Genomic DNA, 55,761 nt, shown 5'->3' with positions numbered 1-55,761 from the left:
CGGCACCCAGGACGTCACCGCGCGGGTGGCACTGCTGGAGGGCAGCAGCCTGGCCCCCGGCGCCAGCATGCTCGCGCAGTTGCTGGTGAATGCGCCCATGCAGGCGGTGCGCGGCGACCGCCTGGTGCTGCGCGACCAGAGCGCCCAGCGCACCCTGGGCGGCGGCCGCGTGCTGGACCCGTTCGCGCCGTCGCGCCAGCGCCGCAGCCCGGCGCGGCTGGCGCAGTTGCAGGTGCTGGCCAGCGCCACCCACCTTGAAGGCGCCTTGCCGATGCTGCTGGCCCACAACGGCAGCGGCCTCGACCCGCAGCGCCTGGAACGCCAGTTCAACCGCCTGCGCGAGACCTGGCGGCTGCCGCCCGGGGTGCGGGTGGTGGCCACGCGGCAGGGGCCGTTGCTGTTCAACGAACAGCGCTGGCAGTCGCTGAAGGTGGCGCTGCTGGCACACCTTGAGCGCTTCCATGAGCTGGAAGCCGACCAGATGGGCCCCGACCGCGACCGGCTACGGCGCTTCGCCGCCTTGCCGGTGGAGCGCCCGGCTTACATCAGCCTGCTGGAGGAGCTGCTGGGTGAAGGGGCGCTGCTGGCCAGCGGGCCGTGGTTGCACCTGCCCGGCCACCAGCCGCAATTGAACGCTGCAGACGATGGCTTGTGGCAGCAACTGCGGCCGTTGCTGGAGGCGGGCGGCATGGACCCGCCCTGGGTGCGCGAGCTGGCCAGCGCCAGCGGCCACGACGACGCCAGCGTGCGCCTGCTGCTGCGCAAGCTGGCGAGGCTGGGGCAGGTGCACCAGGTGGTCAAGGATCTGTTTTACCCCGACGCCACGTTGCGGCAAATGGCGGCTATGCTGAGGCAACTGCACGGGCTGGGGCCAGATATCCAGGTCACCGCGTTTCGTGACCGGGTGGGCCTGGGCCGCAAGCGCAGCATCCAGGTGCTGGAATTCTTCGACCGCATCGGCCTGACCCGCAGGCTGGGCGAACACCGCCGCCTGCGCCTGGAAAACCCCTTGGCGCAGGACGGCTGAACCCTTTACAGGAAGGCAATCGCGCCCGGTGGCGCGGCCGGGCTTCAAACCCGGTTGGGGACGGCAGCCGTTCCCGGGCAGGTTCGACTCCGGCTGCCTTCCGCCATTTTTGTGTGGGCCCTGGGACGCAGCCTTCGGCAGCTGCTACGGGGACCTTGGACGCGGCCTTTGGCCGCTGCTACGGGGCTTCTCGTAGCAGCGGCCGCAGGCCGCGTCCGCAGGCTACGCGGTGTTGGTCAATACCCGCGTGCGCGGTCAGCCAGGTTGTGGAGGGGTTGCTCGCTGAGGAAGCGGTCGAGGTTATCCAACAGGATGTCGGCAATCGCCTCGGCGCCGCGGGTGGAGATGGCCGAGGTGTGCGGCGACAGGCGCACCTTGGGGTGGCTGTACAGGCGGTGGCCGTCGGGCAGCGGCTCGGGTTCGGTGACATCAAGCGTGGCGAAGCCCAGCGGCCCATGGTCCAGGGCGTGTAGCAGTGCTTCCTGGTCCAGCAGCCCGCCACGGGCGATGTTGATCAGGTGCAGCCCCGGCTTGGCGCTGGCCAGCACTTCGGCGTTGATCAGGTGGCGGGTGTCGGGCGTCAGCGGCGCCGCCACCACCAGGTGGTCGGCCTCGGCGAACAAGTGGTGAATGTCACGCGCCGTCTCCACGCCAGCCACGCCCAGCGGCGTGTCGCTCTGGCGCAGGGCAATCACCCGCAGGCCCAGGGCCTGGGCCTTGTGCGCCAGGGCCGTGCCAATGGAGCCAAAGCCGAGGATGCCCAGGGTCTGGCCTTTCACTGGCGTCAGCGCAGTGAACTGCCAGTCGGCGTTGTTCACCCAAATGTCGGGCAGGTGCTTGTTGCGGGCGAAAATCGCCGCCAGGGCGAACTCGGCAATCGGGTCGCTGGCACTGCCGCGCGCGGTGGTCACCGGCAGGCCGTCGAACAGCCACGCCGGGTAGAAATCGATGCCCGACGACGCCAGCTGAATCCAGCGCAGGCCATAGGGCCAGCCCGGCGGCGGGGTGTCCGGGGCCTGGTAGCCGCGCACGTTGATGGGCCGGCCCATGAGAATGCGCGCCTCGGGCGGCAGGTCGCTGGGCACCCCCATCGGCACCTCTATCACCTTGACGCCGGGGTGGGTGGTGGCCAGGCGCGCACGCAGGGCCTGGTTGAACGGCGCGTCCAGCTGGCTGGCGATGACCAGGTCGCTCATGACGTGACTCCTGTGCTGAATGCGGCGAAGGCGGCCTTGCCGACGCCGGTGAAAATGGCGTCGTTCTGCGGCGTGTGCACGCGGCTGCAGAGCACGTCGCGGTAGTGCCGCTGCAGCGGGTTGTGGCGCGACAGGCCAGGGTTGCCCGAGGCCTGGATGGCCAGCTCCACCGCGCGGATGGCGTTGTCGGTGACCAGGTACTTGATCTGCGCCGCGTGCTGCGGCGCGGTCAGGCCCTGGGCGGCAGCGTCCAGCAGGCTGCGGTTGTTGAACAGCAGGGTGTCGAGCTGGCCGACGGTTTCCTGGAAGCGCGGCAGGCTCGACAGCGGCGCGCCCAGGTTGGACGGCGTGCGCTCGGTGAGCCACTGCACCAGCCAGTCCCGGGCCGACTGCGCCACGCCGTCGTACACGGCAGACAACAGCACGGCCATCCACAGCAGGCCCTGGGCGTCCAGTTCAGCCGCAGGCGCACTGGCCGGGCTGACGCTGACGGCGTGGTCCAGCGGCACCAGCACGTCATCGAAGGTGATCTCATGGCTGCAGGTGGCGCGCATGCCCAGGTGGTCCCAGGTGTCGACGATGGCGATGCCCGGGGTGTCGCGGTGCACCAGCCAGGCGCCCACCAGCGGGTCGGCGTCGTCGCTGCGGGCCCACACGCTGTACCAGCTCAGGCCGTGGCTGCCGGTGGAGTAGATTTTGGTGCCGCTCAGGCGCCAGCCTTCCGGCGTGCGCCGGGCGATGGTCGCCGGCAGGCCGCCGCGCGCCGGGGTGCCCAGGTCGGGCTCCACGCGCAGGGCGTTGATCAGCGCGCCGTTGCGCACCGCGTCTTCGCTGACCTGTTGGCGCAGCGCCTCGGGCCAGTTGCTGAACGGCAGCCGCGCATGTTGCAGGTACTGCATCACCAGGATCAGCGCCGTGGACGGCTCGCCCCGTGCCACGGCGGCGATCACCTCGCGCGCCTGGGCCAGGGTGGCGCCGCCACCGCCGTAGGCCGTGGGCACGGTGTAGCCCAGCAGGCCATGGCGGTGCAGCAGGGCGAAGTTGGCCGCCGGGAACTGCCCGGTGCGGTCGTGCAGCTCGGCGCTGGCGGCCAGTTGCGCGGTCAGCGTCGGCAGCAGGGTGCGGTAGCTGAATTCGCTCATGCCAGTTCTTCCTCGGCGGGAGCCTTGGCGGCGGCCGGCGCGGCGTTGCGGTTGGCTGGCACGGCCAGGCCCAGGTGTTCGCGCAGGGTGCTGCCGGTGTAGGCGTCGCGGAACAGGCCGCGCTGCACCAGCACCGGCACCACCAGCTCGGTGAAGTACTGCAGGCCGTCGGGCAGCACCGAGTTGATGATGAAACCGTCGGCAGCGCCGGCCTTGAACCAGTGCTCGATGTGGTCGGCGACCTGCGCAGGGGTGCCGACGAAGTCACGCTTGGGCCGCGAGAAATACAGCGCCACCTTGCGCAGGGTCCAGTCGTTGTCGCGCGCCAGTTCGATGATGCGCTCGCTGCTGCCCTTGTGGCTGTTGGCGCCCAGGTGGCCGACGTCGGGGAAGGGCGCGTCCAGCGGGTACTGGCTGAAGTCATGGTCGTTGAACGGCCGGCCAAGGGCGACGATGGCGTCCTCGATGCTGACCAGGTCCACGGCCTGCTGGTAGCGGCTTTCCACCTCGGCTTCGTCACGGCCGACGATGGGACGGATGCCAGGCAGGATGGCCAGTTTGTGCGGGTCGCGGCCGGCGTCGGCGGCGCGGCGCTTGAGGTCCTGGTAGTAGGCGCTGGCCTGCTCGAAGTTCTCGCCGTGGACGAAGATCGCGTCGGCGTTGCCGGCGGCGAAGTGGCGGCCGTCCTCCGAGGTGCCGGCCTGGAAGATCGGCGGCTGGCCCTGGGGCGAGCGGGCGATGTTCAGCGGGCCCTTCACCGCAAAAAACTCGCCCTTGTGGCCCAGGGTGTGCAACTTGGCCGGGTCGAAGAACTGGCCGGTCTGCTTGTCGTAGGTGAAGGCGTCGTCTTCCCAGCTGTCCCACAGGCCCTTGACCACGTCCACGTGCTCGCGGGCGATGCGATAGCGGGTGGCGTGGGCCGGGTGCTCGGGCTTGCCGAAGTTGTCGGCGGTGCCGCTGAGCCACGAGGTCACCACGTTCCAACCGGCGCGGCCGCCGCTGAGCAGGTCCAGGGAGGCGAACTGGCGCGCCACCTGGAACGGCTCGGTGTAGCTGACGGTGACGGTGGCCACCAGGCCGAGGTGCTCGGTGGTGGCCGCCAGCGCCGAGAGAATGGTCAGCGGCTCGAAGCGGTTGAGATAGTGGGGGCTGGATTTTTCGTGGATGTGCAGGCTGTCGGCGATAAAGGCGAAGTCGAACTTGGCGGCTTCCGCCAGCTGCGCCTGCTGCTTGTAGAAGGCAAAACTGGTGCTGGCGTTGGGCAGCGCCTTGGGGTGGCGCCATTCGCCCCAGCCGTGGCCGACGCCGTGGATCATGGCTCCGAGTTTGAGTTGGCGTTGCTGGGTCATGGTCATACTCCTTTGATCAATCACTGGGCGCTGGCGGCGAGGGGGGTGCTGGCGTTGAAGCTGGGGTCGAAGCCGTGGGACACGTCCACCGGCTTGGTGAGAATGCCTTCGCTGCGGTAGAGGTCGGCGGTCTGCTGCAGGCCCTTGATGACCTGGGCGTCGATGGGCACGCGTTCCATGTGGGTGTTCTGCGCGGCGGCCAGCTGGATCTCCAGCGGCAGGCCGGTGACCTTGGCCATGGCGGCGGCGTATTCACGCGGGTGGCCGTTGGCCCACTGCCAGGCACGGTCGACGCGGGCGACGAAGTCCTGCAGCTGCACGCGCTTGTCGGCGATGGCCTGGCTGGTGGCCGCCAGGTACAGGTGGTTGGTGAGCAGCGTGGCGCCACTGACCAGCACGCGCTCCTGGCCGCTGGCGGTGGCCACGGTGGTGTACGGGTCCCAGGTGGACCAGGCGTCGACGCTACCGTTTTCCAGCACCACCCGCGACTCACTGGGCAGCAGGAAGGCGAAGGTCACGTCGCTGGTCTTGAGCCCTGCCTCGTGCAAGGCCTTGATCACCAGCAGGTGGCCGATGGAGCCCTTGGTGGTGACGATGCGCTTGCCCTTGAGGTCGCCCACCTGCTGGATGGGCGAGTCCTTGGGCACCAGCAGGGCGGTGGTGTAGCGGCCGTTCATGTGGGTGATGCTCACCACTTTCAGCGGTGCACCGGCGCCCAGGGCGAACACGTAGGGCGCATCGCCCAGCGCACCGACGTCAACGGCGCCGGCGTTCAGCGCCTCGCCCAAGGGGGCGGCGGCAGGGAATTCGGAAAAGTCGATGGTGTAAGGCACGTGTTCAAGCTCACCGGACACCTGCAGCAGGGCCTTGATGGTGGACTTCTGGTTGGCGACCTTCAGCGGTTGCAGGTCGGCGCCGTGGGCCAGGGTGGCGGCCAGGCACAGCAGGGCGGTGGACAGCAGGCGAGGCAAGGGCATGTGAGTGCTCCATAGGGCGTGTAGCAGCGGCCGCCAGGCCGCGTCTAAGCCACCGCGGGGTGTCAGGGGACGCGGCCTTTGGGCCGCTGCTACAGGGGTTAGATGACGTGGAAGCCGTGGGTGCCGTCGCGGGCCAGTTGCTCGACCAGGCCGAACTCCCAGTCCAGGTACGCCTGCATGGCTTCGCGCGGGGCGTCGGTGCCTTCGTACGGGCGGCGGTAGCGGTCGATGCGCGGCGAGGCCAGGTGGCTGTCGCCGCTCTCGGTGGGCAGGCCCGCCGCCAGCCAGCTGGCGGTGCCGTCGCGCAGCACGAACACCGGCTTGCCGGTCAGCGCCTGCACCTGGCCGACGGCAAAGCGCGCCAGCAGGCTGCTGCCGCAGGTGAGCACGTAGCGCTCGGCGGCCGGGAGTTTGTTCAGCACGTTGGCGAGATCTGCACGCAAGGCCCACCAGGCGCCGGGGATGTGCTGCTTCACATGGTTGGCGCTGGTGGTGAAGTCCAGCAGCTGGGTATCGCCCTGGGCCAGCCAGTCGGCCAGGGTGTCCGGGCTGATCACCTCATAGGAAGGCACCGCCGGGATGGCCGGCTTCCAGGCGCCGCGCTCGGTGAAGGCGCTGGCCTCGACGCCGTCCAGCACGTGCACGTCCCAGCCCAGCTGGGCCAGCCACGAGGCGCTCATGTTGGCGCGCACACCGTCGTCGTCCACCAGCACCAGGCGCGCACCGCGCACGCTGGCGTAGTGGTCGGTTTCCTGCACCAGCTGGCCGCCGGGGGTGGAGCGGGCGCCAGGCAGGTGCCCGGCCTCGAATTCCTGGGGCGTGCGCACGTCGAACAGGTAGTGGGTGCGGCCGGGCTCGGCCTGCCATTGCTGCCAGTCCTTGAGCGAGGCGCGCTTGACCCCGGCCTGGTCGGCCACGCGGCGGGCGTCGGCACTGGCCAGCTGGCGGGTGGCTTCGCGGGTGGCGGCGAACTGGCGCGCCTGGCCGTGGTCCAGGGTTTGCCCGGCCAGCAGCCAGCCGATGGTGCCGTTGCGCAGGGCCGAAATGGGGTTGGGCAGGCCGGCGTTGACCAGCGACTGGGTGCCGATGATGCTGCGCGTGCGGCCGGCGCAGTTGACGATGATGCGGGTGGCCGGGTCCGGCGCCAGTTCACGGGCACGCAGCACCAGTTCGGCGCCCGGCACGCTGATGCCGGTAGGAATGCTCATGGTCTGGTATTCGTCGAAGCGCCGGGCGTCCAGCACCACCACGTCGGCGTTGCGGTCGAGCAGTGCCTTGACCTCTTTGGCGGCCAGCGACGGCGTGTGGCGCTGGTGCTCCACCAGCTCGCCAAAGGCCTTGCTGGGCACATTGACGTCGATGAACAGCTCGCCGCCGGCATCGCGCCAGCCCTGCAGGCCGCCTTCCAGCAGCGCCACGTCGCTGTAGCCCAGCTGCGCCAGGCGCTCCACGGCCCGTTGCGCCAGGCCTTCGCCGTCGTCGTAGACGGTGATGGCGGTGTCCAGCCGGGGAATGCGCGGGTAGACCTCCACCTCCAGTTTCGACAGCGGGATATTGGCCGCGAACAGCGGGTGCGCCTGGGCAAACGGCGCCTCTTCACGCACGTCCACCAGCGCCACTTCCTGGCGTTGCAGCAGGGCGTGGCGAATGTCGGCGAAGGAACGAGTCAGGGGGTGGCTCATAGGCTGTGGTTCTCTTTGGAAAGGTCCCAGATGTTGGGTAGCGTGGTGTTCGAATAGCCGGAGATGAACAGCTTTTCAGTGCCGTCGGGCTGGTACACCGCCCGGTGCACGGCGCCGATGTTGGCGCCATACACGTGAATGCTGATGGACACCTGGTCGGCAGACGCGTTGCTGACCTGGTGAATGTCGCCACTGCGCGGCGACAGCGGCTCGACGTCGCCAGGCTGCAGGCGAATCGGCGCGCCGTCGGGCACCAGCGCGCCGCTGTCGGTGCGCCGGTAGTTCTGCGAGTCTTCGGCACCGCGCAGCATGCCGATCAGGCCCCATACGCGGTGGTCATGAATCGGCGTGCGCTGGCCCGGGCCCCAGACGAAGCTGACCACCGAGAAGCGCTGGCGCGAGTCGGCGTGCAGCAGGAACTGTTGGTAGCGTTCCGGCGACGGCTGCGCGTATTCATCGGGCAGCCAGTCGTCGAAGCTCACCAGTTGCTGCAGCAGTTGGCCGCCGCGGTGCAGCTTGTCGCCTTCGCGCGGGTCGCTATCGAGCAGCTCGGCCAGGGCGCCGATAAAGGCGCGCAGGCGTTCGGGGTGACGAACCTGGGACATCTTCACTCCTTGTTTCAGGCGGTTTTTCAGGCAACGCGGGCCTGACGTTGGGCCACCAGCTGGCGGGTCAGCGGGATCAGCTTCTTGCCGTAGTCGATGGCGTCTTCCAGCGGGTCGAAGCCACGGATCAGGAAGGTGGTGATGCCCAGGTCGTAATAGTCCAGCAGGGCTTCGGCCACCTGTTCCGGGGTGCCCACCAGCGAGGTCGAGTTGCCCTGGGCGCCCAGCAGGCCGGCGATGCCGGTCCACAGGCGCTTGTCCAGGCGCGAACCTTTGGCGGCGGCGGCCAGCAGGCGGCGCGAGCCTTCGTTGGGCGGTTCGCGGCGCACGAAGCCGCGCTGCTCGGCCAGGGCGGTGGCCTTGGCCAGGATGCTCTCGGCGCGGGCCCAGGCTTTTTCCTCGGTTTCGGCCAGGATAGGCCGCAGCGACAGGCTGAAGCGCACGGTGCGGCCGTGCTTGGCGGCTTCGGCACGTACCTGGGTCACCACTTCCTTCACCTGTTCGTAGGTCTCGCCCCACAGGGCGTAGACGTCGGCGTGCTTGCCGGCCACTTCGATGGCGGCTTTGGAAGAGCCACCGAAGTACAGCGGGATCGGCTGCGCGGTTTTCACTGCCGAGTGGGCGCCTTCGAATTCATAGTAGTCACCCTTGAAGTCGAACGGCTGGTCGGCGCTCCATTCCTGGCGCAGCACGGTCAGGTATTCGTCGGTGCGCGCGTAGCGCTCGTCCTTGCCGATGAAGCTGCCGTCGGCGCGCAACTCCTTGTCGTCACCGCCGGTGATGATGTGCACGGCGGTGCGGCCACCGTTGAGCACGTCGAGGGTGGCGAACTGGCGGGCGGCGAGGGTAGGGGCGGCGAAGCCGGGGCGGTGGGCGATGAGAAATTGCAGCTTTTGGGTCACGCTGGCGGCGTGGCTGGCAATCAGGGTGCTGTCGGGGCTGTTGGAGTGGAACGCCACCAGGGCGCGGTCGAAGCCGGCTTCCTCGTGGGCGCGGGCGACTGTCTCGATGTAGTCGGCCTGCAGGACCGGGCCGCTGGCCGGGTGGATTTCGGAGCTGTGGTGACCGCCAATGTAGCCAATGAACTCGATGCTCATGGGTGCTTCCCTTATGAATGGAGCGTTATCAAGGGCCTCCGCCTGGCGTGGGGTCGGTCGTTGATGAAGAACATAAAGGTAGGATGTGGCGCTGTGAAATTCGATTTTGTTCTAAGGTAATTATTAATTTAAGGAATCTAAAGCTTTTTAGATATTACATAGTTGCATATTCACGTCCGCCACGGCGGCTACGGTATACTGCAGGCCCGCTTTGCTCACAGGCACCCCATGGTTTCCGAGGTAGACCGCTACATCGCCGCCGGCACCCGCGAGAACACCCGGCGCAGCTACCAGTCGGCCATCGAGCATTTCGAGGTGACCTGGGGCGGCTTCCTGCCCGCCACCAGTGACGCCATCGCCCGTTACCTGGCCGCCTTCGCCGGCAAGCTGTCGCTCAACACCTTGCGCCTGCGCCTGGCCGCGCTGGCCCAGTGGCACAGCAGCCAGGGCTTCCCCGACCCGACCAAGAGCCCCCAGGTGAAGCAGGTGATGAAGGGCATCCGCACCCTGCACCCGCAGCAGGAAAAGCAGGCCGAGCCCTTGCAACTGCTGGGCCTTGAGCGCTGCGTGCGTTGGCTGGACGGGCAGATCAAGGACGCGCTGGCCGCCGCCGACGCCAAGCGCCTGCTGCGCTGCCGGCGCGACAAGGCGCTGATCCTGGTGGGCTTCTGGCGCGCGTTCCGCAGCGAGGAGCTGTGCCGCCTGGACGTGCAGTTCATTCAAGCGCGGCGCGGCGAGGGGCTGCAGCTGTTCCTGCCGTGGAGCAAGGGCGACCGCGACAACCGGGGCACCACCTACAGCGTGCCGGCCCTGGAACGCCTGTGCCCGGTGGATGCGTACTGCGACTGGCTGGAAACCGCGGGTATCGCCCACGGGCCGGTGTTTCGCGGCATCGACCGCTGGGGCCGGCTGGGCGACCGCGCCTTGCACCCCTACAGTGTGATGCACCTGCTGCGCGAGGCGCTGATGGGCGCCGGGCTGGACGGCGAGGCCTACAGCAGCCACTCCCTGCGCCGCGGCTTCGCCAACTGGGCCAGCCAGAGCGGCTGGGACCAGAAGTCGTTGATGAGTTACGTGGGCTGGAAAGACAGCAAGTCGGCGTTGCGCTACGTCGACGCGCGCGCCGATTTCCGCCTGTCGCCGGCGAGCCTGGCCCCGTAGCAGCGGCCAAAGGCCGCGTCCCGGCCCGCCACCGTCAAAACCGATAATCCGCCGTCACGAACAACGACCGCGGCTGCCCCATCTGCCACTGCGCGCCGTCGTTCTGCTGCGACACCGCATAACGCCGGTCCAACAAGTTGTTGACCTGCAACCCCAGACGCACGTCCGGCAGCACCTGCCACCCAAGGTTGGCATCCACCACCGTATACCCCGGCACCTGCGCGCTGTTCGCGGTGTTGGCGTAGCGCGCATCCACGTAGCGCAGGCCGGCCCCGGCGTCGATGCGCTCGGTGATGGCCTTGCTCAGCCACAGGTTGGCCGTGCGCCGGGGCACATCGGTGGGGCGGTTGCCGGCGCGCGACAGCACCTGGCCATCCACCGCTTCATCGAAGTCATCGTAACGGGCGCGCACCACCGCCGCGTTCGCCGACAGCTGCCAATGGTCGGCCAACGCCAGTTCCAGGCTGGCCTCCAGGCCGTTCGAGGACTGCTGGCCCACCTGCAGGGTGTCGCGGGTGATGGGGTCGGTGGTCAACAGCTTGCGCTTGACGATGTGGTAGGCGGCCAGGGTCCAGGCGCCGCGGCCGTCCCAGAACTGCTGCTTGAGGCCCAGCTCGGTCTGTTTTGCCCGGGCCAGGTCCAGCTGCTGCTGGGTGGGGTTGAGGGTGACCAGGTCGCTGACGCCGTCCTGGCTGGTGCTGTACTGGCCGTACAGCGACAGCTGGTCGGTGACCGCGAACACCAGCCCGGCGCGCCAGTTGCCGCCGTCCAGGCTGGCGTCGCTGCGGGTATCGGTACGCGCGTCGTCACGCTGGATGTGGTTCTGGTCGCGGCGCACGCCCGTCACCAGCGCCCAGCGCTCGGACAGCTGCAGGCGGTTCTCGGCGAACAGCGCGAAGGTCTGGGTGGTGCTCTGGCTCAGCGCCTGGAACGGCGACTGGCTGTGGAACCAGCCCGGCGCCGGCGCCCAGGGGTCCACGTAGTCACCACCAACATCGGTGTAGGGCGAGTTGTTGGCCAGGCCGAAGCGGATGCGGTTGTACTCGGCGCCGACTACGGTCTTGCTGGCAAGGCCGAACAGGTTGTGGTCGAAGGTGAAGGTCTGGCGGTCGCCCAACTGTTCTTCGTGGTGCTTGATTTCCAGGTAGCTGCCGCGCAGCAGTTGGCCCTGGCTGCTGTCCCAGCTATAGCTTTCGGCGTTGCGCCAGTGGCGGCGGCTCTTGATGTAGTACAGCTCGTTGCTGGCGCTGATAGCGTCGCTCAGGGTCCAGTCGCTGGTCAGCCGGGTCCATTGGTCGTCGTAGTGCTGCATGGCGTTGCGCACGTTGTAGTTCTTGTCGCGCAGGCTGTCGTGGTAGTGGCCGTCGATCAGCGGTGTGCCCAGGTAGTTCATGGGGCGGCTGTCACCGCGCTCGTGGGCCAGGGTGAAGCTCAGGTCGTCGCTGGCCTGCCAGCGCAGGGCGCCGCTGAAGGCCAGGCTTGAGGACTGGCCACGGTCTACCCAACCGTTGCTGCGCTGCTGGTCCAGGGTCAGCCGGTAGCTGAGGCGCTCGCCCAGCGAGCCGCCGCTGTCGAACGCGGTCTGCTGGCGGTCGTCGCTGCCGTAGCCCACGCGCAGGTGGTTGCTGATGGCGCCCTCGAAGGGCTTCTTGGGGATCACGTTGATCACCGCGCCGGTGGCACCTTCGCCGTACAGCACCGAGGCCGGGCCGCGGATCACGTCGATGCGCTCCACCATCCACGGGTCCACCGGGAAGGTCTGGGTGCCGGCGCCGGTGTACAGGCGCGCGCCGTCGAACAGGGTCATCACCGACTCGTGGCCGCTGAAGCCGCGCGCCGACAGCGCCGTGTTGCCGTTGCCCGGCGCGGCGATGCTGGTCATGCCGGGCGCACGGGTGACGGCTTCCTGCACCGTGAGGTTGTTGCGCTGGTCGATGGCGCCTTCGTCGAGGCTGCTGATACTGGCCGGGGTCTGCAGCGGCGTCAGGTTCAGGCGCGAGCCTGCGGTGCCGGGGGTGGCCAGCGCGGTGTCGGCGCGTTCGCTGATGGTGGTGGCCGGCAGTGCCAGCTCATCGGCGGCGTGCACGGGCAAGGACAAGGCCAGGCACGGGGCCAGGCGGTGAAGCAGGGAAGTGCGGGACATGCTGTTCCAACTACAGTCAGGAAAAGATGAACCCGGAGGGACACGCATGGCAAATCGCGGGCGCAAACGCCCACGGAAACCGGCCTGCGCCCGCCCACCGCGGGTTGCCAATTGAAGCGTTTGCAGGCCGGTCTCCGGGCTTGCGAGGGTCATGAACGCGCCGCCTTCCCATGCTCTATGCACAGTGGCCTGTTGACGTGTTCGCTCGCTTACCGTTGCGGGGGCAGCGCCGGACTGATCACCAAAGTGACGCACCGGCTTCCCGTTTCACCCTGAGCACGGCGGCTGAGGGCACCTGAAACTGGCGCGCATTCGACCACTGATGTGGATCCAGGTCAATGTCTGCGCCTCGATACAATCTTGTAGCCGCTGCCGAAGGCTGCGCTGGCCGGCATGAACACTGAATATCTCCAGTGCATGAAAAGGCCAGCGCAGCCTGCGGCAGCGGCTACGCAGCGTCGCGTCAATGGGGTATATTGCGCGCCATTACAGAATACATACCGCAGTACACTTCAAAGGAGCAGGCATGGCACGGGGTGGGATCAACAAGGCAGTGGTGCAAAAGGCGCGTGAGGCGCTGCTGGCCCGGGGCGAGAACCCCACCATCGACGCCGTGCGCGTGGCGTTGGGCAACACCGGTTCGAAGACCACCATCCACCGCTACCTCAAGGAGCTGGAAGAAACCGACCAGCGCCGCCAGGCCCCGCGCGAGCACCTGACCCAGGAGCTGGGCGAACTGGTAGGCCGCCTGGCTTTGCGCCTGAAAGAGGAGGGCGACGAGTATGTGCAGCAGGCCCAGGCGCGTTTCGACCTGCAAAAGGCCGTGCTCGAAGCCGACCTGGCCGAAGCCGCCAAGGCTCACGCGGCGCTGCAGCAGCAGTTCGAGATCCAGGCCGAGGCTCTGGCCAGTGAGTCGGAGCAGCTGGCTACCTGCCGCACCTCGTTGCAGGCCGAGCACACCCGCAACGCGCGGTTGGGCCAGGAGTGCAGCGACCTGCAGCTGCGCGTGCAGGAAAAGGACGAACACATTCGCTCGCTGGAAGACAAGCACCAGCACGCCCGCGACGCCCTTGAGCACTACCGCCAGGCGGTGAAGGAGCAGCGCGACCAGGACCAGCGCCGCCACGAAGGCCAGGTGCAGCAGGTGCAGGTGGAAGTGCGGCAGTTGCAGCAGAGCCTGATCGTCAAGCAGGACGAGTTGATGCGCCTGAACCGCGACAACGAACGCATGCTGGTGGAGGCACGCCAGGCGCGCAAGGATCAGGACACCGCCACCCAGGCCCTGGCCGACAAGGCCGCCGAGGCCACGGCCCTGGCCACGCAATTGGCCCAGGCGTTGGGCGCGCGCGAAGCGCAAGCCCAGCAGATCGAGGTGCTGCGCCAGGAGCAGGCGGCCCAGGCCAAGGCCAGCAAGGCCCAGGTGCTGCGCGAGGCGCGCCTGGAGCAACAGCTGCAACAGGCCAATGCCACCTTGGCGCAGTGGCGCGCCGACCGCGCCGCGGCCAGCGCCGAGTAAAGCCGCTCAGGGCTCGGAAGGGGTATCGTCCGGGCCCACCGGGTGCAGGCCGCTGCGCAGGATGCGCCGCACCCGCTGCATTTTCTCCACCGAGCCGGGCACGCCGTTGCCCATGTCCAGCAGGGCCTGGGCGCACAGCTTGGGGCCATAGCCGTCGAGCTTGGCGAATTCCTCGCCGGACATGTGAATGGTTTTGAGGGCGAAGGCCAGCAGGTTGTCGCCGGGGTTGGGGCCGTTGAGGATGCCCTGGATCATGTACGCCAGGGCCTGGCGGTACTGGCCCTGGGTGTGGATGGCGGCGCAGTCGATGTCGGTGCCGGCGAAGGTCTGCACCATCAGGCGGCGCATCACCTCGTCGAGCAGTGCCGGCTCGCTGCCGTCGTCCTCGAACACCTTGGTGCGGCGCAGGGGAATGACGTTGTCGTCGTGATCGCTCATGGGTACTCCTTGTGGTGACGCTACAGGGAAAGTATGCGCCATTGCGTTGCGCTGTCCATAATCCTCGCGGCGCTGTCCAAGCCAGGCACCGCTGCCGGCGGGCACACTGCAGGCCTGCCTTTGCCATCAGGAGCCTCCCATGACCGAGTACGTGATTGCCCCACCGCCCGCCGCCAGCGTCGCCATTGCCGGCGACAGCCGCCGTTTCCCCGTGCGCCGGGTGTTCTGCGTGGGCCGCAACTATTCCGAGCACGCGCGGGAAATGGGCCATGACCCGGACCGCGAGCCGCCGTTCTTCTTCTGCAAGCCCGCCGACGCCGTGGTGCCGGCCGAAGGCGTGATCGCCTACCCGCCGCTGACCGCCGACCTGCACCATGAGGTGGAACTGGTGGTGGCCATCGCCGAGGGCGGCGTCGACATCGCCCCCGAGCAGGCCCTGGCGCATGTGTGGGGCTATGGCGTGGGCCTGGACCTGACCCGCCGCGACCTGCAGGCCCAGGCCAAGAAGCAGGGCCGGCCGTGGGACTGGGCCAAGGGCTTCGACGAATCGGCGCCGTGCACCGCGCTGATCCCGGCCAGCACCCTGGGCCACCCGGCCAGCGGCGCCATCTGGCTCACGGTGAACGGCGAGGAGCGCCAGCGCGGCGACCTGGCGGACCAGATCTGGGCGGTGCCGGACGTGATCGCCTACCTGTCGCGCGCGGTGGCGCTGCAGCCCGGCGACCTGATCTTCACCGGCACCCCGGCCGGCGTCGGCGCCTTGCAGCCCGGCGACCAGGTCAGCGCCGGCATCGACGGCGTGGCCCAGTTCCAATTGCGCATCGGCCAGCGCTGACAGCCGCCGCGCCGCGCTTTAGACTGGCGGCGTCTATCCGGCTTTCGAGGTTGCTGCCATGTCGTCCCTGTCCCGCGTGCCCACCTACGGCATGCAGCAGCGCAGCAACCGCGAGGATTTCTACATCCGCGACAAGCAGGAGCGCGAGGCGCTGACCTCGCCGCACCGCCACGAATACTTCCAGATCCAGGTCAACCTGGGCGGCGACACCGTGCAGCACATCGGCGGCGCGGTGCGGCCGTTCCCGCGCAACGCCCTGAGCTTTATCCTGCCGCACCGCCTGCACTTGATCCCGCACCCCGAGCACGGCAACTTCATGCTCATCAACTTCGCCCAGGGTTTCCTGCTGCCGCACCTGGCGTGCGACCCGCTGGACCTAGAGGACGTGCCCCTGGGCCAGGCCCCTGAGCTCGCGCCGTTCCAGTGCCAGGAACACCTGGACTTCATTCTCGACGACGGCGCCTTTGCCGAGGTACAAGCCTTGCTGCTGCGCCTGCGCGAGCTGGACCGCACCCGTGACTTCGGCACCACCACCTTGCTGCGGGCCGGGCTGTTGCAGCTGATTGGCCTGGTCAGCCAGCGCTTCGCCCCGGCGCTGCAGCAACTGGCCAGCGACAAGGCCGCACGGCGCGGCCGCCGCGATGCGCTGGCGCGAGTGACCGCCTATATTCGCGAGCACATCGCCAACCCGGAGCTGACCTTGAAGGACGCGGCCGCCGCGGCCTTCCTGTCGCCCAACTACCTCACCCACCTGCTGCGCAAGGACACCGGCAGCACCTTCAGCGAACTGGTGCTGGAGCGGCGCATGCGCCTGGCGCGCACCCATCTGCTCAACAGCGACGAGCCCATCAGCCACGTGGCCCAGCGCTGCGGTTTCAGCGACGAAGCGTACTTTTCGCGGCGCTTCCGCCAGACCCAAGGCCTGCCGCCCGGGCAATTTCGCCGACAGCAGCGCGAGCATAGCGCCCATCAATGATGGTTAGCGTTGTGGCCGGGCTTTGCTAGGGTAGGTGAAAGGTTCAGACGAGCATGGACGATGAAGGCCATACAACAGCGCACCCTGGCGGTCAACGGCATCACCCTGAGCGTGCACGTCGCCGGGCCCGAACACGGCCGGCCGGTGTGGCTGCTGCACGGTTTCCCCGAGTGCTGGTACTCGTGGCGGGCGCAGATCGCGCCGCTGGTGGCCGCCGGTTACCAGGTGTGGATGCCGGAGATGCGCGGCTACGGCGCCAGCTCCGCGCCCCAGGCGGTGGAGGCCTACGACCTGCTGACCCTGTGCGCCGACATCCAGGGCGCCATGGACCTGCTGGGCCAGCGCCAGGTGTGCGTGGTGGGCCACGACTGGGGCGCGCCGGTGGCCTGGCACCTGGCGCTGCTGGAACCTGAGCGGGTGCAGGCGGTGGTGGCCTTGTCGGTGCCCTACGCCGGGCGGCCGAAACAGCCGGCGATAGAGCTGATACGCGCGCACTTCAAGGACCGCTTCAACTACATCCTGTATTTCCAGAACCCGGGGGTGGCCGAGGCCGAGCTGGACGCCGACATCGCCCACACCCTGCGCATGTTCATGCAGGGCGGCGCCAACGGCGACCTGATCCTCAAGCACAAGCCTGCCAGCGCCACGCTGTTCGACGGCATCAACCAGCCCGACCGGCTGCCGCCCTGGTGCAGCGCCGAGGCGTTCGAGGTGTACGTGCAAACCTTCGCCGGCCGCGGCTTCCATGGCGCGCTGAACTGGTACCGCAACTTCGAACGCAACTGGCAGCGCACCGAAGCCCTGGCCGAGGCCTGCGTCGAGCAGCCGGCGCTGTTCCTGCTGGGCGACCTGGACCCGGTGGGCGTGCTGGAGGCGCACACGCTGCTGCGCATGCCCAAGCGCGTGCCACGCCTGGAGCAGCACATCGTCAAGGCCTGCGGCCACTGGATACAGAGCGAACAGCCCGACATCGTCAATGGGCATCTGCTGAAGTTCCTGGCCACCCATTACCCGTAAACCACCTCAATACCCGTAGCAGCGGCCGCAGGCCGCGTCCAAAGCCGTCTCACCGAATGAAGATTAATTTAACCTCACAACCCGTTGATCCATAACGCTTTGCCCAAAGCCGCGGACACCCTGCATATGCCTTTTCCCTAGGCACTTATGACCCCGCCCGGCATATCCATAGGCCAACTCCGTATTTTTGAACCAAAACGTACATTCCTACACTCCGCCGTCCCTGACCCCACCAAGGACGTCCGATGTACCGTCAAGCCTTCCCCCTGGCCCTCAGCGCCGCTTTGTTCAGCCAGCCCCTGTGGGCCGATGGTTTCCTCGATGACAGCAAGGCCGACCTGACCCTGCGCAACTTCTTCATCAACAACGACAACCGCAGCGGCACGGCCACCCCGTCCAAGCAGCAGGAGTGGGGCCAGGGCTTCATTCTCAATTACACCTCGGGCTTCACCGAAGGCCCAGTGGGCTTGGGCCTCGACGCCCTGGGCATGCTCGGCCTGCGCCTGGACTCGGGCAAGGGCCAGGCCTACAACAGCGGCAGCAGCGGCGGCGGCATTGTCTTCCCCAGTGAGAGCGACGGCCGCGCGGTGAACGACTTCGCCAGCCTGGGCCTGACCGCCAAGCTGCGCTTCTCGAAGACCGAAGTACGGCATGGCACCCTGCAGCCGCACCTGCCGGTGATCGGTATCAACGACGGGCGCCTGCTGCCGCAGACGTTCCAGGGCACCCAGGTGACCAGCCGCGAGTTCGACAACCTGACCCTCATCGGCGGCAAGATCACCTCGGTGAAGGGCCGCAACTCCAGCAACCAGGCGTCGCTGTCGATCGCCGGCGCCAACAGCCTTACCGGCCAGCGCAGCAATGCCTTCTACTACGCCGGCGCCGACTACAAGCTGGACCCACACACCACCGCGCAGTACTACTTCGCCAACCTCGACGACTTCTACGACCAGCACTTCGTGGGCCTGACCCACAGCACCAAGCTGCCGCGCGGCACCTTGCAGACCGACCTGCGCGGCTTCATCAGCAGCAGCCAGGGCGAGAACGCCAGCGCGGCGGGGCGGTTGGCCGGCTACAAATCCAGCGGCGCGGTGGGCAGCAACGGCGAGGTCGACAACCGCACCTGGAGCGCGCTGTTCACCTACACCCTGGGCAGCCAGTCGCTGGCGGCGGGGTACCAGCGCGTCGACGGCAGCAGCGACTTCCCGTTCATCAACCAGGGCGACGGCAACGCCCCGTACCTGATCACCAGCCGCCAGATCGGCCGCTTCCAGCACGCCGGCGAGCGCACCTGGCTGGCCCAGTACAGCTACGACTTCGCCGGCCTGGGCCTGTCGGGGCTGAGCGCCTCGGTGGTCTACCTCAACGGCGACCACGTGCAGGCGGCCAGCACCGGCGGTGAGTGGGAGCGCGACCTGGCGCTGAACTACGTGGTCAACCAGGGCCGTTTCAAGGGCCTGGGCTTCAGCTGGCTGAACGCCGCGTTCCGCACCGAAGTGACCGGCCAGCGCAGCCAGGATGAAAACCGCCTGATCGTCAGCTACCGCTTCAGCTTGTTGTGACACGTTGGCCAACCACGTCATCGCGTAGCCGCTGCCGCAAGGCTGCGTTGGCCTTGGTGTGCGCAGGAGATTTCCAGCGTGGGCCAGCGCAGCCTGCCGGCAGCGGCTACGACGGTGGGGTGCTTGATTTTAGTGGTCACAACCTTAATGCTGCAGGCCATGAAAAATCCTGACCTGAACCTGTTGTACGCGCTCGATATCCTGCTCGAAGAAGGCTCGGTAGCCGGCGCCGCGCGGCGCCTGAACCTCAGCGCACCCGCCACCAGCCGCATCCTGGGCAGGATTCGCGAGGCCTTCGACGACCCGATTTTCGTCCGCTCCCAGCGCGGCCTGGTGCCCACGCCCAAGGCCCTGGCCCTGCAGCAGCAGGTGCGCGGCGCGGTGGAACTGGCCCGCGGGGTGTTCCAGCAGAGCCAGGGCCTGGACCTGACCACCCTGGAGCGCACTTTCAGCCTGCGCGCCAACGACGTGTACATCGGCGCCTACGGCAGCGCCTTGCGCGAGTTGCTGCGCGAACAATGCCCGCGCTGCGTGCTGCGCTTCGTGCCGGAAAGCGACCTGGACCACGACCCGCTCAACCAGGGCAGCATCGACCTGATGATCGGCTCGCGGCGCGCGTTCGGCCCCGACATCAAGGTGCAGCGCCTGTTCGACACCGAGTTTGTCGGCCTGGCCCGGCGCGGCCACCCGATCTTCCAGCAGCGGCTGGACCTGCACAGCTTCGTCGCCCACGACCACGTCACCGTGTCGCGCCGCGGCCTGGCACGCGGGCCGCTGGACGACGCGTTGCAAGCCCATGGCCTGAGCCGGCGGGTGGCGTACATCACGCCCACCTTCCACAGCGCGCTGTTCGCGGTGGCCGAATCCGACCTGCTGTTGCCGATCATGCCGGTGAACATGCTGCCCACCCTGGAGCGCCTGGGCCTGCCGTTGCAACCCTTCGCGCTGCCGGTGGCGCTGCCCAGCGTGGAGATTGTCCAGGCCTGGCACCCGCGCCTGGACAATGACCCCGCGCACCGCTGGTTGCGGCGCGCGCTCAAGCACCTGGCCGAGCCGGCGCCGTAGCCTGCCAGCCACCGCCCAGGCTGCGGTACAGGTCCACCAGCGCCAACGACACTTGGGCGCTGCTGGCCACCTGGGCCGCCTGGTTGTCCAGCAGCGTGGCCTGCACCGTCAACACGTTGAGGAAATCGACACTGCCTTGGGCGTACTGCAGTTGGGCGCTGCGCAGGGCACGCTGGCTGGCGGCCACGGCTTGCCCAAGGCTTGCCTGGCGGCGTTGTTCGGCCTGGTAGGCGGACAGTGCGTCGGCCACCTCATGCCAGGCGCCGAGCACGGTCTTGCGGTATACGATGGCCGCTTCCTGCTGGCGGCCTTCGCTCAGGCGCAGCGCCCCTTGCAACCGGCCGCCCTCGAACACCGGCAGACTCACGCCGGGCCCCACGGCAAAACTGCGCGAGGCCCAGTTGCCCAGGTTCGCCAGCTGCATGGCCTGCAGGCCGACGTCGGCGCCCAGGGTAATGCGCGGGTAAAAGTCGGCCTGGGCCACGCCGATGGCGGCGGTGGCGGCGTGTAGCTGCGCCTCGGCCTCGCGGATGTCCGGGCGCCGCTCGGCCAACTCGCTGGGTAGCCCGGCCGGCACCTGGGCAGGGCCGTGGGGCACGGGCGCCGGCGCAGCGAGTTGCGCCTTGAGGGTGTCCGGGGCCTGGCCGATCAACAGGCTCAGGGCGTTGATCAGCACGCTTTCGCGTTGCTCCAGGGCCGGCAAGCGCGCCTCGATGGCCGCGCTCAGGGCCTGGGCCTGTGCCACCTGCAGGTCGGTGGCCACGCCCTGGGCGCGTTGGGCCTGGGTCAGGGCCAGGCTGTGGCGAGCGATGGCGAGGTTGTCGCGGGTGACCTGCAGGGCGCTCTGGCTGCCGCGCAACTCAATGTAATCGCGGGCGGTCAGGGCCACGATCGCCAGTTGTACGCCGTGCTGCTGTTCCTGCACCGCCTGCACGCTGGCGTCGGCAGCCTCGACGCTGCGGCGCACGCGGCCCCACAGGTCGGCCTCCCAACTGATGGCAAGGCCTGCGTTCCAGACGCTGTAGGCGCGCGTGCCGTCGTAGCCGGAAATGTCCATCAGGCCGTCCTGGCTGTTGCGCGCACGCTGGTAGCTCGCGCTGGCGTCGACGCTGGGCAGGCGCCCGGCCGCCACCGTGGCGCGCAGGGCCTGGCTCTGGCGGACGTGGCTGGCGGCGATGGCGAGGTCCAGGTTGCCGGCCCGGGCCTGGACAATCAGCGCCGACAGCTGCGGGTCGTTGAAGCTGTCCCACCAGTGCAGGTCGACTTCGCCTTCGGCGGTGCGCCAGTGTTGCGGCAAATCCGCCGCCGGGCGCTTGAAGTCCGGGCCCTGGGTGCAGCCTTGCAGCACCGTCACCAGTACCAGCAGGGCAAGCGAAGGACGGCTCATCGGGCACCTACCTTGGCTTGTGTGTCGCCGGTGTCGATGCGAGCTTCCACTGACATGCCCACCCGCAGGCGCTGGGCCAGCGGTTGGTCGGCATCGAGGACGATTTTCACCGGGATGCGTTGCACCACCTTGGTGAAGTTGCCGGTGGCGTTGTCCGGGGCAATGGCGGCGAACGTCACGCCGGTGGCCGGGGCGATGCTGTCGACGTGGCCGTGCAGGGCGTGGCCGGGGAAGGTGTCCACGGCAATGTCGGCGCGCTGGCCGGGCACCACCTCGGTGAGCTGGTTTTCCTGGAAGTTGGCCACTACATAGGCCTGGCTGCGCGGCACCACGGCCAGCAGCGGGTCGCCTGGCTTGACGTAGCTGCCCACGCGCACGCTGCGCCGGCCCACTTCGCCGGCCTGGGGGGCGCGCAGGTCGGTGTAGCTGAGGTCCAGTTGCGCCCGTTCTACCTGGCTTTGCGCTTGTCGCACCAGGGCCTGGGCCGTGGCCTGCTGGGCCTGCAGCACGTCGGTCTGCTTGAGCACGGCGGCCACAGCCGCGCGGTGTTCGGCAGCCACGGCGCGCACGCTGCGCAGGCGCGCCTGGGCCTGCTGGAAGCGCTGCACGGTGCCCGCGCCCTGGCCGGCCAGGGCCTGGTAGCGCTGCTGTTCGTGCTCGGCAAAGGTCACCTGGGCGCTGTCGGCGTCCAGCACCGCGCGCGCCTGGTCAACCATGGCCTGCTGGCGCAGCAGCGTCGCCCGGGCGTCCTCGGCGCGCGCCTGGGCGGCGGTCAGGGCCGCCTGCGCGGCTTGCAGGGCGTTGCGGTAGTCGCGGTCGTCGATGTGCACCAGCGGCTGGCCGGCGCTGACGGCCTGGTTGTCGTCCACCAGCACGCGGTCGACGATGCCCGCTACCTTGGGTGCAACCAGCATCAGGTCAGCCTGCACGAAGGCGTCGTCAGTGCGCTGCACAGGGTCGTGGTCGCACAGCAGGTAGCCGGCGCCGGCAGCCAGCAAGGCGCCACCCGCCAACAGGGCGGCCAGGGGTTTTCGGGAGGTGATTTCAGTCATGATCAATGTCCACGCAAGGTTCAGGAAGCGGCGCGTGGCGGGTAGACACGCGTCGGCAGTATCGGGATCAGCACAATCAGCAGCAGCGCCAGCAGGCCCATGGCCCGGTACAGGTCGGCGGCGGTGAGCACTTCGGCCTGGCGGTGCAGGCGCGCGGCCAGCTCGGTGCCGGTGGCGCCCGGCCATAGGTTGCCCAGGCGGTCCACCAGCATCGTCGAGTGCAGGTGCAGGCGGTGCAGGCTCAGGGTTTCCAGCGTGCTGCCGGCGGCCACCGCGGCGAAGCCCTTGACCGTGTTGAACCAGGCCGAGGCGAACGGCCCGTCCGCCGGTTGCAGGCCGCCGGTGGCCAGCATCAGCAGCGGGATCACGGCCATGGGCTGGGCGATGATCTGGATCATCTGCAAGGGGTAGAAGTCGCCGCGGTGCCAGGCCACCGTGAGCTGCGAGCCGAGCAAACACACCAGCGCCATCAGCCCCAGGCCGGCGGCCAGCACCCAGCGGCAATCCACCACGCGGTTGTTGAGCAAGGCCACCACCAGCGGCAGCGAGACCAGTTGCGGCAGCGCCACCCACAGCAGCACCGGCGCGGTCTGCAGCGGCCGGTAGCCCTGCACGCCGGCCAGGTAGTTGGCCGGGATAATGATCACCGCCAGCAGCACGAACAGCACGCCGCCCAGGGTGACCAGCGCATGGCTGAGGTTACGCAGGCGCAGCATCTGCACCTTGAAGAACGGCAGTGGGTGGAACCATTCATTGATGAAGAACAGCACCAGCAGGCCCAGGCCACCGCCCACCAGGGCGCGGATCAGGCTGGAGGCGAACCAGGCCAGGCGCTCGCCCTGTTCCAGGCCCAGCACCAGCAGGATCAGCCCGGGCAGGCCCAGCAGCAGGCCGCGCCAGTCCAGTTGGCGCAGGCGTTCCAGGCGCAGCGGGTCCTGGGGCAGGCCCCAGGCCACGGCGGCCATGGCCAGCAGGGTGGTGGGGATGACCTGCCAGAACGCCCAGCGCCAGCCCAGGTACTCCACCGCCCAGGCGGCCAACGGCAGGCCGAAGCTGGGCCCGAAAGTGGCGGTCAGGGCGTAGCCGCCCAGGCCATAGAGCTTGATGCCCGGCGGCAGGAAGCGCAGGGCCACCGACATCAGCATCGGCGGCAGGGCGCCGCCGGCAAAACCCTGGAGGGTGCGCAGCAGCAACAGGCTCGGGTAGTTGGGCGCCAGCGGGCACAGCAGGCCCAGCAGCACGAAGGCGCCCATGGCCCACAGGGTGAAGCGGCGCAAGGTGAAGGTGGCGGCGCACCAGGGTGCGAAGGCCATGGCGGCCACCGATGTCGCCGCGTAGCTGGCCAGCAACCAGCTGGCCTCATCCAGGCCGATGCCCATGGCGCCGCGAATGTCGGCCATGGCGAACTTGGTGACGCCGTCGTTGAAGCCCGACACCAGCACGGCCAGCAGCACGCCCACCAGCCCGGTGGCGATGCGCAGGCCGAAGGCCGCCGGGCCTGGCGCGGCGGCTGGCCGCACCGGTTCGGGCAGTAGGGTGGGAAGGGGCGCGAGGAGGGCGCTCATGAGGTGGCTCCGCAGTCAGTGACGATGCGGGCAGTCTAAGCAGCGCTTCCGATTACCAATATTGCTGTTTTGGCACTTTCAACCTGCGTTTTTTGCACGCCGGTCAGTGGCCGTCCACCGAGTAGCGCCCAGGGCCGGTGACCACCAGCAGCAACAGGCCGCCGATGATGGCGATGTTCTTGAAGAAGTTGATCTGGTTGGCCATGCGTTCGGCGCCTTCCATGTTCCAGAACGGGTGGCCGAGCAGCGCCGTGCCCAGCACGAACAGCGCCATCAGCGCGGCCAGCGGACGGGTGTAGAAGCCCAGCACCAACAGGATGCCGACGAAGAACTCCATGAGCACCGCGATGGCCGCCGCCACCTCCGGCACGGGCGCGCCGAGGGAGGCCATGTAGCTGACCGTGCCGGCAAACCCGGTGAGCTTGGCCCAGCCGGTCAGCAGGAACAGAATCATCAACAAAATTCTGGCGATCAGGATTATTTCATTGCTTTGGCGCGCGAAGAGGTTGTAACGCATGGCATTTTCCCCACAAGAGGTGTTGCCCTAACTGTAGCAGCTGCCGCCAGGCGGCGTCGGGGCCCGTGACGGTACGGTGTGCAAAGGATTTCGCGTAGCCGCTGCCGCCAGGCTGCGCTGGGCCCCGCGTGCGCTGAAGTTCTGCAGCGTGAAAAAGGGCCAGCGCAGCCTGCGGCAGCGGCTTCGGAGACGGTGTCAGGACGGGGGCTTGTCGTGGAGGTAGTGCTGGGTGGCATCCAGCACTTTCACGATGGCGTCGATGTCCTGGGTGATGTCGGCCACCAGCTTAGGGTCGTCCACCAGGGTCAAGCGCAGCTTGAGCCGCGACAGCGGCGTGCGCAGGTCGTGGGACACGGCGCCGAGCATGCGCCGGCGCTCGTCGAACTTGTCGCGGATGGCCTGCTGCATGCGGTTCAACAGCCCCGCCACGTGGCGCGCCTCGACGCTGCCGGTTTCGGCCAGTGGCTGGCTGTCGAGGTCGTCGCCCAGGCGTTCGGCGGCCTGGCTGAAGCGCTTGAGCGGGCGGGTCAGGGAGCGGCTGATGTACCAGGCGATGCCCACCAGCGCCAGGCCCTGGAACGCCAGCATCGCCTTGGGCCACACCAGCAGGTAGTGGGAGCTGGCCGCCAGCGCCAGGGCCGGGGTCTCGGTCTGCGGCGTGACCCCCAGGCGCGGCGGGGGCGGGATGCGGTAGTGCACGATCCAGATATAGGTCAGGGCATGGGCAAGGAAGATCGCACCGAGGGAGACGGTGAACAGGCGGGCAAACAAGGTACGGGACTTGATCATTGCTGGGGCCAGGCAGGCGCTTTCTCAAAACCATAACACTGTCTGGCCGCTTCGACGTATCCCGATGGTAACGGCGACCATGTTCGGCCCGGCGCCACCCTATACTGAACAGAACCCCTTGTACCCGAACCGATACGGAGCTGCGGTGGTGGCCCTGCGTGCATTGGTCGTTGCCCTTGTCCTGCTGCTGGCGGCCTGCGCCGGCGGGCGCCTGGCGTTGCAGGCGCCGCCGGTCAGCCCGGCCACCTGGCAGCAGGTGGACGCGCAAATCCTGCGCGGCTCCAGCGACGCCCGCGAGCAGGCCCGGGTGTTCGCCCGCGGCTCCATGGAGCACTGGCGCCAGCGCGTCTATGAACAGACCGAGGAGGTGTTCATTCCTTGGTTCGACAGCTACTGGACCCAGGAATGGCTGTCCATGCGCGTGACCTGGTACACCCTGAGCGGCAGCAAGACCGACCCGGACGCCTCGGCCAAGCGCCTGGAAGCCTACCTGCAGGACCAGTATCACCGCCGAGTGCTGGCCCCGGTGGCGGTGGAGATCGAGCCCAACGCCATCGCCGTGCAGGCCACTGACTTCTATGTGCAGCTGATGACCACCCAGGTGCTGGCCATCGCCGAGCAGTACAAGCTGCCCAACCAGCAGTTCGCCCAGCACCTGGAGGGCATCGGCGTGCTGGAGGGCGCCAACCTGCAGCAGCTCACCCATGTGGTGCCCACCACCAAGGTTCCGGCCTATGCGGCGATGTTGCAGCGCCTGCGCGCAGGCGCCGAAGCGTCGCCCGAAGGCCTGGCCGACGTGGCCAAGGCCACCAACACCAAGCTGCAAGGCCAGATGACCACCCGTGGCGCCGGCAGCTTCGCCGCCGCCGTGGCCGGCAAGATTGCCGGGCCGCTGATCTCCCTGGGCATGGCCGGCATTCGCGCCATCGCCCATGCCGGCGAGCGGCCCGACACCGAGGCGCAGCTGCGCAAGAACCTCGGTGCGGCCTTCGACCAGGCGTGGTTCAAGGTGCTCAACGACCCCAGTGGCGGTGTCATGGCCGGCGTCTACCGCCTGGCCGATGGCCTGGAAGTGCAGCTCGCGGCGCGCAGCGTTGCGCAACGGCTTGAGAATGGCTCAGGGGCAGCCGGCGGGTTTTCTGGCACCATGGCGCCCATCGCCGATTCAAGGAACGAGCATGGGCTTTGAAGCATTCTGGTACATCGATCTGCTGGGCACCTTCGTCTTCGCCCTGAGCGGCGCGCTGGCCGCCATCGACCGGCGCCTGGACCTGTTCGGCGTGGTGGTCATCGCCTTCGTCACCGCCTGTGGCGGCGGGGTGATCCGCGACCTGTGCCTGGGGGCGCTGCCACCGGCCGGCCTCACCAACCTGGCCTACCTGGCCGTGGTGGGCCTGGCCGTGGCCCTGGCCGGCTGCCTGCAGACCCAACTGCTGCGCCTGGCCCAGCCCACGCTGTTCTTCGACGCCATCGGCCTGGGTTTCTTCGCCGCCTTCGGCGTGCACAAGGCCTACACCCTGGTGCCGGACATCGAACTGGCGATTCTGCTCGGCGTGGTCAGTGCCGTCGGCGGCGGCATCCTGCGTGACGTGCTGCTGGGCCGCGTGCCGGTCATCCTCAGCAAGGACATCTACGCCTCGGCGGCGCTGCTGTGCGCGCTGGTGCAGCTGTGCGGCGAACTCACCTGGCTGGACCCGCACCTCAGCGCGTGGCTGGGCATCGGCCTGTGCACGGCGCTGCGGATGCTGTCGCTGCGCTACGGCTGGAACCTGCCGGCGATCAGGAAGGTGCAATGATTTGTAATGGATTGACGCATTGCCCGTGAATTCTCCCCGGTTACAAAATGGGCGGGATATTCATTCAAGAGGTTTTGATGTCATTGAAGAACGAAATCCTGGACTTTGGTAGACCGCTGGAGGATTCGGGTCATGAGCCTGATGTTCCAGACCTGCACCCGTCGTGGTCGTCATTTGCAGAACTGGCTTGCGCCGATGAAGACTTTTTACGAACGCGAGACGCTCTGGTTTGCACAAGAGGACGGGACTACCCCGATACGAAGTGACCCACATCCCTGTAGCAGTGGCCGCCAGGCCGCGTCAGGGCCAACGCGGTGCCTATGACGCGGCCTCGCGGCCGCTGCTACGGGTCAATGAATACTCGAAGCCAACTCGAATATCGGGATATACATCAAGATCACGATCACCCCGATCAGCAGCCCGATGAAGGTCATCAGCAACGGCTCGAACAAGCGCACGAACCACTCGATCCAGCGGCCCACCTCTTCGTCGTAGAAGTCCGCGCTGCGTTCCATCATCTGCCCCACATTGCCTGACTGTTCCCCCGCGCGCAGCAGCCGCAGTGACACCGGCGTCACCAGCTGGTTGGCTTCCAGCGCGGTAGACAACGCCTGGCCCTCGCGCACCCGTGCCGCCGCCTGGTCCAGGCGCCGGGACGACTGCGCGGTCAGCAGGCCGCGGGCCATGTCCATGGCGGTGAGGATGGGGATGCCGCCTTGCAGCAGGATGCCCAGCGAGCGGTAGAAGCGCGCCAGTTCATACATGACGATGCGCTGGTGCACCGCCGGCACCTGCTCCAGCAAGCGCCCCAGTGCGCGCCGCACGGCTGGCTGGCGCTGGCCCAGCGCCCCGACCACCACCAGCGCTGCCAGCGCCAGGCAAAACTCGCCCTGGTGGGCGTGCAGGAACATGCCGGTATTCATCAGCACCTGGGACAGCCACGGCAGGTTGTCGCCCAGGCCTTCGAACACCAGGCTGAAGCGCGGCACCACGTAGCCCATCAGGAACAGCACCACGCCGCCGCCGACAATCAACAGCAGCAGCGGGTAGATCGAGGCGCTGACGATCTTCTGCCGCACCAGGTCCATGCGCTGCCGGTAGGACACATAGCGGGTGAGGGCGTCGCTGACCGCGCCGGTCTTTTCGCTCGATTGCACCAGCGCCACGTACAGCGCGGGGAATACCGTCGGCAGTTGGCTCAAGGCCAGGGAGAAGGATTTGCCTTCATATAACAGGCGCACCACTTCCTCCAGGGTCTTGCGTGCCTGGGCGCCGGCTTCTTTTTCCGCCAGGCTTTCCAGGGCGTCAATCAGCGGCAGCCCGGCGTTGAGCAGGGTGCTCAGTTCCTGGCTGAACAGCACCAGGTTGAAGGTCTCCCGGCCCTGGGGCCGCCAGCGCCGCCAGCCGTGCTCGGCGCGCACGCTCACCACGCGCAGGCCCTGGTCTTCGGCGATGCGCCGGGCGTCGGCGGCGGCGTTGGCTTCCACCGCCAGGGATACCACCGCGCCCTTGCTCAGGGCCTTGAGTTGAAAGCGCATGGCAGGCCCTCGCTATTGCCAGTTAGTGACTTCGGCGTTTTCACCCTCGCCACCGGGTTGGCCGTCCTTGCCCAGGGACATCAGGTCGTATTCGCTGTTTTCGCCGGGGTAGCGGTAGATGTAGTTGCGGCCCCAGGGGTCCTGGGGCAGCTTTTTCTGCAAGTAGGGCCCAGTCCAGTGGCTTTCCTCCGGGGGCGCCGTCACCAGCGCCTGAAGGCCCTGTTCGGTGGAGGGGTAGTGGCCCACTTCCAGCCGGTACAGGTCCAGGGCCTTGCCCAGGCCCTCGATCTGCGCCTTGGCCACCTTGGTTTCCGAGCGCCCCAGTTGGGCGAAGTATTTGGGTGCGACGATGCCGGCCAGCAGGCCCAGCACCACCAGCACGACCAGCAGTTCCAGCAGGGTGAAGCCGCGGTGGCGTGCGCGGGCACGCAGGCTTGTCTGTTTCATGATGACCTCGTGGGGATGGATACCGGTGCTGGGGTGATGCAATTGCCATGCAAACGCCCCTTGCCATGAGTAAACCCTTTTAATATCAGCTAGTTGTAAAACGGGCACGGCCCTTGCGTACCCCCTCTGCAACCGCTGCCACTGGGGCATAACCCCCAACTTTCGGGGGGCGGAGCAGGGGAGAACGACCATGCGAACCACCATCACGCTGTTAATGGCCGGCCTGGCCATGAGCGGCGCGGCCCAGGCCGATATGTACGTGTCCCGCGATGCCCAGGGCGGTTATGTGCTGTCCAACGTGCTGCGCCCCGGGCGCCATTACGAACGGGTGATCCACGAGCCCGCCGCCGTGGCCGGCGCCGCGCCCGTGGCGAGCAGTGCCTTGCCGCAGATGATCGCCAGCCCGCCGTTTGCCGAAGCCGTGCAGGCGGCCGCGCTGGCCAACCAGTTGCCGGCGGCCTTGCTGCACGCGGTGATCGACACCGAGTCCCACTACAACCCCAACGCCCGCTCGCCCAAGGGCGCCGGCGGGCTGATGCAGCTCATGCCCCAGACCGCGCGGGAGATGGGCGTGGCGGACGTCTACGACCCGGCGGCGAACATCCGCGGCGGCGCCCGCTACCTCAAGCAATTGATGACGCTGTTCGACAACGACGTGGCTCTGGCCGTGGCCGCCTATAACGCCGGCCCCGAAGCGGTGCTCAGCCACGGCCGGGTGATACCGCCGTACGCCGAGACCCAGCGCTACGTGCCCAGCGTGCTGCGCCAGTACCGGCGGCTGCAGGGCCTGGCCCAGGACTGAAACTGGGGAAGCGGGTGGGGCATATGCCCCAACGCTTCAACATGTATTCGCAAGTGGTTGAAAACCAAAGGCAGTTTGGCTGGCATGGCGATTGCGTAAACGATTGCGTCGGGTGCCATTGCAGATGAGGTGCGACATGTCCCGGGGGCCGGTGTCATGGTTATTGAGTGTGTGCGTGCTGGCGGGCGCCTGCGCCCCCGGCCAGCGCCTGGAGAATACCCGGGTCAACTTCGCCGACGTGCCCCTGGTGGACCAGGCCGGCCAGCGGGTGAACCTGGGGCGCGACCTGATGCCCCACAAGATCGTGGTGCTGGGTTTCGTCTACAGCCAATGCAGCGGCCCCTGCGCCCAGGTGCCCCAGGTGATGACGCAGTTGCAGCAGGCCCTGGGCGGGCGCGTGGGCCGCGACGTGCAACTGCTGTCCCTGAGCCTTGACCCCTGGCGCGATGACCCGCCGGCGCTGGCCGCCTACGCCCGGCAATTCGGCGCCGGCCCCGGTTGGCGCTGGCTGACCGGCGAGCCGCGGGCCGTGCAGGCGACGGTGCAGGGCCTGGTGGGCCGGCCGCTGGGCATGGACGAGGCGTTGCCGCTGATCCTCGTCGGTGATGGCGACAAGCCCCAGTGGATCGGCTTCTACGGGCTCACCGAACCTGCGCCCCTGGTGCGCGAGGTCGAGACTCTCAGCAGCCTGAACCGCGAGCGCCGACGTAGCGTGATAGCGCGATCGAACGCCAGGGGCGGGCCTCTGGTCGAAGTTTTTCCGATGCCCTGCGCGGACAGGTCTATTTTGTCTGAGGATTGCCCCCACTAATGGGGAATATCATATGGCCATCACTCAGGTCTTCCCCACATGTGGGGGAAGCACCCAGAGGCGAAAATAAACGCTTGTTGAATCAACGGGTTAGCGCGGTAAAAAACGTCATCATGTCTGGCATGAAGTGTGCTCAAGCCTTATCAAGGGCGCGCTTCGACCGGTCACACGACCTGAAGTTTCACGGAGTCGACCTTGGTTAACAAAGTACTGGTTGTCGAAGATGAACAGATCCTTGCGCAGAACCTGGAAGTCTACCTCCAGGCGCAAGGCCTGGACGTCCGTGTAGCCCATGACGGGGCCAGGGCCATCAGCCTGGCTGCATCCTTCGCCCCCGATGTGATGGTGCTCGATTACCGCTTGCCCGACATGGAAGGCTTTCAGGTACTCGATGCCGTCCGCCAGGACAGGAAATGTCATTTCGTGCTGATCACCGCTCACCCGACCGCCGAGGTCTGTGAGCGGGCCCGCGACCTGGGGGTCAGCCACATCCTGTTCAAACCCTTCCCCCTGGCGGAACTGGCGCGAGCCGTGTGCGACCTGGTCGGTTTCAAGCGCGAGCCCAAAGCGGGGGTGACCATGTCCGAAGGGTTCGTCGAACGCCGCCAGAGCAAGAACGAGAGTTTCCCGCTGCAGTTGTATGACGGCAGTTGGGTGCTGGGGGATCGCCGCCGCCATGGCGCGCTGGACCTGGCATCGGACGACGGACAATTGCTCACCGGGGATTAGTGACGCGCTCGGACGTTCCGGCCTAGGCCGCATGCCCCGACGCGTTGAGCGGGCCATGGGCCCCGGGCGTTGGAGAGCAGGTCATGGAACGTTTGTCCCTTGCCGTGGAGCCGCCGTTGCCGGCGCCCGCACCGACTCGATTCAGCCGTGAACAACTGGCCCAGGCCAGGGCCGACGCCGCCCATTCCGGCGAGCGCATGCTGCACACCCTGCACACCTTGACCGAACTGCCCGGCGCCGCCTTCGTCGACTGCCTGGGGCAGACCCTGCATTACCCGGTGCTGGCCACTGACAGCCTGTTCGCCGCCACCCCGGCGTTCGAGCGCATCAGCCTGGCCCAGGCCATCAAGCGCGAGTTCGTGCTGCTGCACCTGGGCGATCAACTGATAGGCGTGTTCGCCGACCCCTTCGACCCGGCGCGCCTGAGCTGGATCGACGAGGCCCTGCGCGGCGCGCCGCTGTACCTGGCCCAGGCCGATGACCTCAAGGCCTACCTGGCGCGGCACGAGGAAAGCTTCCACGCGGTGGACGCGCTGGACGCCCAGGCCGAGGCGGGCGCCAGCAACGACAGCCTGCACAGCCTGTCCCTGGCCAGCATCAGCGAAGACGCCAGCGTGGTGGTCAAGCTGGTCAACTCCACCCTGTACGACGCGCTGAAAATGCACGCCAGCGACATTCACCTGGGCACTACCGGCACGGGCCTTGCGATCAAATACCGCATCGACGGCGTGCTCAACAACATCAGCAAAATCCAGGGCACCGAGTTCGCCGAGCAGGTGATCTCGCGGGTCAAGGTCATGGCCGAGCTGGACATCGGCGAGAAACGCGTGCCCCAGGACGGCCGCTTCAAGGTCGGCATCAACGGCCGCCAGATCGATTTCCGCATCTCCATCATGCCCAGCATCTTCGGCGAGGACGCGGTGCTGCGGGTGCTGGACAAGCAGGACCTCAGCGACAAGGTCAGCGGCGTGCAACTGCAGGCCCTGGGCTTTGCCGACCACACCCTGCACAGCCTGCGCCGGCTGGCCGCCGAACCCTATGGCATGGTGCTGGTGACCGGCCCCACCGGCAGCGGCAAGACCACCACCCTGTACGCCATGATCACCGAGATCAACCACGGCGTGGACAAGATCATTACCATCGAAGACCCGGTGGAATACCAGCTGCCCGGCGTGCTGCAGATCCCGGTCAACGAGAAGAAGGGCCTGACCTTCGCCCGCGGCCTGCGCTCGATCCTGCGCCACGACCCGGACAAGATCATGGTGGGCGAGATCCGCGACCCCGACACCGCGCAGATCGCCGTGCAGTCGGCGCTCACCGGCCACCTGGTGTTCACCACCATCCACGCCAACAACGTGTTCGACGTGATCGGCCGCTTCACCCAGATGGACATCGACCCCTACAGCCTGGTCTCGGCGCTCAACGCGGTGCTGGCCCAGCGCCTGATTCGCCTGGTGTGCAGCCATTGCAGTGCGCCAGTCAGCCCCAGCGACGAACTGTTGCAGGCCTCGGGCCTGGACCCGGCCCGGGTCGGCCATTACCACTTCGTCCACGGCAAGGGCTGCGGCCACTGCCGGGGCACCGGCTACCGCGGCCGTACCGCCATCGCCGAACTGCTGCACCTGGACGACGAGCTGCGGCAGATGATCGTCGAACGCCAACCCATCGCCCGCATCAAGGCCCTGGCCTGCAGCCGCGGCCTGCGCCTGCTGCGCGAATCGGCGCTGGAACTGGTCTGCGAAGGCCGCACCACGCTGGAGGAGATCAATCGTGTCACTTTTGTCGCGTGATCAAGTGATTGCCGTGCTCGGCGCCAGCAGCGTCGGCCTGGGCGTGCGCAGTGGCGGCCAGTTGCGCTGGCTGGGCAGCGTCGGCTGCATCGACGAAGGCCCCGGCGCCTGGGGCGTGGCCCTGGACACCCTGCAACGCCTGCTGGCCGAGCACGCCCCGGCGCGCGCCAGGCTGCACGTGCTGCTGTCGGCCCAGGCGTGCCGGTTCTGCCGGGTGCCCTGGAGTGACCAGATCCAGCACCCGGCAGAGCTGGCGGCCTTTACCCACGCGTGCCTGGAAGACCTGTACGGCGCCCCTGGCCAGCCCTGGAGCCTGGCGATTAACGCCGCACCGGCGGGCCACGACCGCCTGGCCTGCGCCATGCCCCAGGCGCTGCTGGCGCAGCTGCGGCAGATGGCGAAGGCCCGGCGGCTGCGGCTGGTGGCCGTGCAGCCGTACCTGATGGCGGCGTTAAACCGCTTCGTGCGCCCGCAGGCCGGCGATGATTTCCTGTTCGTGCTGGCCGAGCCCCAGCGCAGCGTGCTGCTGACGGTGCGCCAGCGGCGCCTGGTCAGCGTGCGTTCGGTGGGCAGCGCCGACACCGACGCCGCCCTGGCGGCCTTGATTGGCCGCGAAACCCAGCTGCTGGCCGACGCCGCGCCGCAGCTGTTGCTGCATGCCCCCGGCCGCCTGGACACGCCGCCGCAACTGCCGGATGTACAGCTGTGCGGCCAGCTCGACAGCCCCGTGGACGCCCGTGACGGCTTGTACGTCATGGCGCGGGCGGTGGCCTGACATGCGCGCCCTGAACCTGGACTTCCAACCCCACCCACGCTTCGCCGGCCTGGGCTGGTGCCTGCTGGGCCTGGCCATCGCCCTGGGCCTGGGCTGCGCGCTGGCCAGCCATGCGCTCGACGGCCTGGCCCGCGAGCAGCAACAGCAGTTGCACCGGGCCCGCCAGCAACTGGGCGACGACACCGCCGCCAGCCTGAAGAGCAGCCTCACCCCGGCGCAACTGCGCGAACAGGAACAAAACCTGGCCGAGATGCGCAAGGTGTCGCAGCAGCTGCGCCGCCCATGGGAGCGCCTGTTCGCCATGCTCGAGGCGCTGCCCCGGGGCGACGTGGCGCTGTTGAGCCTGACCCCCGACGCGCGCAAGGGCCAGCTGCGCATCACCGCCCAGGCCCGCAACCTGGAAGCGATGCTGGCGTTCCACCGCCAGCTCGAAGCCAGCGACGAGCTGCGCGACGTGTCGCTGCTCAACCACGAGATTGACACCGAGGCCCCCGAGCACCCGGTGCAGTTCAACCTCTCGGCCACCTGGGAGATCGGCGATGGCGCTCTCTAGATTGATTGTCCACGAGCACCTGCGCGGCATGGGCCTGGCAGGCCTGGGCGCGGTCGTGCTGTTGCTGGTGGTGGGCGCCTACGGGGCGCTGACCCTGGTGCCGGGCTGGCAGGCCCTGGCCCAGCTGCGCGAGCAGACCCGCCAGGCCGATGACCTGCTGGCGCGGGTGGAGCAGGGCAGCGCCACCGTGCCCGTGGTGCCCCAGCGCCAGCTGGACGAGTTCCATCGCCGCCTGCCGGCGCAGCCCGAAGCCACGGTGGCCATCGACAAGCTGTACGCCCTGGCCGCCGAGGAGCACATCACCCTGGCCCGCGGCGATTACGCCCTGGGCATCGACCCCAAGACCCACCTGGCGCGCTACCAGATCCTGCTGCCGGTGCGCGGCAGCTACCCGCAGCTGCGGCGCTTCCTGCACGCGCTGCTGGGCCAGTTGCCAGCGGTGGTGGTGGAAGACCTTGAGCTGCAGCGCAAGCGCATCGGCGAAACCGACCTGAGCGGAAGGATCCGCATGACCCTCTACCTGTCGAGGTCATGATGAATACCTCCCGCATCCTGGGCTGGGGCGCGTTCCTGGCCGTGGCCGCCGGCCTGGCCGGGTACCCCGAGCTGTTCCCGCGCCAGGACGACCTGGCGCCGGCGGCGCAACGGGCGCCGGCCACCGCCAGCCGTGCCGTCGCCACCGCCCCCGCGCCGCTGCGCGACCTGGCGCCGGGCGCCGACCTGTTCGCCGCCCAGACTTGGGCCGTGGTGCCGCCGGCGCCCACCGCCGAGCAATTGGCCGCGCTGCAACAACAGCAACAGGCGCCGCTGCCCCCCAGCGCGCCGCCGCTGCCGTTCCAATTCATCGGCCGGCTGGCCGATAGCCGTGACCTGCAGGTGTTCCTGCAGAACGGCGAAAAACTCTACGTCGTGCGCAAGGGAGATGTGATCGACGACACCTGGCGGATCGAGAGCATTAACGACAAGGCCTTGAGCCTGGTCTATCTGCCGTTGCATTTGACCCAGACCTTGTCTGTGGGGAGTAACCCATGAACGCACCTCGCTTGATGCTCAGCAGTCTCGCCCTGTGTGTGGCCCTGGCCGCCTGCAGCAGCGCCAAAGTGGCCAACCAGGAAGGCAACGACCTGATCGAGCACGGCCAATACGAAGCCGGCCTTGCCCGGATCGAGGAGGGCCTGCGCGCCAACCCGCGCGACACCCAGCTGCACCTGGCCCTGAGCAACGGCCGCGTGCGTTCGGTGAAGGAATTGATGCACCAGGGCGACGTCGCCCGCGCCGACCATGACGTGGCCAGCGCCCGCCAGGCCTACGGCCGGGTGCTGAACATCGAGCCCGCCAACGGTCGCGCCAAGGACGCCCTCAACCAGCTGGACTACCTGCGCACCCTGGACGAGAAACTCGAGCTGGCCCGTGGCGACCTGCGCCGCGGCGACGTGTTCACCGCTGACCGGCAGGTGCGCCAGATCCTCGAACTGGACCCGCGCAACGAAGGCGCGCTGGAGCTGCGCAGCCAGATCCAGCTGGTGCAGAGCCGCACCGAGATCACCTACCCGCAGCTGCGCACGCGCCTGGACCGGCCGGTGACCCTGGAGTTTCGCGACGCCAACATCAAGTCGATCTTCGAGGTGCTGTCCCAGGTGGCCGGCCTCAACTTCATCTTCGACAAGGACCTGCGCCCCGACCTGCGCGCCACCATCTTCGTGCGTGACGTGCGCATCGAGGACGCGGTGCAGATGCTGCTGTCGCAGAACCAGCTGCACCAGAAGGTGGTGAACGAGAACACCCTGCTGATCTACCCCGACTCGCCGCAGAAGGTCAAGGATTACCAGGAGCTGGTGATGCGCACCTTCTACCTGACTAACATCGACGCCAACACCGCGCTGAACATGGTCAAGACCATGCTCAAGACCCGCGACGTGTTCGTCGACGAACGCCTCAACACCCTGACCATGCGCGACACCGAGGACGCCGTGCGCATGGCCGAGAAGCTGCTGCAGGCCCAGGACCAGTCCAACCCCGAGGTGGTGCTGGAGGTGGAAGTGATGGAAGTGGCCCGCCAGCGCATTCTCGACCTGGGCCTGCAATGGCCCAGCACCTTCGGCGTGATCAACGGCGACGGCAGCGCGGTGAGCGTGCTGTCCCAGCTGCGCGGCATCAACGCCGGGCGCATCTCCATCGCGCCGTCGCCGCAGCTGAAAATCAACGCCCAGGACAACGGCGTCAACACCCTGGCCAGCCCCGTGATCCGCGTCAGCAACCGCGAGCAGGCGCGCATCCACATTGGCCAGCGCGTGCCGATCATCAGCGCCACCTCGGTGCCGTCCACCCAGGGCCCGGTGATCACCGAAAGCGTCACCTACCTGGACGTGGGCTTGAAGCTGGAGGTGCAGCCCATCGTGCACCTGAACAACGAAGTGGCGATCAAGATCGCCCTGGAAGTCAGCAACGCCACGCCGCTGGAACCCACCCGCCAGGGCACCATCCCGGTCCAGGTGGACACCCGCAACGCCCAGACCACCCTGCGCCTGCACGACGGCGAGACCCAGGTGCTGGCCGGCCTGGTGCGCAATGACCACGCCGACACCGGCAATAAAATCCCCGGCCTGGGCGACATTCCCGGCATCGGCCGGCTGTTCGGCAGCAACAAGGACACCTTCGCCAAGTCCGAGCTGGTGCTGTCGATCACCCCGCGCATCGTGCGCAACCTGCCGTACCAGAGCCCGTCGGACATGGAGTTCTCCACCGGCACCGAGACCAGCATGCACGTGCAGGCCCCGGACCGCTCGATGCAGAGCGCCGAACAGCCGCGGGCCTTGCCAGCGCCCAGCGCCGCCACCCCGGTGGCAGTGACCGTGCCGGCGCCCGCCAGCGAGAGGCCCTGAGCCATGAAACGCGCGGCGGGCGGTTTCACCCTGATCGAGGTGGTGGTCACCCTGGCCCTGATCGGCCTGTTGGCCGGCATGGCCGCGCCGCTCACCGAGACCCTGGTGCGGCGCGGCAAGGAACAGGACCTGAAAAACGCCCTGTACCAGATCCGCGACGGCATCGACGCCTACAAGCGCGCCTATGACGCCGGCTACCTGGAGAAGTCCCTGGACAGCAACGGCTACCCGCCCAACCTGGCGGTGCTGGTGGACGGCGTGCGCGACGTGCGTAGCGCCAAGGGCGGCAAGTTCTATTTCCTGCGGCGCATCCCCCGCGACCCGTTCGCCAGCAGCAAGCATGACGACAACGGCGGCTGGGGCCTGCGCAGCTACGACAGTTCGGCCGACAACCCGCGCGACGGCGAGGACGTCTTCGACGTTTACTCCCAGGCGCGCGGCACTGGCCTCAACGGCATCCCCTACCGGGAGTGGTGAACCTATGCGCCGGCAAACGGGTTTTACCCTGATTGAGCTGATGGTGGTGATGGCCATCATCGCCACCTTGATGACCATTGCGCTGCCGCGCTACTTCAACAGCCTGGAAGCCTCGAAGGAGACCACCCTGCGCCAGAGCCTGTCGGCCATGCGCGAGGCGCTGGACCACTACTACGGCGACACCGGGCATTACCCCGACTCCCTGGACCAGTTGGTGGAGCAGCGTTACCTGCGCAACGCGCCGGTGGACCCCATTACCGAGCGCAACGACCAGTGGGTGCTGGTGCCGCCGCCGGCCGGCGTAGCCGGCGGCGTGGCAGACGTGAAAAGCGCTGCAGACGGGAGGTCGCGCGATGGCAGCCCGTACACTCAGTGGTAAGGCCGCCGCTGCCGGGTTCACCTACCTGGGCGTGCTGGTGTTGATCGCGATCATGGGCGCCAGCCTGGCCAGCACCTGCCAGCTGTGGTCGACCCTGGCGCGCCGCGCCCACGAACGCGAACTGCTGTGGGTGGGCACCCAGTACGCCGAGGCGCTGCGCAGCTACTACCGCGCCTCGCCGGGGCTGGCCCAGTACCCCAAGGAGCTCGATGAGCTGGTGCTGGACAAGCGCTTCCCCAGCCCGCGGCACCACCTGCGCCGGCTGTACCCGGACCCGATCACCAACAGCAGCGACTGGGGGCTGCTGCGGGGCCTGGACCAGCGCATCACCGGCATCTACAGCCAGGCCCAGGAGCAACCGCTCAAGCAGACCGGCTTCGCCGCGCAATGGTCGGAGTTCGACGGCATGGAGCACTACAGCGACTGGCAGTTCGTGGCCGAGAAAGCCACCGCCGATGGCGCTACCCAGCCGGCAGCGGCCAGCCCGCTGAAGGGGCTGGCGCCATGAAGCGCCTGGCGATGGCGATGCTGCTGGTGGCGCTGGCCGGCGCGGCGCAGGGCAACGAGGAAGACGAAATGATGGGCTTCATCGTCGATGACGCCATTTCCCATGTGGGCCACGACTTCTACTACGCGTTCACCGAACGCCTGCGGGCCACCAGCCGCATGGATTTCAACCTGGTGGTGCGCGAGCGCCCCGACCCGCGCTGGGGCAGCCTGATTACCGTGGAATATCAGCAACGCGTGATCTACCGGCGCTTCCTGCCGCCGAACACCGTGGCATTACAGGACACGGCCGCCGAGGCGGCCGACCTGGTCAAGGCGCAGATCATCCAGCGCAAGCTGGAAACCTTGTTGCAGGACACAACCGACCTGGAGAAGGACGAACTATGAATAATAAAAAACGCTACGCCTGCGCCTTGTCCTGCCTGCTGGGGTTGGGCGCCGCCCACGCCACGGAGCTGGTGTACACGCCGGTCAACCCCTCGTTCGGCGGCAACCCGCTGAACGGCACCTGGCTGCTCAACAACGCCCAGGCCCAGAACGACTTCGACGACCCGGACCTGAAAAAGTCCACCCCTGCGGGCAGCACGGCCCTGGAGCGTTTCACCAGCCAGTTGCAGTCACGGTTGCTGGGGCAGGTGCTGGACAACATTTCCACGGGCAATTCGGGGAGCCTGTCCACCGATGCCTTCATCGTCAACGTGATCGACAACGACGGCGCGCTGAGCATCAACGTGACGGACCGCAGCACGGGCGAAGTGTCGGAAATCAAGGTCAATGGCCTCTCCCAGTAAGGGACTTGGGCTACCTGGGGAGTGTGTGTGATGAAAAAACTGATCCTGGCCATGACCATCATGGCCACCCTGCAGGGCTGCGGCCTGCGCGAACCCATGTCCGCCGAACAGGACACCGCCATCCCGACGCTGACGCCGCGGGCGTCCACCTATTACGACCTGCTGAAGATGCCGCGGCCACGGGGCCGGCTGATGGCGGTGGTGTATGGCTTCCGGGATCAGACCGGGCAGTACAAACCCACCCCGGCCAGTTCGTTTTCCACCAGCGTCACCCAGGGCGCGGCGAGCATGCTGATGGACGCCATGCAGGCCAGCGGCTGGTTCGTGGTGCTGGAGCGCGAGGGGCTGCAGAACCTGCTGACCGAGCGCAAGATCATCCGCGCCTCACAGAAAAAGCCCAACGCGCCGGAGAACATTGCAGCCGAGCTGCCGGCCCTGCAGGCGGCCAACCTGATGCTCGAGGGCGGCATCATCGCCTACGACACCAACGTGCGCAGTGGCGGCGAGGGTGCGCGCTACCTGGGCATCGACCTGTCGCGTGAATACCGGGTGGACCAGGTCACCGTCAACCTGCGCGCGGTGGACGTGCGCAGCGGCCAGGTGCTGGCCAACGTCATGACCACCAAGACCATCTATTCGGTGAGCCGCAGCGCCGGGGTGTTCAAGTTCATCGAATTCAAGAAACTGCTGGAAGCCGAAGTGGGCTACACCACCAACGAACCGGCGCAGCTGTGCGTGCTGTCGGCGATCGAAGCGGCGGTGGGGCACCTGGTGGCCCAGGGCATTGAGCGGCACATGTGGACCGTGGCCGGCGACAACAGCGGCGCCGGCAACGAGACCCTCGACCGCTACCTGAGCCAGAACCACCCGCAGGACCCCGAAGAATAATTCCTGGCGCCATGCCCTCAGAAACGCGGCGCCCCCGGACGCGGCCTTTGGCCGCTGCTACAGGTTCCTGCCCGTAGCAGCAACTGTCTTGTGGGAGCAACTGTCTTGAAATGGCGTCGTCTGCATCGCGACTAAAGTCGGCTCCTACACTATTCGTGGTAGGAGCCGGCCTTGGCCGCGATGCAGGCGACGCGGTCCATGGGGTATCCGTATTCGCGTAGCAGCTGCCGCAGGCGGCGTCCAAGTGCAACGCGGTGCGCCTGCAACACGCAAAAAAAACCGCAACCCTGGGGCTGCGGTTTTTTGGCTTGCCGGGTTCAGCGCTGCAACACGGTCGCCTGGTTGGCGCTGCCGTACTGCTGCACGTTGGCGCTCTGGGCCTGGCCGGCCTGGTCGACGCTGGCGGTGTTGGCGGTGCCGCCCTGGGTGACGTACGCCACGTTCATGCTGTCGGCCTGCTTGATGGTGATCTGGTTGTCGCTGCCGTACAGCTGGGCGGTGTAGGCCTGGTTGTTGCTGCCCGTCTGGTCGAAGCTGGCGCTGTTGCCGCTGCCACCCTGGGTGCCCTGGGCCAGGTTGCTTTCGCCACGCTGGTCGGAGATCAGGATGTTGTCGCTGCCGTTCTGGTCGAAGTACAGCTCGTTGTAGCTGTCAGCCTGTTTGATGGTGGCCTGGTTGCCCTGGCCAGTCTGGTTCAGCTGGGTGACATGGCTGACGCCATCCTGGGTGAGGGTGGCGACGTTCTGGTTGCCGTTCTGGTTGAGGTAGGCGCGCTGGCCGGTGCCGCTCTGGCCGCCGACCATGCTGCCCTGGTACAGGTTGGCGTTGATCTTGTTGCCGTTGCCGCTGGTGCTGGCGCTCAGGTACTGGTTGCTGCCGGTCTGGTAGGTGTAGTGGGCGTTGCCATTGCCGCTCTGGTACAGCGACAGGGTGGCGCCGGTGGCCTGGAACTGGTCGGCGTAGACGGTGTTGGTGTCGCCGTTCTGCTGCACCTGGGCCGTGTTGTCGTGGCCGAAGCTCTGGTCCACGGTGGCGTCGTTGAGGCTGCCGTACTGGCTGACGCTGGCCTGGGTACCACCGGTCTGGCTGTCCTGCCACACGGTGGCGGCGTTCTGGTAGCCGCCCTGGTCGATGCTCAGCTTGCCGCCGATGCCGTCGCCCTGTTCGCCGTAGGCGATCTGGCCATCGCCGCTCTGGTTGATGCTGATCTGCCCGCCCACATGGTCCAGGTGCTCGGCGCGGGCGCTGTGGTTGTCGCCGTGCTGGTTGATGACCGCATTGTTGTTGATGCCGCCGAACACCTGCTGGATGCGCGCGCTGTTGTAGTTGCCAGCCTGGCTGGTGCTGGCCTGGCTGCCGTTCTGGGTGTCCTGGTAGACCTGGGTGTAGTTGTTGTCGCCGTTCTGCTGCTGGCTGGCCTGGTTGCCCTGGCCGCTGGACTGGCTGGCGTCCACGGTGTTGTAGCTGCCGCTCTGCACTTGATAGAGATGGCTGGCGCTTTCGTCGATCTGTTCGGCGTAGCCGCTGTTGTAGTGGCCGTCCTGGTTGAGCTGCATCAGGCTGTCGGTGCCTTGCTGGAAGGCGCTGGCGTAGTTGCCCTGGCCCTGCTGGGCCTGGCTGGCCTTGGCGTGGGCCGCCTGCTGTTGCTCGACGCTGGCGATGTTGCCGTCGCCGTTCTGGGTCTGCACCGAGGTGCTGTTGCTGGCCATGGCCTGGGCGCAACCCAGGGCCAGGATCGCCGCGGCGAGGGGTTTGAGTGTGAACATGGTGATGCCTCCTGAGGACTTCAAAGGTCGTTTCAGCGGTACTGCTTGATGGAAACGCTCATACCGTTGCCTGACTGCGTGACGGCGCTTTGCAGCCCCGTGCCGGCCTGTTCGATGCTCGCGTTGTTGTTATTGCCGTTCTGGTCGATCTGCGCGCGGTTACTGCTGCCGCGCTGGTTGATGCTGGCGACGTTCCCCGAGCCTTGCTGGTTGATCGACGCCATCAAATCGTTGCCTTGCTGCAGGATGTACGCCTCCTGGTTGCTGCCCACCTGCACGATGTTGCCCAGCAGCGACTGCCCCTGCTGCTGCAGGTGCGCCTCGTTGGCCTGGCCCTGTTGGTTGATCAGTGCCTGCTGGCCCACCGGTGGCGGCAGTTCGCCCAGGTCGCTGGCGGGTGCCAGGTCGCTGTTGTCCATCAGGTCATCGGCCAGGCATAACGGCACCTGGACGGCGAGCAGGCAGAGCAGGGCGGTCGTCAGTAGGCGCATGGTCAAACTCCTGATTCAGTAGCTGCCCGCCAACCGCAAGGCTGGCGGGCAAGCGGGCTACAGCGTGGTCACCGACACCGAGCGCACCGAGCCCTGGGAGCTGCGGATGGTCGCGGTGGGGTTGGCCGACGGTGCCACCGGGCTGTTATTGACAGTCAGGCGCCAGCGGCCGGTGGCCGGTACCGTGGTGGTGCCCAGCGTCACCAGCCCGGTCGGCGTGGTGACCTGCACGGTGATGGTGTTGCCGGTGACCACCGACGAGGTGCCGGCGAAGTCCCAGACGAAGCGGTTGCCCGATTTCGCCTGGACGCTGGCGGTGGTCACCGTGAAGGTTTCCGCCGCCGGTTTCGGCGACACCTGCACCGTCACCGTGGCCGGGGTGGACAGGGCGCCGAAGCTGTCCCGGGCCACGTAGGTGAAGGTCGTGGTGAAGGCCGCGGTGACCGTGGCGGGTGGGTTGTAGGTGACTTGGGTGCCGTCGGTGGTCACCGTGCCGCGGCCGGCGGCCGGTTGCGTCACGCTGGCCACGCCCAGGGGCACGTTGCCTTCGGGGTCGGTGTCGTTGGCCAGCACGTTGATCACCAGCGGCACGCCCAGGGTGGCGCCGGTGTCGGGGTTGGCCACCGGTGGCCGGTTGGGCGCGACGTTGACCGTCACCGTGGCCGGCGTCGAGGCCAGGCCCTTGCTGTCCTGGGCCATGTAGGTGAAGGTCGCGGCGATGGGCGCGTTGACCACCGCCGGTGGGGTGTAGACCACCTGGGTGCTGCCGTTGAGGGCCACGGTGCCCTGGCCGGTGGCCGGCTGGGTCAGGCCGGTGACGCTCAGGGGCACGTTGCCGTCGGGGTCACTGTCGTTGGCCAGCACGTTGAGGGTGATCGGCACGCCGAACCCGGTGGTGGCGGTGTCGGCGACCGCCACCGGCGGCTGGTTGTCCCCACTGTTGGGGGCGTTGCCCACGACCTTGACCCACTCGGTGTCGCTGCCGCCAGCAGCGGACTTGACCGTGACGCTGGCCGGCGGCTGCGCCAGCTCCGCCACAGTCAGGCGCTGCAGGGTGCCGCTCTTGGACAGGCGGCCGAAGCCGGCGGCGACCATGTCGGGCACGTTGACCTCGTCGGTGGAGGTGGCCTCGATCACCAGGGTCTTGTTGCTCCAGGTGTAGGTCGCGGTCTGGATCTTGACCAGGTCAATGAGCTTGCTCGACACCGAGGTGGGGCGCGTGGTGCCCGCAGGATTGCTGGCGGTGACCACCACCACGGCGGGCAAACTGCTGGAACTGAGCAGGTGCTGGCCGAAGAACAGCCCGTTGTTGTCGCCCACCATGGCTGTCTGGCACGGCGTGGCCGGGGTGCCGGGCACCAGCGCCAGGGTTTCGCGGAAGCACAGGCTGGAGCTGTTCGGCGAGCTGGCGAACACCTCGACGCGGGTGCTGGGGCTGCCGCCGTTGCTGGTGCGCCGGTAGGTGATGCGCTGGGCGTCCACCGGGGTTTGCGCACGGTTGTCGTAGACCTTGCCGGTCAGGTTGAACAGGTTGGTCTGGATAGTCCCGGCCGGGCCGCTGATGCGCACGAAGTTCGTGCCGTTGGGGCTGCCGGTCACCGCTTCCGCCAGGTTGGGGTCGCCGACGAAGGTCTCGCTGGCGCCGGTCTCCGGGTTGACCTCGATATAGGGGCCGTTGACGCTGTGCAGGAACGGGCCCACGGCACCATTCAACGCGCCGGTGAAGTTGCCGGGGGCGGCGACGCCGATGTCACGGGTGACGTTGATGGCCCGGCGCCCCGGCGTGGTCACGTTGAAGGTCTCCACGCCGTAGGGGTGGGTGACGGTGTAGGTACCTGCCTGGGGCACGTCGATGCGCAGGCGGATGCGCGCGAAGCTGATCTGCTGGCCGTCCACCGGCTCGGGCGTGGTGAACGCCGCCTCGACGCCGGCCACGTAGGCTTCCAGCGCGTAGCCGCTGTTGCCCACCGCCGGGATCTTGGTCTCGGCCACGGTCCAGAAGGCCTCGGGCGGCCAGTTGTCGGGGAACACCATGGGCAGGGTGTCGTCGAACACCCCTGGCTCGGGCAGGATGGTGCACATGTACGAAGGCGTGCCGGGCACGCTGGGCACGCGGGAACTCAGGGCCTTGGACTGGCACAGTTCCAGTTGCAGGTTGGTGGCGTCCTGGTACCAGGCCGGAAAGCGTCCGGTGGCGGCGGTATAGGGGCCAGTGTCGACGGCCGACAGCACCGCGTGGGCGTTGCCTGACAGCGTCAGTGCAACCGCCAGGGCGCTCAGGGCCAGGCTTGGGCGTTTGTTCATGGTGCCTCCTGAAGCAGATCTGGGCCGTTGGGCGTTCATTGCACGATGACCACTTCTTCAACGTCGCTGCCGCCGTTGGACGAAGTCACGCGCACCTTGGCCGGCGGTATGGGCGAAATGCTGGTGGCCAGGGTTTTCACCGCGCCGTCGCCGCCCAGGGCGCCAATGGTGGCGCCGCCCAGGGTGGTGGCGGTGAGCACCGGTGGCGAGGTCTCGTCGCTGGTGGCCGCCACTACGGTCAATTGGCCGGTGCTCAGGCTGTATTCGGCGCGCTGGATGATCACCAGGTCCGCAAGCGGCAGGCCCAGGCTGGTGGGGGTGCTGGTGGCGATGGCCAGGTGGTTGTCGGCGGTAAGTTGCAGCACGCTGGGCAGCGTCGGGTTGCTGGCGGACTGGCCGTACCAGTTGCCGGTGGCGGTGGTCTCGGTGAGGGCCAGGGCCGGGCTGTTGCTGGTCAGGGTGACCGTGGCGGGCTGCGGCGGCGCCTGCACGAACACGTCCTGCTGGGCAATCGGCGCGCTGGTGCCGGGGCGCCGGGAGTAGGTGCCGCGCTGGGTGATCAGCGGGGTGGGCCGCACGGTGGCCGACAGCTTGCCGGAGATGGCGAACAGCGTGGTGCGCACGTCGATGCCGTTGGGGCCTTCGATGCGCACGTAGTTGGTGTTGTAGGGGCTGCCGGTGGCGGCCTCGGTCAGGTTGGGGTCGCCGATGAAACTCTCGGCGGCGCCGGTCTGCGGGTTGGTCTCGGTGTAGGGGCCGTTGATGCTGCGCAGGAACGGGCCGATGTCGCCGGCCAGGGTGCCGGTGTAGACCTTGGGCGCGCCAATGCCGATGTCGCGGGTCAGGTTGATGGCGCGCCGGCCCGGGGTGGTCACCGTGAACGCCTCGACCCCGTAGGGGTGGGTGACGATGTAGGTCCCCGCCACTGGCACGTCGATGCGCATGCGGATGCGCGCGAAGCTGATCTGCTCGCCGTCGGCGGGCAGCCCGCCGCTGAACGCCGCTTCCACCGCCGAGCCGTAGTTGAGGTTGACGCCGGTGGCCGTGTCGTTGAAGGCGGCGTCAGCGGTGAACCAGAACGCCTCGTCCGGGAAGTTGGTGGGGAAGACGATGGCCTTGGTGTCGTCGAACACCCCGGGGTTGGGGATCAGCGAGCACATGTACGACGGCGTGCCGGGGGTGCTGGGCACCCGCGAGCTGAGGGCCTTGGACAGGCACAGGTCGAGCACCCGGCCATGGGTGTCCTGGTACCAGTTGGCGAAAAAGCCCGTGGGTGCCGCGTAGGGCCCAGGGTCCACGTCGAACAGCGCCGCGCGGGCCACGCCCTGGGCCAGGCAGGTCACCACCAGCACGGTGGCGGTCTTGGAAAGTAAAGGGTGCATGGGTTATCCCTCTGGCAAAGGCCCGGTCCTGTGGGGACGGGTCAGTTGCTCAGGTGCGGGCAACTCCCATGCCAGTGGTGGTGAAAGCCTTGCGCCAGAGCCCTGCAAGCCTGGTGAGCCGGCGACGCTGACAGGCGCCGCTGGGGTGTTTGCCCCAACTGTGGGGGCAATGGCGGCAGGCCGGGCAATTGGCTGGGGGTGGTCTATACCCATAGGGTCGAGACGGGAAACCACGCCCCATGAAATGGCCCTTTCGCAGGACCCGCGACGCCCAGGCAGACGCCGCGTCGCCCCCCGGCACCTTCAACCTGTTGCGCTCTTTCTCCGTCACCAGCATGGCGATCATCCTCCTGGTGGCGCTGGGGCTGGGGCTGGTGTCCACGCGTTTCGTGATCGGCCAGAGCGTGGAGCGCGACGCGCTGTTGACCGCGCAGTTCGTGCAGTCCATCGCCGCCACCGAGGTGCGCCACGCCCAGATCGACGACGTGCCACCCATGGGCGAACTGCTGGACCCGCGCCAGGACGGCAAGTTTCCCGGCATCGACCCGGCCTTGCGCGACAAGGTGCGCGGCGAGTTCTTCGACCATATCGCGCAGCTGCCCGACGTGCTGCTGGCCAATATCTATGCGCCGGACAAGCAGGTGATCTGGTCCACCAACCCCAGCCTGATCGGCCAATACATTCTGGGCGACGACGACCTGGAACGCGCCTTCGAGGAAAAAGTGCCGGTGTCCACCAGCTACCACGACATTGACGACGCGCGCATGGAGCAGAAATTCATCACCCCGCCGGACTTCATCTTCATCGAGAACTACGTGCCGCTGTTCAACGCCACCGGCGACCAGGTGATGGCCATGGTGGAGATCTACAAGGAGCCCAAAGACCTGATCGGGCGCATGGAGCGCGGGCTGTTGCTGATCTGGCTGGCCACCGTGGCCGGCGGCGCGCTGATTTACCTGGGCCTGTACTGGATAGTGCGCCGCGCCGCCATGCTGCTGGCGGTGCAGCAACAGAAGCTGGTGACCAACGAGACCTACGTGGCGCTGGGGGAAATGTCCTCGGCGGTGGCCCACAGCCTGCGCAACCCGCTGGCCACCATTCGTTCCAGCGCCGAACTGGCGCTGGAGTTCGACAGCGGCGTGGCGCACAAGAACATTGGCGACATCATCAACCAGGTGGATCGCATGTCCAGCTGGGTGCGCGAGCTGCTGCAGTCCCTGCGGCCGCTGAGCGACGAGCCGGAGCCGGTGAACCTGGTGGCCTGCGTGCACGACAGCCTGCTGGCCTTCGAACAGCAGATCGCCCGCGCCCAGGCCCGGGTGGTGTTCGAGGTGCAGCAGGCGCCGCTGGTGGTGAACCAGCAGGTGCAGGTGACGCAGATCCTCAACAGCCTGATGGCCAACGCCCTGGAGGCCATGGGCAAGGGCGGCACGCTGACCATCACCGTGACCAGCCCCGACAACCGCTGGGTGTGGCTGAGCCTGGCAGACACCGGCAAGGGCATGAGCGCCGAGCAGCGGGCCCTGTGCTTCAGGCCGTTCTTCACCACCAAGCAGGGCGGCCTGGGGGTGGGCCTGGTGCTGGTCAAGCGGATCATGGAACGCTTCGGCGGGCGGGTGGAACTGCAGAGCCAGGAAGGCGAGGGGACCTGTGTGAGCCTGGTGTTTCGGGCAGTGGCCGGGTAGGGCGACCTGCACGCTGGCGGCAACCACGAAATGGGTGTGAACTTTCCCCGCAAGCGGGTGTCATTCCCCAGTCGCCCCGGCCAGTGCCTATCGGTTTCGGAAGCTAATCCATTGTTTCCATTGAGTTTTAGGCGCGGCTAAAAAATTGGCCGGCTAATTGCTCCATCGTCATCACCCCTTCACGACTTGAGGCGGATGACGATGAACATTACCCACTGGCTTGCATTACGGCGCTGCGCCCGGTTGACGCCCTTGAGCCTGGCCCTGGCCCTGGTTATCCACGGTGCCTGGGCCGGGCCTATCGACGACGAAAGCCAGCCGCCCAGCGCTGACCCTTCCGCCTACCAGGATGAACCTGCCGATGAAACCTCGGCACTGAACGCTATCCTGGCCGACCCCGAGGCCAACGAAGACGCGCTGGACTTGCCCGACGCGGTCAAGGGCACCAAGGCCACCACCCGCGTCGAGAACGTGCTGCCGCCAGCGGCGCAGACCAGCTTCAACTACCCCACCAACGGCAAGCCCAGCCCGTTGTATGGGGCGCAGCCGTTTACCCAGCAGTTGACCCTGTTCGAGGAGTTCGGCCCGGAAAAGCTCGACCCCACCACGCCGCCGGGGCCGCTGCCGTTCCCGGCGCCGGTGAAAGGGCCGGCGCCGCAGCAAGACCCGCTTACCGATGCCCGCAGCGGCCCACCCAGCGCCGCGCTGGATGCCTTCTTGCGGCAACCGGGGCTTACACCGTTCCCCAGCCAGGTGTCCAACACCGTTGACCGCAACCCCTGGCAGGCGCAGATCGAGGTGTTCCTCAACCGCCGCATCGGCTCGTCCGCCGAAGGCCGGCCACCAGGAAAGGGCTGGTCGCACCAGCGCTGGAACGAGTTCTACCCGCAGTACGCCTACAAGACCGTGCAGACCGGCGCGCGCACCAACGGTGGCCTGCGTGACAGCAGGCAGCGCCACGGCTACCAACTGGGCGAATTCGGCCCCGGTGGCCTGTACCACAACGTGGCGGGCATGCCGGCCACCGATGGCACGGCCAAGGGCGTGGACGCGCGCTTCCACCCCAACATGCCGGTGCAGAACCACAACTCGGTGTGGACCTTCGACGGCACGCTGCCGCCCAAACTGCTGATGGTGCGCTACGGCCAGCCGGTGCTGATGCGCCACTACAACGGCCTGCCCATCGACCCGTCGGCCAACAAGGGCTTCGGCCTGCACACCATCAGCACCCACGAGCACAACGGCCACGCGCCAGCGGAAAGCGACGGCTATGCCAACGCCTTCTTCTTCCCCGGCCAGTACTACGACTATCGCTGGCCCATACAGCTGGCCGGCTACGACACCATCAACACCAACGCCCAGGACCCGCGCGCAGCGTTTCCCTGCGCGCCGGGCGAGACCCTGTGGGTCAATGACGCAAGCCCCGGCCTGAAAACCTGCGACCACGGCACCATCAAGATCCGCGGCGACTGGCGCGAAACCATGAGCACCCACTGGTTCCACGACCACATGCTCGATTTCACCGCCCAGAACGTCTACAAGGGCAACGCGGCGATGATGAACTACTACAGCGCCCTGGACCGCGGCAACGAGGCGGTGGACGACGGCGTCAACCTGCGCTTCCCCAGCGGCAGCGCCTTGCCGTGGGGCAACCGCGACTACGACGTGAACCTGGTGATCGCCGACAAGGCCTGGGACCAGGACGGCCAACTGTGGTTCAACCCCTTCAACACCGATGGCTTCCTGGGCGACCAGCCCATGGTCAACTGGCAGTGGAAACCGGTGCTCGACGTGCGCGCCCGCAGCTACCGCTTCCGCATCCTCAACGGCTCGGTGTCGCGCTACATCAAGCTGGCCCTGGTGCGCGAAATCAAGGGCACCAGCGGCGAGTTCCAGGGGCCCAAGGGCTCGGGGTTGTCCTACGCGCGGGTGCCGTTCCACATGATCGCCAACGACGGCAACATCATGGAACACGCCGTGCCGTTCGACGGCAGCATGGACCTGGACGCCGATGGCGACAAACAGAACCACAACGCCATCCTGCCGACCCAGGGCATCGCCGAGCGCTTCGACATTCTGGTCAACTTCGCCAAGAACGGCGTGAAAGCGGGGGACAAGCTGTTCCTGGTCAACGTGCAGTCCCATGAAGACGGCAAGGGCCCCAAGGAGGTCATTCCCCTGGCGGACATCCTGTCCGAGAAGTACCTGCCGGTGATCAAGCAGACCAGCAAGGGCCCGCAGTGGGACAAGGGCGACCCGGTGGTGGGCAAGATCCTGCAGCTTAACGTCAAGGCCTACACCGGCCAGGACCTGGCCATGGACCCGTCGCTGTATGAGCCGGCCAAGCCGGGCAAGGCCGAGGGCAAGGTGATGATCCCGCTGAAGATCCACCGCGACAACCCTGCTGACAAGGCCATCCTCGCCAAGGCGCGCCACCGCACCTTCATCTTCGGCCGCTCCGACGGCACCGATGAAGCGCCCTGGACGGTCAAGACCGATGGCGGCTTCGGCTACCACATGGACCCACGCCGGCTGAACGCCGCCACGCAGTTGGCCAACGGCCCCACCGACGCCGGCTACGGCGGCATCGGCACCCTGGAAGTGTGGAAGATACAGGCCGGCGGCAAGGGCTGGAGCCACCCGGTGCACGTGCACTTCGAGGAAGGCATCATCCTCAGCCGCGGCGGCAAGGCACCGCCTGAGTGGGAAAAATGGGCACGCAAGGACGTCTACCGCATCGGTTCGGAAGCCGACGGCCTGGACAACGTGGAAATGGCAATCAACTTCCGCGAGTTCGCCGGCACCTACATGGAGCACTGCCACAACACCCAGCATGAGGACAATTCGATGCTGCTGCGCTGGGACCTGGAAAAACCCGGCCAGCTGCAGCTGATGCCCACGCCGCTGCCCAGCTGGGACGGGGTGCGCTACGTGAACTCGGCCGCGCTGCCAACCTTCCGTACCGGCGACGGCGCCGGCCCGCAAGTGAACGTGAAATAAGGAGGCCCAGGCCATGAGCAAGCACGACACCCGCCACGCTGCGCTGCAACTGCACTGGATATTGGTGCTGGTGGCGTGCCTGCTGGCCAGCCGGGCCCTCCACGCCCACGAAGGGCATGTGCACGAGGTGGCCACGCCGCCCGCCGTGGCGGCGGACACCTCGGCCACGCCCTGGGGCGGCGATTACTTCCCCAACACCGTGCTGACCAACCAGGACGGCCAGCCGGTGCACTTTTTCGACGACCTGATCAAGGGCAAGGTGGTGGTGATCAATTTCATCTTCACCTCGTGCACCGACTCCTGCCCGCTGGAAACCGCGCGGCTGCGCCAGGTGCAGAAGCTGTTGGGCGACCGGGTGGGCAAGGACGTGTTCTTCTATTCCATCAGCATCGACCCGGACACCGACACCCCGGCGGTGCTCAAGCACTACATGGACAAATTCAAGGTAGGGCCGGGCTGGCAGTTCCTCACCGGCAACAAGCAGGACATCACCCAACTGCGGCAGAAACTGGGGTTGTTCATCGAAGGCGTGGACAATGGCCGCAGCAAGGACCACAACCTCAGCCTGATCGTCGGCAACCAGGCCAGTGGCCGCTGGATGAAAGCCTCGCCGTTCGAGAACCCGTGGATCCTGGCCGACCAGCTGGCCAACACCCTGCAGAACTGGAAAACCCCCAGCACCGAGCAGAGCTACGCCAACGCCCCGGACATACGCCCGCCCAGCAACGGCGAAGAGCTGTTCCGCACCCGTTGCGCGTCATGCCACAGCCTGGGCCCCCTGGATGGCCAAGGCCTGGGCCTGCGCAGCATCGGCCCCGACCTGATTGGCGTGACCCGCCAGCGCGACCCCGAGTGGCTGAAACGCTGGCTGAAAGAGCCCGACCGCCTGCTGGCCGAAAAAGACCCGCTGGCCGTGCAGCTTTACCAGCAGTACGACAGCGTGGCCATGCCCAACCTGCGCCTGGACGACACCTCGGTGCTGTCTATTCTGGAGTTCCTGGACAGCGAGACCAACCGCCAGCGGCCGTTGCCCGCGCCGATGGCCGATGCCGAGCCTGCGCACGTGCACCAGGTCGATCACAGCCAGCACAACATGTCAGGTATGCAATAGAGGCAAATTACTATCATTGGCAGGCCCGTCATAGCGAATGATCAGTGGCAGGGGTCAAGACGGGTCTATATCTTCAAAGACAAAAAGCAGCCAGGAACGCCTGACATGCAGACAATAAACCCCACGGCCGGCGGTGCCGCCCAGCACGAGCCGCGCCCGGCCAGCTTCAACCTTCTGCGCTGGTTCTCCCTGGCCAGCCTGTTGATCATCGGCGCCGTGGCGCTGGGCCTGGGGTATGTGTCCACCGGCTTCGTGGTCAACCAGAGCGTGGAGCGCGACGCGCTGCTGACCGCGCAGTTCATCCAGTCCATCGGCGAGGCCGAGTTGCGCCACGCGCACATTCCCGCCGCCCTGACCATCGGTGATGTCCTCGACAACCAGCCGCACCCCGAGCTGGCCGGCTTTGACGCCCGCCTGCAACTGGCGGCGCGCGACGAGTTTCTCGATCACCTGGCGCAACTGCCCGACCTGCTGCTGGCCAGCGTGTATGGCCTGGACCACAAGGTGATCTGGTCCACCAACCCGCAGCTGGTGGGCGTGAACATCGAGGACGACGACGAGCTGGACGAGGCCTTCGAGATGAAGGTGCCGGTGGCCGCCAGTTACCACCGCATCGCCGAGGAGCGGCCGGAGCAGAAGCTGCTGCGCGAGCCCGAATACCTGTTCATCGAAAACTACATCCCGCTGTTCAACGCCGACCGCAGCAAGGTCGTCGCCATGGTGGAAATCTACAAGGAGCCGGCCGACCTGGTGGCCCGCATCCGCCGTGGCTACCTGCTGATCTGGCTGGCCACCCTGGCGGGCGGGGCGCTGATCTATGGCGGCCTGTACTGGATAGTGCGGCGCGCCGCCACGCTGTTGCGCACCCAGGAGCGCCAGCTGGTGGCCAACGAGACCTTCGTGGCCCTGGGCGAGATGTCCTCGGCGGTGGCCCACAGCCTGCGCAACCCGCTGGCCACCATCCGCTCCAGCGCGGAGCTGGCCCAGGAGGTGGCGAGCGAGGACTCGCAGAAGAACATCGCCGACATCATCGGCCAGGTCGACCGTATGTCGCGCTGGGTACGCGAGTTGCTTGTGTCCCTCAAGCCCATGAGCACCGAACGCGAGGCGGTGGACCTGACCGCAGCCATCGAGCAGGCCTGCAAGCAGCATGAAGGGCTGATACGGCGCTGCAACGTGCAGTTGAACTGGTCGCCGCGCGGCTACCCGAAGGTGCTCAGCCACCAGATGCAGCTGATGCAGATTCTCAACAGTTTGTTTACCAACGCCGTGGAGGCCATGCCCGACGGCGGAATATTGACCATCGAGGTGCAGGAACAGCCCGGCGGGCGCCTGACCCTGGCCCTGAGCGATACCGGCAAGGGCATGACGCGGCAGCAGGAACGCATGGTGTTCAAGCCCTTTTTCACCACCAAGCAGGGTGGGCTGGGCGTGGGCCTGTCGCTGGTCAAACGGATAATGGAACGCTTCGAGGGCTCGGTCGACCTGACCAGTCAGGAGCAGGAAGGAACCCGTGTGTGTCTTAATTTCAGAGTGGCAGCGGGAGGGGACTATGGAGCACAGCATACTGCTGGTCGAGGATGATGAAATCCTGGCGCAGAACATACAGACCTATCTGGAGCGCAAGGGCTTCGAGGTCAGTGTCTGCCACAGCGCCGAGGATGCGCTGGAGCAATTGCGCAGCTTCCAGCCCGACGCCGTGCTGACCGACAACTCGCTGCCGGGCTTGAGTGGCCATGACCTGATCCAGAAGCTGCGCATCAGCGCGCCGGATCTCAAGGTGATCATGATGACCGGCTACGGCAACATCGAGGACGCGGTGGTGGCCATGAAGGAGGGCGCCTTCCACTACGTGACCAAGCCGGTGGCGCTGCCCGAGCTCAAGCTGCTGCTGGACAAGGCCCTGGCCACCGACCGCATGGAGCGCACCTTGTCGTTCTACCAGGACCGCGAGGCGCAGAAGTCGGGGATCCAGGCGCTGATCGGCGAGTCGCCGGCCATGCTGACCATGAAGAACACGCTGATGCAGCTGCTCGACGCCGAGCGGCGCATGCCCAACAACGACCTGCCGCCGGTGCTGGTGGAAGGCGAGACCGGGACCGGCAAGGAACTGGTGGCCCGTGCGCTGCACTTCGACGGGCCGCGGGCCAAGGGCCCGTTCATTGAATTCAACTGCGCGTCGATTCCGTCGAACCTGCTGGAATCGGAGCTGTTCGGCCACGAAAAGGGCGCGTTCACCGACGCCAAGGACCGCCGCGTGGGCCTGGTGGAGGCCGCCGACGGCGGCACGCTGTTCCTCGACGAGGTGGGCGAGATGGACCTGCTGCTGCAGGCCAAGCTGCTCAAGCTGCTGGAAGACCGCACCATCCGCCGCGTGGGTTCGGTGAAGGAGCGCAAGGTCGACCTGCGCATCATCAGCGCCACCAACTGCAACCTGGAGCAGATGGTGCAGCAGGGCAAGTTTCGCCGCGACCTGTTCTTCCGCCTGCGCATCATCTCCATCAAGGTGCCGCGGCTGTTCAGCCGTGGCAACGACATCCTGCTGCTGGCCCGGCACTTCCTGGCGGCCCACGGCAAGCGCTACGGCAAGCCGAACCTGTACTTCAGCGGCCAGGCCCAGGAGCTGATGCTCAGCTACAGCTGGCCGGGCAACGTGCGCGAACTGCGCAATATGCTTGAGCAGACCGTGCTGCTGGCACCCAGTGACTGTGTGGGCGCCAGCCAGTTGAACGTCTGCCACAGCCTGACCGACACGCCCATCGCCCCGCCCCGCGAGGATGTCAGCGAGCCGCGCCCGGTGTTCGAAGACACGGCCAGCATGACCCTGCCGGCGGTGGAGCGCGACATGGTGCGCAAGGTGCTCGACAAGACCGACTGGAACGTCACCAAGTCCGCGCGGCTGCTGGGCCTGAGCCGCGACATGCTGCGCTACCGTATCGAGAAACTGGGCCTGATGCGCCCTGACAAGCGTCAGTGGTAGCCCTTCGCCTGCGCGGGGTCGGCCAGGCAACTGGGGTCCGGCACCCGCGTATCCACGTACACCCCCAGCCTTGGGTCATAGATCCGCGCCACCACCTCGCTGCGCTCGGCCAGCGCGGGTAGTTGCGAGTCGTAGAACTGATGGGGGTATTCCACCACTTCAAAGGCCTGTGGCGGCACATCGACGAAGGGCTGCGGGGGTGAGGAGTGAACCGTGGGGTAGTAGGTCTGCGCCATGGCCAGGGGCGACGACAGCAGACAGCAGGCAAGCAAGGACAGGCGAAGCGGCATGGTCATGACGGCACCGTTGGATACATCCCCCCACGTACAACCCCAAGGCCATCAATATAGCACCTGGACGCGGCCTGCGGCCGCTGCTACGGGAGGGGCGGGGACGCGGCCTGTGGCCGCTGCTACGGGCGTAGCAGCAACTGTCTTGAAATGACGTCGTCTGCATCGCGACTAAAGTCGGCTCCTACACTATTCGTGGTAGGAGCCGGCCTTGGCCGCGATGCAGGCGACGCGGTCCATGGGGTATCCACGTTCGCGTAGCCGCTGCCGCCAGGCTGCGCTGGCCTCTGAGTGCACTGAAGATCTTCAGCGAGAGTGAAGGCCTGCGCAGCCTGCGGCCGCTGCTACAGATTCGCCTAGCCACTGTCTTGCCCAGTCAATGACGTCCGCCATGCTGTGCCGTCGCGCAGCATGGCGTTAAGCCGGACCAGCAGCACGCGCATGCACGCTACCAGCGCCACTTTTGCACTCTTGCCTTTATCGCGCAGC

The 55,761-nt window shown here is 67.4% G+C and carries 51 protein-coding genes, 1 tRNA gene, 1 pseudogene and 1 riboswitch (1 of these 54 only partly in view); of the genes and pseudogenes, 31 read left to right on the top strand and 22 right to left on the bottom strand.

Translation table 11 applies throughout. The features are described 5' to 3' along the window. Both selB and AC0Z2B_RS17505 read left to right on the top strand, forming a co-directional pair. A protein-coding gene (selB, locus tag AC0Z2B_RS17510) for a selenocysteine-specific translation elongation factor (RefSeq protein ID WP_476298299.1) crosses the window boundary here: on the top strand, positions 1 to 1,027 show its 3' portion. The gene continues 887 nt to the left of window position 1, outside the view; only the last 1,027 of its 1,914 coding nucleotides appear in the window; its start codon lies off the left edge, out of view; the stop codon is at positions 1,025 to 1,027. A gap of 10 nt (positions 1,028 to 1,037) precedes the next feature. Beyond that, a tRNA-Sec gene (locus AC0Z2B_RS17505) sits at positions 1,038 to 1,133 on the top strand. Between the two features lie 130 nt (positions 1,134 to 1,263). Here AC0Z2B_RS17505 and AC0Z2B_RS17500 read toward each other — a convergent pair. From AC0Z2B_RS17500 to AC0Z2B_RS17470, 7 genes are all read right to left on the bottom strand, one after another. Next, positions 1,264 to 2,223, bottom strand: a complete 960-nt coding sequence (locus tag AC0Z2B_RS17500; protein ID WP_476298297.1) for a D-isomer specific 2-hydroxyacid dehydrogenase family protein — start codon at positions 2,221 to 2,223, stop codon at positions 1,264 to 1,266. Next, positions 2,220 to 3,365: an acyl-CoA dehydrogenase family protein gene (locus AC0Z2B_RS17495; protein WP_476298295.1), complete on the bottom strand. Its 1,146-nt coding sequence runs from the start codon at positions 3,363 to 3,365 to the stop codon at positions 2,220 to 2,222. The genes AC0Z2B_RS17500 and AC0Z2B_RS17495 overlap by 4 nt, the downstream gene beginning before the upstream one ends. Next, positions 3,362 to 4,714: an LLM class flavin-dependent oxidoreductase gene (locus AC0Z2B_RS17490; protein WP_476298293.1), complete on the bottom strand. Its 1,353-nt coding sequence runs from the start codon at positions 4,712 to 4,714 to the stop codon at positions 3,362 to 3,364. Before AC0Z2B_RS17490 ends, AC0Z2B_RS17495 begins: the two co-directional genes overlap by 4 nt. Positions 4,715 to 4,734: 20 nt before the next feature. Further along, positions 4,735 to 5,691 carry an ABC transporter substrate-binding protein gene (locus tag AC0Z2B_RS17485; protein WP_476298291.1) on the bottom strand — a complete coding sequence of 319 codons (957 nt, stop codon included), beginning with the start codon at positions 5,689 to 5,691 and terminating at the stop codon, positions 4,735 to 4,737. Positions 5,692 to 5,789: 98 nt separating this feature from the next. Then, entirely contained in the window at positions 5,790 to 7,373 is a 1,584-nt protein-coding gene (locus AC0Z2B_RS17480) for a rhodanese-related sulfurtransferase (protein WP_476298289.1), read from the bottom strand. Then, entirely contained in the window at positions 7,370 to 7,978 is a 609-nt protein-coding gene (locus tag AC0Z2B_RS17475; protein ID WP_476298287.1) for a cysteine dioxygenase family protein, read from the bottom strand. The genes AC0Z2B_RS17480 and AC0Z2B_RS17475 overlap by 4 nt, the downstream gene beginning before the upstream one ends. A gap of 26 nt (positions 7,979 to 8,004) precedes the next feature. After that, on the bottom strand, positions 8,005 to 9,075 hold the full coding sequence (locus tag AC0Z2B_RS17470) for an LLM class flavin-dependent oxidoreductase (RefSeq protein ID WP_476298285.1): 1,071 nt from the start codon (positions 9,073 to 9,075) through the stop codon (positions 8,005 to 8,007). A gap of 228 nt (positions 9,076 to 9,303) precedes the next feature. On the opposite strand from AC0Z2B_RS17470, the gene AC0Z2B_RS17465 reads away from it, so the two are divergent. Next, positions 9,304 to 10,236 (top strand): site-specific integrase, encoded by a 933-nt coding sequence (locus AC0Z2B_RS17465; protein WP_476298283.1) that lies wholly within the window; start codon positions 9,304 to 9,306, stop codon positions 10,234 to 10,236. A 34-nt stretch (positions 10,237 to 10,270) separates the two neighbouring features. On the opposite strand, the gene AC0Z2B_RS17460 is transcribed toward AC0Z2B_RS17465, so the two are convergent. Next, a complete protein-coding gene (locus AC0Z2B_RS17460) occupies positions 10,271 to 12,379 on the bottom strand; it encodes a TonB-dependent receptor (RefSeq protein WP_476298281.1) in 2,109 nt (702 codons plus the stop codon). A gap of 108 nt (positions 12,380 to 12,487) precedes the next feature. Continuing rightward, positions 12,488 to 12,693, bottom strand: a riboswitch (cobalamin riboswitch). A 212-nt stretch (positions 12,694 to 12,905) separates the two neighbouring features. Here AC0Z2B_RS17460 and AC0Z2B_RS17455 point away from each other — a divergent pair. Beyond that, positions 12,906 to 13,895, top strand: a complete 990-nt coding sequence (locus AC0Z2B_RS17455) for a DNA-binding protein (RefSeq protein ID WP_476298279.1) — start codon at positions 12,906 to 12,908, stop codon at positions 13,893 to 13,895. Positions 13,896 to 13,901: 6 nt separating this feature from the next. Here AC0Z2B_RS17455 and AC0Z2B_RS17450 read toward each other — a convergent pair whose 3' ends face one another. Further along, a complete protein-coding gene (locus AC0Z2B_RS17450) occupies positions 13,902 to 14,333 on the bottom strand; it encodes a hypothetical protein (protein ID WP_416424410.1) in 432 nt (143 codons plus the stop codon). Between the two features lie 139 nt (positions 14,334 to 14,472). Here AC0Z2B_RS17450 and AC0Z2B_RS17445 point away from each other — a divergent pair, with 139 nt between their 5' ends. The 5 genes from AC0Z2B_RS17445 (at position 14,473) to AC0Z2B_RS17425 (ending at position 19,788) form a co-directional block, all read left to right on the top strand. Continuing rightward, entirely contained in the window at positions 14,473 to 15,168 is a 696-nt protein-coding gene (locus tag AC0Z2B_RS17445; RefSeq protein WP_476298277.1) for a fumarylacetoacetate hydrolase family protein, read from the top strand. A 58-nt stretch (positions 15,169 to 15,226) separates the two neighbouring features. Continuing rightward, positions 15,227 to 16,144, top strand: a complete 918-nt coding sequence (locus AC0Z2B_RS17440) for a helix-turn-helix transcriptional regulator (RefSeq protein ID WP_476298275.1) — start codon at positions 15,227 to 15,229, stop codon at positions 16,142 to 16,144. Positions 16,145 to 16,204: 60 nt separating this feature from the next. After that, positions 16,205 to 17,161, top strand: coding sequence for an alpha/beta fold hydrolase (locus AC0Z2B_RS17435; protein ID WP_476298273.1), 957 nt, complete (start codon positions 16,205 to 16,207; stop codon positions 17,159 to 17,161). Between the two features lie 245 nt (positions 17,162 to 17,406). After that, entirely contained in the window at positions 17,407 to 18,723 is a 1,317-nt protein-coding gene (locus AC0Z2B_RS17430; protein ID WP_476298271.1) for an OprD family porin, read from the top strand. 159 nt (positions 18,724 to 18,882) lie between these two features. After that, positions 18,883 to 19,788, top strand: a complete 906-nt coding sequence (locus AC0Z2B_RS17425; protein ID WP_476298269.1) for a LysR family transcriptional regulator — start codon at positions 18,883 to 18,885, stop codon at positions 19,786 to 19,788. Here the strand turns inward: AC0Z2B_RS17425 and AC0Z2B_RS17420 are convergent. The 5 genes from AC0Z2B_RS17420 to AC0Z2B_RS17400 form a co-directional block, all read right to left on the bottom strand. Next, positions 19,760 to 21,175 (bottom strand): efflux transporter outer membrane subunit, encoded by a 1,416-nt coding sequence (locus tag AC0Z2B_RS17420; RefSeq protein ID WP_476298267.1) that lies wholly within the window; start codon positions 21,173 to 21,175, stop codon positions 19,760 to 19,762. The genes AC0Z2B_RS17425 and AC0Z2B_RS17420 overlap by 29 nt on opposite strands. Then, a complete protein-coding gene (locus AC0Z2B_RS17415; RefSeq protein ID WP_476298265.1) occupies positions 21,172 to 22,227 on the bottom strand; it encodes an HlyD family secretion protein in 1,056 nt (351 codons plus the stop codon). Before AC0Z2B_RS17415 ends, AC0Z2B_RS17420 begins: the two co-directional genes overlap by 4 nt. A gap of 20 nt (positions 22,228 to 22,247) precedes the next feature. Then, positions 22,248 to 23,792 carry an MFS transporter gene (locus AC0Z2B_RS17410; protein ID WP_476298263.1) on the bottom strand — a complete coding sequence of 515 codons (1,545 nt, stop codon included), beginning with the start codon at positions 23,790 to 23,792 and terminating at the stop codon, positions 22,248 to 22,250. A 103-nt stretch (positions 23,793 to 23,895) separates the two neighbouring features. Next, entirely contained in the window at positions 23,896 to 24,309 is a 414-nt protein-coding gene (locus AC0Z2B_RS17405) for a DoxX family protein (protein ID WP_476298261.1), read from the bottom strand. 195 nt (positions 24,310 to 24,504) lie between these two features. Continuing rightward, positions 24,505 to 25,098, bottom strand: coding sequence for a HAMP domain-containing protein (locus AC0Z2B_RS17400; protein WP_473002257.1), 594 nt, complete (start codon positions 25,096 to 25,098; stop codon positions 24,505 to 24,507). Positions 25,099 to 25,246: 148 nt separating this feature from the next. On the opposite strand from AC0Z2B_RS17400, the gene AC0Z2B_RS17395 reads away from it, so the two are divergent. Next, a complete protein-coding gene (locus AC0Z2B_RS17395; RefSeq protein WP_476298259.1) occupies positions 25,247 to 26,287 on the top strand; it encodes a hypothetical protein in 1,041 nt (346 codons plus the stop codon). Further along, the gene (locus tag AC0Z2B_RS17390) at positions 26,277 to 26,894 is read left to right on the top strand and encodes a trimeric intracellular cation channel family protein (RefSeq protein ID WP_476298257.1); all 618 of its coding nucleotides are present in this window, start codon (positions 26,277 to 26,279) and stop codon (positions 26,892 to 26,894) included. The genes AC0Z2B_RS17395 and AC0Z2B_RS17390 overlap by 11 nt, the downstream gene beginning before the upstream one ends. A 350-nt stretch (positions 26,895 to 27,244) precedes the next feature. Here the strand turns inward: AC0Z2B_RS17390 and AC0Z2B_RS17385 are convergent, their stop codons facing one another. Then, entirely contained in the window at positions 27,245 to 28,432 is a 1,188-nt protein-coding gene (locus AC0Z2B_RS17385; protein WP_476298255.1) for a type II secretion system F family protein, read from the bottom strand. Positions 28,433 to 28,444: 12 nt separating this feature from the next. Beyond that, the gene (gene gspG / locus AC0Z2B_RS17380; RefSeq protein ID WP_416424394.1) at positions 28,445 to 28,879 is read right to left on the bottom strand and encodes a type II secretion system major pseudopilin GspG; all 435 of its coding nucleotides are present in this window, start codon (positions 28,877 to 28,879) and stop codon (positions 28,445 to 28,447) included. A gap of 190 nt (positions 28,880 to 29,069) precedes the next feature. Between gspG and AC0Z2B_RS17375 the strand changes: the two genes are divergently transcribed. From AC0Z2B_RS17375 to AC0Z2B_RS17305, 15 genes are all read left to right on the top strand, one after another. Further along, entirely contained in the window at positions 29,070 to 29,681 is a 612-nt protein-coding gene (locus tag AC0Z2B_RS17375; RefSeq protein ID WP_476298253.1) for a lytic transglycosylase domain-containing protein, read from the top strand. 136 nt (positions 29,682 to 29,817) lie between these two features. Next, complete coding sequence (locus AC0Z2B_RS17370) at positions 29,818 to 30,492, top strand: SCO family protein (RefSeq protein WP_416424392.1); 675 nt, start codon at positions 29,818 to 29,820, stop codon at positions 30,490 to 30,492. A gap of 195 nt (positions 30,493 to 30,687) precedes the next feature. Beyond that, a complete protein-coding gene (locus tag AC0Z2B_RS17365; protein ID WP_476298251.1) occupies positions 30,688 to 31,221 on the top strand; it encodes a response regulator in 534 nt (177 codons plus the stop codon). Between the two features lie 83 nt (positions 31,222 to 31,304). Then, positions 31,305 to 33,011: a GspE/PulE family protein gene (locus AC0Z2B_RS17360; RefSeq protein ID WP_476298249.1), complete on the top strand. Its 1,707-nt coding sequence runs from the start codon at positions 31,305 to 31,307 to the stop codon at positions 33,009 to 33,011. Then, positions 32,992 to 33,786 (top strand): hypothetical protein, encoded by a 795-nt coding sequence (locus AC0Z2B_RS17355; protein ID WP_476298247.1) that lies wholly within the window; start codon positions 32,992 to 32,994, stop codon positions 33,784 to 33,786. The genes AC0Z2B_RS17360 and AC0Z2B_RS17355 overlap by 20 nt, the downstream gene beginning before the upstream one ends. Before the next feature lies 1 nt (position 33,787). Then, the gene (locus AC0Z2B_RS17350; protein ID WP_476298245.1) at positions 33,788 to 34,339 is read left to right on the top strand and encodes a PilN domain-containing protein; all 552 of its coding nucleotides are present in this window, start codon (positions 33,788 to 33,790) and stop codon (positions 34,337 to 34,339) included. Then, the gene (locus tag AC0Z2B_RS17345) at positions 34,326 to 34,874 is read left to right on the top strand and encodes a GspMb/PilO family protein (protein WP_416424387.1); all 549 of its coding nucleotides are present in this window, start codon (positions 34,326 to 34,328) and stop codon (positions 34,872 to 34,874) included. The genes AC0Z2B_RS17350 and AC0Z2B_RS17345 overlap by 14 nt, the downstream gene beginning before the upstream one ends. Then, positions 34,874 to 35,371, top strand: a complete 498-nt coding sequence (locus AC0Z2B_RS17340; RefSeq protein ID WP_476298243.1) for a hypothetical protein — start codon at positions 34,874 to 34,876, stop codon at positions 35,369 to 35,371. Before AC0Z2B_RS17345 ends, AC0Z2B_RS17340 begins: the two co-directional genes overlap by 1 nt. Further along, a complete protein-coding gene (locus AC0Z2B_RS17335) occupies positions 35,368 to 37,221 on the top strand; it encodes a secretin N-terminal domain-containing protein (protein ID WP_476298241.1) in 1,854 nt (617 codons plus the stop codon). The genes AC0Z2B_RS17340 and AC0Z2B_RS17335 overlap by 4 nt, the downstream gene beginning before the upstream one ends. Positions 37,222 to 37,224: 3 nt before the next feature. Then, on the top strand, positions 37,225 to 37,698 hold the full coding sequence (locus tag AC0Z2B_RS17330; RefSeq protein ID WP_416424384.1) for a type II secretion system protein: 474 nt from the start codon (positions 37,225 to 37,227) through the stop codon (positions 37,696 to 37,698). A gap of 4 nt (positions 37,699 to 37,702) precedes the next feature. After that, positions 37,703 to 38,077, top strand: coding sequence for a type II secretion system protein (locus AC0Z2B_RS17325; protein ID WP_476298239.1), 375 nt, complete (start codon positions 37,703 to 37,705; stop codon positions 38,075 to 38,077). Next, positions 38,052 to 38,585: a type II secretion system protein gene (locus AC0Z2B_RS17320; RefSeq protein ID WP_476298237.1), complete on the top strand. Its 534-nt coding sequence runs from the start codon at positions 38,052 to 38,054 to the stop codon at positions 38,583 to 38,585. Before AC0Z2B_RS17325 ends, AC0Z2B_RS17320 begins: the two co-directional genes overlap by 26 nt. Continuing rightward, the gene (csgE, locus tag AC0Z2B_RS17315) at positions 38,582 to 38,971 is read left to right on the top strand and encodes a curli production assembly/transport protein CsgE (protein WP_416424381.1); all 390 of its coding nucleotides are present in this window, start codon (positions 38,582 to 38,584) and stop codon (positions 38,969 to 38,971) included. Before AC0Z2B_RS17320 ends, csgE begins: the two co-directional genes overlap by 4 nt. Further along, the gene (locus tag AC0Z2B_RS17310; protein WP_416424380.1) at positions 38,968 to 39,375 is read left to right on the top strand and encodes a curli assembly protein CsgF; all 408 of its coding nucleotides are present in this window, start codon (positions 38,968 to 38,970) and stop codon (positions 39,373 to 39,375) included. The genes csgE and AC0Z2B_RS17310 overlap by 4 nt, the downstream gene beginning before the upstream one ends. A gap of 30 nt (positions 39,376 to 39,405) precedes the next feature. Beyond that, entirely contained in the window at positions 39,406 to 40,263 is an 858-nt protein-coding gene (locus AC0Z2B_RS17305; protein WP_476298234.1) for a CsgG/HfaB family protein, read from the top strand. Positions 40,264 to 40,580: 317 nt separating this feature from the next. Here the strand turns inward: AC0Z2B_RS17305 and AC0Z2B_RS17300 are convergent, their stop codons facing one another. The 4 genes from AC0Z2B_RS17300 to AC0Z2B_RS17285 are packed head-to-tail and all read right to left on the bottom strand — an operon-like array spanning position 40,581 to position 46,206. Beyond that, positions 40,581 to 42,029, bottom strand: coding sequence for a curlin (locus AC0Z2B_RS17300; RefSeq protein WP_476298232.1), 1,449 nt, complete (start codon positions 42,027 to 42,029; stop codon positions 40,581 to 40,583). Positions 42,030 to 42,061: 32 nt separating this feature from the next. After that, the gene (locus tag AC0Z2B_RS17295) at positions 42,062 to 42,520 is read right to left on the bottom strand and encodes a curlin (RefSeq protein WP_476298230.1); all 459 of its coding nucleotides are present in this window, start codon (positions 42,518 to 42,520) and stop codon (positions 42,062 to 42,064) included. Between the two features lie 57 nt (positions 42,521 to 42,577). Next, complete coding sequence (locus tag AC0Z2B_RS17290) at positions 42,578 to 44,824, bottom strand: Ig-like domain-containing protein (RefSeq protein WP_476298229.1); 2,247 nt, start codon at positions 44,822 to 44,824, stop codon at positions 42,578 to 42,580. Between the two features lie 35 nt (positions 44,825 to 44,859). Beyond that, positions 44,860 to 46,206 (bottom strand): hypothetical protein, encoded by a 1,347-nt coding sequence (locus AC0Z2B_RS17285; protein WP_476298228.1) that lies wholly within the window; start codon positions 46,204 to 46,206, stop codon positions 44,860 to 44,862. Between the two features lie 239 nt (positions 46,207 to 46,445). On the opposite strand from AC0Z2B_RS17285, the gene AC0Z2B_RS17280 reads away from it, so the two are divergent. From AC0Z2B_RS17280 to AC0Z2B_RS17260, 5 genes are all read left to right on the top strand, one after another. Next, on the top strand, positions 46,446 to 47,891 hold the full coding sequence (locus AC0Z2B_RS17280; protein ID WP_476298227.1) for a sensor histidine kinase: 1,446 nt from the start codon (positions 46,446 to 46,448) through the stop codon (positions 47,889 to 47,891). A 201-nt stretch (positions 47,892 to 48,092) separates the two neighbouring features. Then, positions 48,093 to 50,891 (top strand): multicopper oxidase domain-containing protein, encoded by a 2,799-nt coding sequence (locus AC0Z2B_RS17275; RefSeq protein ID WP_476298226.1) that lies wholly within the window; start codon positions 48,093 to 48,095, stop codon positions 50,889 to 50,891. A 13-nt stretch (positions 50,892 to 50,904) separates the two neighbouring features. Next, a complete protein-coding gene (locus tag AC0Z2B_RS17270) occupies positions 50,905 to 52,002 on the top strand; it encodes an SCO family protein (protein ID WP_476298225.1) in 1,098 nt (365 codons plus the stop codon). 105 nt (positions 52,003 to 52,107) lie between these two features. After that, positions 52,108 to 53,586 (top strand): sensor histidine kinase, encoded by a 1,479-nt coding sequence (locus AC0Z2B_RS17265; protein WP_476298224.1) that lies wholly within the window; start codon positions 52,108 to 52,110, stop codon positions 53,584 to 53,586. Beyond that, positions 53,555 to 54,982, top strand: coding sequence for a sigma-54-dependent transcriptional regulator (locus AC0Z2B_RS17260; protein ID WP_476298223.1), 1,428 nt, complete (start codon positions 53,555 to 53,557; stop codon positions 54,980 to 54,982). Before AC0Z2B_RS17265 ends, AC0Z2B_RS17260 begins: the two co-directional genes overlap by 32 nt. Here the strand turns inward: AC0Z2B_RS17260 and AC0Z2B_RS17255 are convergent. Continuing rightward, positions 54,973 to 55,278 (bottom strand): hypothetical protein, encoded by a 306-nt coding sequence (locus AC0Z2B_RS17255; RefSeq protein WP_476298222.1) that lies wholly within the window; start codon positions 55,276 to 55,278, stop codon positions 54,973 to 54,975. The two genes, AC0Z2B_RS17260 and AC0Z2B_RS17255, sit on opposite strands and share 10 nt — an antisense overlap. A 350-nt stretch (positions 55,279 to 55,628) precedes the next feature. After that, positions 55,629 to 55,761 (bottom strand): annotated as a pseudogene (locus AC0Z2B_RS17250) (IS110 family transposase); the annotation flags it as partial.

The organism is Pseudomonas sp. GYB4201, from assembly GCF_056312595.1.
This window is presented reverse-complemented; position numbering and strand designations above follow the sequence as displayed.

Bases quoted from the DNA above. Each gene is read 5' to 3' on its own strand.
- AC0Z2B_RS17500 (WP_476298297.1), bottom strand. From the start codon at position 2,223: ATGAGCGACCTGGTCATCGCCAGCCAGCTGGACGCGCCGTTCAACCAG.
- AC0Z2B_RS17495 (WP_476298295.1), bottom strand. From the start codon at position 3,365: ATGAGCGAATTCAGCTACCGCACCCTGCTGCCGACGCTGACCGCGCAA.
- AC0Z2B_RS17490 (WP_476298293.1), bottom strand. From the start codon at position 4,714: ATGACCCAGCAACGCCAACTCAAACTCGGAGCCATGATCCACGGCGTC.
- AC0Z2B_RS17485 (WP_476298291.1), bottom strand. From the start codon at position 5,691: ATGCCCTTGCCTCGCCTGCTGTCCACCGCCCTGCTGTGCCTGGCCGCC.
- AC0Z2B_RS17480 (WP_476298289.1), bottom strand. From the start codon at position 7,373: ATGAGCCACCCCCTGACTCGTTCCTTCGCCGACATTCGCCACGCCCTG.
- AC0Z2B_RS17475 (WP_476298287.1), bottom strand. From the start codon at position 7,978: ATGTCCCAGGTTCGTCACCCCGAACGCCTGCGCGCCTTTATCGGCGCC.
- AC0Z2B_RS17470 (WP_476298285.1), bottom strand. From the start codon at position 9,075: ATGAGCATCGAGTTCATTGGCTACATTGGCGGTCACCACAGCTCCGAA.
- AC0Z2B_RS17465 (WP_476298283.1), top strand. From the start codon at position 9,304: ATGGTTTCCGAGGTAGACCGCTACATCGCCGCCGGCACCCGCGAGAAC.
- AC0Z2B_RS17460 (WP_476298281.1), bottom strand. From the start codon at position 12,379: ATGTCCCGCACTTCCCTGCTTCACCGCCTGGCCCCGTGCCTGGCCTTG.
- AC0Z2B_RS17455 (WP_476298279.1), top strand. From the start codon at position 12,906: ATGGCACGGGGTGGGATCAACAAGGCAGTGGTGCAAAAGGCGCGTGAG.
- AC0Z2B_RS17450 (WP_416424410.1), bottom strand. From the start codon at position 14,333: ATGAGCGATCACGACGACAACGTCATTCCCCTGCGCCGCACCAAGGTG.
- AC0Z2B_RS17445 (WP_476298277.1), top strand. From the start codon at position 14,473: ATGACCGAGTACGTGATTGCCCCACCGCCCGCCGCCAGCGTCGCCATT.
- AC0Z2B_RS17440 (WP_476298275.1), top strand. From the start codon at position 15,227: ATGTCGTCCCTGTCCCGCGTGCCCACCTACGGCATGCAGCAGCGCAGC.
- AC0Z2B_RS17435 (WP_476298273.1), top strand. From the start codon at position 16,205: ATGAAGGCCATACAACAGCGCACCCTGGCGGTCAACGGCATCACCCTG.
- AC0Z2B_RS17430 (WP_476298271.1), top strand. From the start codon at position 17,407: ATGTACCGTCAAGCCTTCCCCCTGGCCCTCAGCGCCGCTTTGTTCAGC.
- AC0Z2B_RS17425 (WP_476298269.1), top strand. From the start codon at position 18,883: ATGAAAAATCCTGACCTGAACCTGTTGTACGCGCTCGATATCCTGCTC.
- AC0Z2B_RS17420 (WP_476298267.1), bottom strand. From the start codon at position 21,175: ATGAGCCGTCCTTCGCTTGCCCTGCTGGTACTGGTGACGGTGCTGCAA.
- AC0Z2B_RS17415 (WP_476298265.1), bottom strand. From the start codon at position 22,227: ATGACTGAAATCACCTCCCGAAAACCCCTGGCCGCCCTGTTGGCGGGT.
- AC0Z2B_RS17410 (WP_476298263.1), bottom strand. From the start codon at position 23,792: ATGAGCGCCCTCCTCGCGCCCCTTCCCACCCTACTGCCCGAACCGGTG.
- AC0Z2B_RS17405 (WP_476298261.1), bottom strand. From the start codon at position 24,309: ATGCGTTACAACCTCTTCGCGCGCCAAAGCAATGAAATAATCCTGATC.
- AC0Z2B_RS17400 (WP_473002257.1), bottom strand. From the start codon at position 25,098: ATGATCAAGTCCCGTACCTTGTTTGCCCGCCTGTTCACCGTCTCCCTC.
- AC0Z2B_RS17390 (WP_476298257.1), top strand. From the start codon at position 26,277: ATGGGCTTTGAAGCATTCTGGTACATCGATCTGCTGGGCACCTTCGTC.
- AC0Z2B_RS17385 (WP_476298255.1), bottom strand. From the start codon at position 28,432: ATGCGCTTTCAACTCAAGGCCCTGAGCAAGGGCGCGGTGGTATCCCTG.
- gspG (WP_416424394.1), bottom strand. From the start codon at position 28,879: ATGAAACAGACAAGCCTGCGTGCCCGCGCACGCCACCGCGGCTTCACC.
- AC0Z2B_RS17375 (WP_476298253.1), top strand. From the start codon at position 29,070: ATGCGAACCACCATCACGCTGTTAATGGCCGGCCTGGCCATGAGCGGC.
- AC0Z2B_RS17370 (WP_416424392.1), top strand. From the start codon at position 29,818: ATGTCCCGGGGGCCGGTGTCATGGTTATTGAGTGTGTGCGTGCTGGCG.
- AC0Z2B_RS17360 (WP_476298249.1), top strand. From the start codon at position 31,305: ATGGAACGTTTGTCCCTTGCCGTGGAGCCGCCGTTGCCGGCGCCCGCA.
- AC0Z2B_RS17350 (WP_476298245.1), top strand. From the start codon at position 33,788: ATGCGCGCCCTGAACCTGGACTTCCAACCCCACCCACGCTTCGCCGGC.
- AC0Z2B_RS17345 (WP_416424387.1), top strand. From the start codon at position 34,326: ATGGCGCTCTCTAGATTGATTGTCCACGAGCACCTGCGCGGCATGGGC.
- AC0Z2B_RS17340 (WP_476298243.1), top strand. From the start codon at position 34,874: ATGAATACCTCCCGCATCCTGGGCTGGGGCGCGTTCCTGGCCGTGGCC.
- AC0Z2B_RS17335 (WP_476298241.1), top strand. From the start codon at position 35,368: ATGAACGCACCTCGCTTGATGCTCAGCAGTCTCGCCCTGTGTGTGGCC.
- AC0Z2B_RS17330 (WP_416424384.1), top strand. From the start codon at position 37,225: ATGAAACGCGCGGCGGGCGGTTTCACCCTGATCGAGGTGGTGGTCACC.
- AC0Z2B_RS17325 (WP_476298239.1), top strand. From the start codon at position 37,703: ATGCGCCGGCAAACGGGTTTTACCCTGATTGAGCTGATGGTGGTGATG.
- AC0Z2B_RS17320 (WP_476298237.1), top strand. From the start codon at position 38,052: ATGGCAGCCCGTACACTCAGTGGTAAGGCCGCCGCTGCCGGGTTCACC.
- csgE (WP_416424381.1), top strand. From the start codon at position 38,582: ATGAAGCGCCTGGCGATGGCGATGCTGCTGGTGGCGCTGGCCGGCGCG.
- AC0Z2B_RS17310 (WP_416424380.1), top strand. From the start codon at position 38,968: ATGAATAATAAAAAACGCTACGCCTGCGCCTTGTCCTGCCTGCTGGGG.
- AC0Z2B_RS17305 (WP_476298234.1), top strand. From the start codon at position 39,406: ATGAAAAAACTGATCCTGGCCATGACCATCATGGCCACCCTGCAGGGC.
- AC0Z2B_RS17300 (WP_476298232.1), bottom strand. From the start codon at position 42,029: ATGTTCACACTCAAACCCCTCGCCGCGGCGATCCTGGCCCTGGGTTGC.
- AC0Z2B_RS17295 (WP_476298230.1), bottom strand. From the start codon at position 42,520: ATGCGCCTACTGACGACCGCCCTGCTCTGCCTGCTCGCCGTCCAGGTG.
- AC0Z2B_RS17290 (WP_476298229.1), bottom strand. From the start codon at position 44,824: ATGAACAAACGCCCAAGCCTGGCCCTGAGCGCCCTGGCGGTTGCACTG.
- AC0Z2B_RS17285 (WP_476298228.1), bottom strand. From the start codon at position 46,206: ATGCACCCTTTACTTTCCAAGACCGCCACCGTGCTGGTGGTGACCTGC.
- AC0Z2B_RS17280 (WP_476298227.1), top strand. From the start codon at position 46,446: ATGAAATGGCCCTTTCGCAGGACCCGCGACGCCCAGGCAGACGCCGCG.
- AC0Z2B_RS17275 (WP_476298226.1), top strand. From the start codon at position 48,093: ATGAACATTACCCACTGGCTTGCATTACGGCGCTGCGCCCGGTTGACG.
- AC0Z2B_RS17270 (WP_476298225.1), top strand. From the start codon at position 50,905: ATGAGCAAGCACGACACCCGCCACGCTGCGCTGCAACTGCACTGGATA.
- AC0Z2B_RS17265 (WP_476298224.1), top strand. From the start codon at position 52,108: ATGCAGACAATAAACCCCACGGCCGGCGGTGCCGCCCAGCACGAGCCG.
- AC0Z2B_RS17260 (WP_476298223.1), top strand. From the start codon at position 53,555: ATGGAGCACAGCATACTGCTGGTCGAGGATGATGAAATCCTGGCGCAG.
- AC0Z2B_RS17255 (WP_476298222.1), bottom strand. From the start codon at position 55,278: ATGACCATGCCGCTTCGCCTGTCCTTGCTTGCCTGCTGTCTGCTGTCG.